At 41.5% G+C, this 42,419-nt stretch carries 33 protein-coding genes and 1 pseudogene; 17 read left to right on the forward strand and 17 right to left on the reverse strand.

The genetic code is table 11. The annotated features are described in order from the left end of the window. A pseudogene (locus tag ACESMA_RS15140) lies at positions 1-648 on the reverse strand (hypothetical protein); the annotation flags it as partial. A gap of 638 nt (positions 649-1,286) precedes the next feature. Between ACESMA_RS15140 and ACESMA_RS15145 the strand changes: the two are divergent. Beyond that, entirely contained in the window at positions 1,287-2,492 is a 1,206-nt protein-coding gene (locus ACESMA_RS15145) for an ATP-binding protein (protein ID WP_372949692.1), read from the forward strand. A 311-nt stretch (positions 2,493-2,803) separates the two neighbouring features. On the opposite strand, the gene ACESMA_RS15150 is transcribed toward ACESMA_RS15145, so the two are convergent. Further along, complete coding sequence (locus ACESMA_RS15150; protein ID WP_372949693.1) at positions 2,804-3,277, reverse strand: DUF4168 domain-containing protein; 474 nt, start codon at positions 3,275-3,277, stop codon at positions 2,804-2,806. Positions 3,278-3,573: 296 nt separating this feature from the next. Here ACESMA_RS15150 and ACESMA_RS15155 point away from each other — a divergent pair, with 296 nt between their 5' ends. From ACESMA_RS15155 to ACESMA_RS15165, 3 genes are all read left to right on the forward strand, one after another. Next, a complete protein-coding gene (locus tag ACESMA_RS15155) occupies positions 3,574-5,961 on the forward strand; it encodes a glycosyl hydrolase family 95 catalytic domain-containing protein (protein WP_372949694.1) in 2,388 nt (795 codons plus the stop codon). Between the two features lie 64 nt (positions 5,962-6,025). Continuing rightward, complete coding sequence (locus tag ACESMA_RS15160) at positions 6,026-6,346, forward strand: hypothetical protein (RefSeq protein ID WP_372949695.1); 321 nt, start codon at positions 6,026-6,028, stop codon at positions 6,344-6,346. A gap of 136 nt (positions 6,347-6,482) precedes the next feature. Then, the gene (locus tag ACESMA_RS15165) at positions 6,483-7,274 is read left to right on the forward strand and encodes a hypothetical protein (protein ID WP_372949696.1); all 792 of its coding nucleotides are present in this window, start codon (positions 6,483-6,485) and stop codon (positions 7,272-7,274) included. On the opposite strand, the gene ACESMA_RS15170 is transcribed toward ACESMA_RS15165, so the two are convergent. Both ACESMA_RS15170 and gldA read right to left on the reverse strand, forming a co-directional pair. Continuing rightward, positions 7,275-8,276 carry a glycosyltransferase family 2 protein gene (locus ACESMA_RS15170; protein WP_372949697.1) on the reverse strand — a complete coding sequence of 334 codons (1,002 nt, stop codon included), beginning with the start codon at positions 8,274-8,276 and terminating at the stop codon, positions 7,275-7,277. After that, the gene (gldA, locus tag ACESMA_RS15175; protein ID WP_372949698.1) at positions 8,269-9,186 is read right to left on the reverse strand and encodes a gliding motility-associated ABC transporter ATP-binding subunit GldA; all 918 of its coding nucleotides are present in this window, start codon (positions 9,184-9,186) and stop codon (positions 8,269-8,271) included. The genes ACESMA_RS15170 and gldA overlap by 8 nt, the downstream gene beginning before the upstream one ends. Before the next feature lie 86 nt (positions 9,187-9,272). Between gldA and ispG the strand changes: the two genes are divergently transcribed. Together ispG and ACESMA_RS15185 are read left to right on the forward strand one after the other, a co-directional pair. Next, positions 9,273-11,129 carry a (E)-4-hydroxy-3-methylbut-2-enyl-diphosphate synthase gene (gene ispG, locus ACESMA_RS15180; RefSeq protein ID WP_372949699.1) on the forward strand — a complete coding sequence of 619 codons (1,857 nt, stop codon included), beginning with the start codon at positions 9,273-9,275 and terminating at the stop codon, positions 11,127-11,129. Positions 11,130-11,140: 11 nt separating this feature from the next. Beyond that, positions 11,141-11,722 carry a flavin reductase family protein gene (locus tag ACESMA_RS15185; RefSeq protein ID WP_372949700.1) on the forward strand — a complete coding sequence of 194 codons (582 nt, stop codon included), beginning with the start codon at positions 11,141-11,143 and terminating at the stop codon, positions 11,720-11,722. A gap of 18 nt (positions 11,723-11,740) precedes the next feature. Here the strand turns inward: ACESMA_RS15185 and ACESMA_RS15190 are convergent, their stop codons facing one another. Continuing rightward, positions 11,741-12,331, reverse strand: a complete 591-nt coding sequence (locus ACESMA_RS15190) for a hypothetical protein (RefSeq protein ID WP_372949701.1) — start codon at positions 12,329-12,331, stop codon at positions 11,741-11,743. 170 nt (positions 12,332-12,501) lie between these two features. Between ACESMA_RS15190 and ACESMA_RS15195 the strand changes: the two genes are divergently transcribed. Both ACESMA_RS15195 and ACESMA_RS15200 read left to right on the forward strand, forming a co-directional pair. Next, positions 12,502-14,589 (forward strand): M3 family metallopeptidase, encoded by a 2,088-nt coding sequence (locus ACESMA_RS15195; RefSeq protein WP_372949702.1) that lies wholly within the window; start codon positions 12,502-12,504, stop codon positions 14,587-14,589. A 276-nt stretch (positions 14,590-14,865) separates the two neighbouring features. Beyond that, positions 14,866-15,432, forward strand: coding sequence for an RNA polymerase sigma-70 factor (locus ACESMA_RS15200; protein WP_372949703.1), 567 nt, complete (start codon positions 14,866-14,868; stop codon positions 15,430-15,432). Positions 15,433-15,514: 82 nt separating this feature from the next. Here the strand turns inward: ACESMA_RS15200 and ACESMA_RS15205 are convergent, their stop codons facing one another. Beyond that, positions 15,515-16,459, reverse strand: a complete 945-nt coding sequence (locus ACESMA_RS15205; RefSeq protein WP_372949704.1) for a type IX secretion system membrane protein PorP/SprF — start codon at positions 16,457-16,459, stop codon at positions 15,515-15,517. Positions 16,460-16,562: 103 nt separating this feature from the next. Further along, positions 16,563-17,561 carry a hypothetical protein gene (locus ACESMA_RS15210; protein ID WP_372949705.1) on the reverse strand — a complete coding sequence of 333 codons (999 nt, stop codon included), beginning with the start codon at positions 17,559-17,561 and terminating at the stop codon, positions 16,563-16,565. A 252-nt stretch (positions 17,562-17,813) separates the two neighbouring features. Between ACESMA_RS15210 and metK the strand changes: the two genes are divergently transcribed. After that, positions 17,814-19,070 (forward strand): methionine adenosyltransferase, encoded by a 1,257-nt coding sequence (metK, locus tag ACESMA_RS15215; RefSeq protein ID WP_372949706.1) that lies wholly within the window; start codon positions 17,814-17,816, stop codon positions 19,068-19,070. A gap of 148 nt (positions 19,071-19,218) precedes the next feature. Beyond that, complete coding sequence (locus ACESMA_RS15220) at positions 19,219-20,316, forward strand: universal stress protein (protein ID WP_372949707.1); 1,098 nt, start codon at positions 19,219-19,221, stop codon at positions 20,314-20,316. An 8-nt stretch (positions 20,317-20,324) separates the two neighbouring features. On the opposite strand, the gene ACESMA_RS15225 is transcribed toward ACESMA_RS15220, so the two are convergent. The 8 genes from ACESMA_RS15225 to ACESMA_RS15260 form a co-directional block, all read right to left on the reverse strand. After that, a complete protein-coding gene (locus ACESMA_RS15225; RefSeq protein WP_372949708.1) occupies positions 20,325-21,197 on the reverse strand; it encodes a rhomboid family intramembrane serine protease in 873 nt (290 codons plus the stop codon). Positions 21,198-21,255: 58 nt separating this feature from the next. Then, complete coding sequence (locus tag ACESMA_RS15230; protein ID WP_372949709.1) at positions 21,256-22,068, reverse strand: rhomboid family intramembrane serine protease; 813 nt, start codon at positions 22,066-22,068, stop codon at positions 21,256-21,258. Positions 22,069-22,220: 152 nt separating this feature from the next. Beyond that, the gene (gene mutL, locus ACESMA_RS15235) at positions 22,221-24,065 is read right to left on the reverse strand and encodes a DNA mismatch repair endonuclease MutL (protein WP_372949710.1); all 1,845 of its coding nucleotides are present in this window, start codon (positions 24,063-24,065) and stop codon (positions 22,221-22,223) included. Next, the gene (locus ACESMA_RS15240; protein WP_372949711.1) at positions 24,065-24,376 is read right to left on the reverse strand and encodes a hypothetical protein; all 312 of its coding nucleotides are present in this window, start codon (positions 24,374-24,376) and stop codon (positions 24,065-24,067) included. Before ACESMA_RS15240 ends, mutL begins: the two co-directional genes overlap by 1 nt. A gap of 174 nt (positions 24,377-24,550) precedes the next feature. Further along, positions 24,551-25,024: a T9SS type A sorting domain-containing protein gene (locus ACESMA_RS15245; protein WP_372949712.1), complete on the reverse strand. Its 474-nt coding sequence runs from the start codon at positions 25,022-25,024 to the stop codon at positions 24,551-24,553. Positions 25,025-25,043: 19 nt separating this feature from the next. After that, a complete protein-coding gene (locus ACESMA_RS15250; protein WP_372949713.1) occupies positions 25,044-26,960 on the reverse strand; it encodes a tail fiber domain-containing protein in 1,917 nt (638 codons plus the stop codon). 301 nt (positions 26,961-27,261) lie between these two features. After that, positions 27,262-28,419 (reverse strand): iron-containing alcohol dehydrogenase, encoded by a 1,158-nt coding sequence (locus tag ACESMA_RS15255; protein ID WP_372949714.1) that lies wholly within the window; start codon positions 28,417-28,419, stop codon positions 27,262-27,264. Continuing rightward, positions 28,410-28,718, reverse strand: a complete 309-nt coding sequence (locus ACESMA_RS15260; RefSeq protein ID WP_372949715.1) for a putative quinol monooxygenase — start codon at positions 28,716-28,718, stop codon at positions 28,410-28,412. Before ACESMA_RS15260 ends, ACESMA_RS15255 begins: the two co-directional genes overlap by 10 nt. 130 nt (positions 28,719-28,848) lie before the next feature. On the opposite strand from ACESMA_RS15260, the gene ACESMA_RS15265 reads away from it, so the two are divergent. The 6 genes from ACESMA_RS15265 (at position 28,849) to ACESMA_RS15290 (ending at position 37,679) form a co-directional block, all read left to right on the forward strand. Further along, on the forward strand, positions 28,849-30,357 hold the full coding sequence (locus ACESMA_RS15265; protein WP_372949716.1) for a tetratricopeptide repeat protein: 1,509 nt from the start codon (positions 28,849-28,851) through the stop codon (positions 30,355-30,357). Between the two features lie 93 nt (positions 30,358-30,450). Next, the gene (locus tag ACESMA_RS15270; RefSeq protein WP_372949717.1) at positions 30,451-30,663 is read left to right on the forward strand and encodes a helix-turn-helix transcriptional regulator; all 213 of its coding nucleotides are present in this window, start codon (positions 30,451-30,453) and stop codon (positions 30,661-30,663) included. Then, a complete protein-coding gene (locus ACESMA_RS15275) occupies positions 30,660-31,925 on the forward strand; it encodes an OmpA family protein (protein WP_372949718.1) in 1,266 nt (421 codons plus the stop codon). The genes ACESMA_RS15270 and ACESMA_RS15275 overlap by 4 nt, the downstream gene beginning before the upstream one ends. 65 nt (positions 31,926-31,990) lie before the next feature. Continuing rightward, a complete protein-coding gene (locus tag ACESMA_RS15280) occupies positions 31,991-35,896 on the forward strand; it encodes a T9SS type A sorting domain-containing protein (protein ID WP_372949719.1) in 3,906 nt (1,301 codons plus the stop codon). A 181-nt stretch (positions 35,897-36,077) separates the two neighbouring features. Further along, on the forward strand, positions 36,078-36,224 hold the full coding sequence (locus tag ACESMA_RS15285) for a hypothetical protein (protein ID WP_372949720.1): 147 nt from the start codon (positions 36,078-36,080) through the stop codon (positions 36,222-36,224). A 132-nt stretch (positions 36,225-36,356) separates the two neighbouring features. After that, the gene (locus ACESMA_RS15290; protein WP_372949721.1) at positions 36,357-37,679 is read left to right on the forward strand and encodes a sugar porter family MFS transporter; all 1,323 of its coding nucleotides are present in this window, start codon (positions 36,357-36,359) and stop codon (positions 37,677-37,679) included. A 9-nt stretch (positions 37,680-37,688) separates the two neighbouring features. Here the strand turns inward: ACESMA_RS15290 and der are convergent, their stop codons facing one another. After that, a complete protein-coding gene (gene der, locus ACESMA_RS15295) occupies positions 37,689-38,996 on the reverse strand; it encodes a ribosome biogenesis GTPase Der (RefSeq protein ID WP_372949722.1) in 1,308 nt (435 codons plus the stop codon). Between the two features lie 9 nt (positions 38,997-39,005). Further along, on the reverse strand, positions 39,006-39,890 hold the full coding sequence (gene era / locus ACESMA_RS15300; protein ID WP_372949723.1) for a GTPase Era: 885 nt from the start codon (positions 39,888-39,890) through the stop codon (positions 39,006-39,008). Between the two features lie 217 nt (positions 39,891-40,107). On the opposite strand from era, the gene ACESMA_RS15305 reads away from it, so the two are divergent. Next, entirely contained in the window at positions 40,108-42,300 is a 2,193-nt protein-coding gene (locus ACESMA_RS15305; RefSeq protein WP_372949724.1) for a KamA family radical SAM protein, read from the forward strand. Positions 42,301-42,419 lie beyond the last annotated feature (119 nt).

The raw sequence follows: 42,419 nt of genomic DNA on the forward strand, positions 1-42,419 counted from the left end.
TGTTTCAGGATTTTCACCAACCTGACAGCTATTTTTGCCTGTTTTTGCAAAGAGGATTTTTTCCTTATCGTTTGCTTTCAGAGTGATTTTCCAGAGTTGTTCCTGCTTTTTAACCGAAGCATATTCCCATAACTGTTCATCTGCGATGGCCTTTTTTTCAAAAAAACTGTATTCCCATTTCCCGGTTTCGGTTGAAAACCAGTTGCCTGAAAGCTCTTCGGGAAGTACCGATGAATAGGGCGGTTTATTGATGACAATATCGTAAATCATCCAGGGTTGTGCCGAAACTTCGCCAAAATCAATTTTCTCCGTTTTAGGGTCAATGGGCGGAAAATAAAGGGTGTACGACAAATCACCTTCGGGCACGGTAATCCAGCCATTCACAGGCTCGGGGGCATCTTTTCGGATTAGAAACAACGAATCCGGCTGGCCAACAACCTGAATATAACTTTTGTTGGCAATTCCAAAAGTTCTGCCCGGCTCCAGGTTAAGTTTGAATGTGAGGGCAGTTTCGGTATCGGTTAACACAATTTTGGTGATAAAAACAGCATCAGTACCAATCCCGAATTCAGGATTTTCAACGATTTTTTGGGCATTCACGGCAATAGCCAAAAACAACAGAAAATAGAGAAACATTAGCTTTTTCATGGTTTTTTGTTTTTTTTAATTTGCTGAAATTAAGGTTTAAAAACGAAATATGAAAGAACCATTTATTAAACGGTGGGGTTGGATTATTAAACGGTAGCTTAGGGAAATATCCAATAATGAATATCCAATTAAAGATCAGCCTTTATTTCTTTTTGTTGAATATTCGATATTGTGTATTGGGTGTTGGAAATTTAAAAGAATATCCAATGTAGAATACTCACTAATCAATATCCAATTAAAGATCGGTATTTAATTCTTTATGTTGAATATTCGAGATTGGGTGTTGGGTGGTGGCTATTTAAAAAGAAAAATATCCAATGTAGAATACTCAATTCTCAATATTCAAATGTAAGATCAGCCTTTATTTCTTTTTGTTGGATATTCGATATTGGGTGTTGGTTATTGGAAATTCAAGAAATATCCAATGTAGAATAACCAATACTCAATATCCAAATGTAAGATCAGCCTTTATTTCTTTATACTGGATATTCGATATTGGTTGTTGGTTATTGGAAATTAAAAAAAATATCCAATGCAGAATACTCAATACTCATCATAAAAATAAAGCATGCATTAGTAATGCATATAAGTTTGCATTAGTAATGCAAAGTATGTACCTTTGAAAAAATAATTTGATTATGCTGCTGGAAAGTCAAATAAAAGAAGTTTTTGAGTATCAAAACAGTTACCTTGAGAAATTACCGGAAGGAACTCCCCGGGAAATTCTTGAAAAAATAGGTTTGAATGAGCCACATGTAACCATCCTGACAGGAATACGGAGAAGCGGAAAAAGCACTGTGTTGCTTCAATTGAAAAACAAATTACAGCTTTATAACTACTTCAGCTTTGAAGATCCCCGGCTCACTGCATTTGAAGTCAATGACTTTTTCAAACTTGAAAAAATATTTGAATCCAGTAACTATACATTCCTTTTCGATGAAATTCAGAATGTTGAAGGCTGGGAAAGATACATACGCGTTTTGCATGATCAGAAAAAGAAAGTGATAATAACCGGTTCAAATGCACGAATTTTAAGTAAAGAATTGGGGACAAGCCTGACCGGAAGACAAATCACGTATGAAATTTTTCCTTTTTCATATTCTGAATTTTTAAAACACCTCAATTTAAGCGCGGGAATTGAAAGCTTCTCAGAATACTTAAATTCAGGAGGGTTCCCGGAATTTTTGAACTCGAACAAAAGGGAAGTGTTGCTAAACCTGTATAATGATTTAATTTATCGCGATATCGTTGTCAGGCACGGTTTAAGAAACCCCAAAGTATTGCAGGAACTGGGAGTTTACCTGGCAAGTAATGTGGGTAAAGAATTTTCATTCAACAAACTGGTGAAAAATTTTGATTTAGGCTCGGTAAACTCACTAAAATCATATATTTCCTATTTTGAAGATGCTTTTTTGTTTTTTACAGTTCCGCGTTTTAGTTTCTCCTTAAAACAGCAGGCTGTTAATCCTAAAAAAGTTTACGCGATTGATACCGGGTTAATTTCAATCTTATCCCTTTCTTTTTCCAAAGATCGTGGCAGATTAATTGAAAACAAAACATTTATCCACCTGAAAAGGCTGGGAAAGGAAATTTTTTATTTCAGAAAAACCGGGGAATGTGATTTTATTGTATCCCAAAACAGAAGGGTTGAAATGATTGCGCAGGTTTGCTATGAACTAAATGCCGACAACTTTTCAAGAGAAATAAATGGTTTGACTGAAGCCATGGATGAATTGAAATTTAAAGAAGGATACATTTTTACATTTAACCAGGAAGACCAAATTCAAAAAGATGGAAAAACAATACATGTTGTTCCGGTTTGGAAGTGGATGTACCAAAAATAACGGAAATGTATTAAATTGAGGATTAGGGAAATATCCAATATAGAATAACCAATTCTCAATTTCCAAATATAAGATCAGCCTGTATTTCTTAATGTTGAATATTCGATATTGTGTATTGGTTATTGGAAATTCAAAAAATATTCAATATAGAAAAACCAATAATCAATATCCAAATGTAAGATCAGCCCTGATTTCTTTATGTTGGATATTCGATATTGGGTGTTGGGTGTTGAATAATCAAAAAAAGGCACACAACCTCTGCATTTCAGCAAAAATTATGTGCCTTGTATTCTATTAATTCAAATAAATCCCTATTCTTCCTGCATATTCTTTTGCAGTTTCTGTTGCAGTTCCGGGTCGTTCCGAACGGCAGTCATAATTTCCTGGTAGCGTTCAACCGTAAGTCCTGATTTTGAAATTTTTTCCATCATTTCCCGCTGGGCGCGGTTTTGGATGTCTTCTATTTCACGGTTGGCCGAAGCAAACTTTTGCAATTCGTCTTCGCTGGCATCCACTTCCTGATTTGGATCCTGCTGAGCGTTCATTATTTCGTTAAACCGCTGAACTTCTATTCCTTCCTCCTCAACAATCTGAACCATTTCGGGCTGAATTTTTTGCTCAATGTTCTGAATTTCAACAAACGCCAGGGCAAACTGCTCTATTTCATCATCAGAAACTTCTGTAGTTTGCTGCTCGGGCATTTGCTGCGGAACCTGCGCAAAAACAACTGACGCACTCATTAAAAGAATAAAAAATAAACCGTACAATTTTTTTGATAAAAGCATAATCATGTAATTTTTATAGTTTAAAATGTCAATAATAAAATGAATAATAGCTACAAAGGAACCGGTGAACACCCGGAAAACCTGAAAAAAAATGCAAAAAAACTTTAAAAATCAAAACCCCAATTTGAATATTTTCCCTTCGATTCATTCTTTAATACAAAAAAAAATCTCTTCTTTTAAAAATTTGAAATGTTCTTTATTACAGGCCACGACTGCAATTCGGAAACATTTTGTTAACTTTGTACATGAAGCAGTTTTTATAGTTTAAAAATTTTAACATTTGATTCCTTTCCGTCATGAAAAAATTACGCCTGATTCTGATTTTATCCCTTACCATTCTTTTCTCCTGCGCCCGTTTTTCAGACACTGAGAAAAAAATTGATCCCTCACTTTCGTTGTGGTACGACAAACCTGCCGCCGAGTGGACCGAAGCACTTCCCCTGGGAAACGGACGGATTGGCGCCATGGTTTACGGCGAACCCCAAAACGAAACCATTCAGTTTAACGAAGAAACGCTGTGGAGCGGTCAGCCACACGATTATGCCAACTCCGGCGCTCATAATTATCTGGAAGAAATTCGCCAACTGCTTTGGGAAGGCAAACAGGACGAGGCGCATGAGTTGGGAAACCAGCAATTTATGTCGCAGCCGTTTGGCCAATTGAGTTATTTGCCATTTGGAAATATAGAGCTGAATTTTCCCGGGCATAAAGAGGTTACCTCGTACAAGCGGCAACTCAATTTGGAAAATGCCGTTTCTTCGGTTTTTTATGAGGTGGACGGGGTGAAGTTCAAACGCGAAGTTTTTGCCTCTGCGCCCGATCAGGCAATCGTTATCCGGCTTGAAGCTTCTGAAAACGGAGCGCTTAATTTTGCTGCCGGTCTGGATTCGCCCCATTCAGATTATGAAGTTTCAGTGGACGGAGACCAAATTATTCTAAAGGGAAAAGCCAACAATTACCACAATGAACTGGGCCGCGACGGAAAACCATACCCCAAAAGCAAACTCACTTTTGAAGCCCGGTTGCGCATTGAACACGAAGGCGGCGGACTGGTTCAGTTTGAAGATTCCATTGCTGTGGTGAATGCACGAAAAGCAACGCTGTTTCTGGTGGCAGCTACCAGCTTTGTGAATTATGCCGACATTAGTGGAAATCCGGAAGAACGCTGCATTGAATCCCTGGCTAACCTGGAAGGGAAACATTACCAAACCCTGAAAGATAAACACATTGAAGATTACCGGAAATTATTTAACCGGGTTTCCCTCAATTTGGGAAACTCGGAAATTTCGGAACGCCCAACCGACCAGCGGCTGACCTCGTTTTATGAAGATGAAGACCCCAGTCTGGTGTCGCTTCTGTTTCAATACGGAAGGTACCTGCTCATTTCCTCATCGAGGCCGGGAACGCAGCCTGCCAACCTTCAGGGAATCTGGAACGACCGGATGGCACCGCCCTGGGACAGCAAATACACCATCAACATCAACACCGAAATGAATTACTGGCCGGCGGAAATGACCAACCTTTCGGAATGTGCCGAACCACTGTTTACGATGGTGGAAGACTTGTCGCAAACCGGGCAAAATGTGGCCAAAGAACACTACAATCTGGAAGGCTGGGTGACCCACCACAACACCGATTTGTGGCGGGGTGCGGCGCCAATCAACCATGCCAACCACGGCATCTGGCCAACCGGCGGAGCCTGGCTGAGCCAGCATTTGTGGTGGCATTACCAGTACTCCGGCGACAAAGGTTTTCTGAAAAATCGTGCATACCCCGCGTTAAAAGAAGCTTCCCGTTTTTTTGCGGATTATCTGGTTCCCTGGCCCGAAAACCCCGAGTGGCTGGTAAGCGGACCAAGCAACAGTCCGGAACTGGGCGGTTTGGTAATGGGCCCCACCATGGACCACCAAATCATTCGCGAATTGTTTGCCAACACTATTGAGGCGGCGGAAATACTTGATGTGGATGAAGATTTTGCTGCCATGCTGAAAAGCAAGCGCGAAAAAATTGCGCCCAACCAAATAGGAAAGTACGGCCAGTTGCAGGAGTGGCTGGAAGATGTGGACGACCCGAACGAAAAACACCGGCACGTTTCGCATTTGTGGGGACTGCATCCCGGAAATGAAATTCATCCCATTACCACGCCCGAACTGGCCGAAGCCTGCAAAGTAACGCTTTCGCACCGTGGCGACGGCGGTACAGGATGGTCGCGGGCCTGGAAAATCAACTTCTGGGCACGGTTGCTTGACGGCGATCATGCATTCCTGTTGTTGAAGAATTTGATGGTACCCTCAAAAAGTGAAGAAACCAACTACGAAGATAAGGGCGGATTGTATTTCAATCTGTTCGACGCTCACCCACCCTTTCAAATCGACGGGAATTTTGGAGCAACCTCGGGCATTGTGGAAATGCTGATGCAATCGCACCTACGCGATGAAAACGGCGATTTTTATCAGGATTTGCTGCCGGCACTTCCTTCCAAACTTCAAACCGGAAAAATTTCGGGAATAAAAGGTCGTGGAGGTTTTGAATTGGATATTACATGGGAAAACGAGAAACTTATTACGGTTAAAGTAAAATCATTATTAGGAAACAAACTCCATATGCGTTATATGGATAAATCCGTTTCCAGCGAAACCATTGCCGGCGAAACCTATTTATTTGGCCCGAAAGATTTTCTTTAAATAGTTGAAGCCGGAACCTGAAATTTTTCTAATTTTATTTCCTTAAACCGGGAACCAAAAGATTATGGGCAATTCTTCATCAAAAAAAGACCAGAAAAAGCTTTTCGATGAGCTGATTGAGGTCAAACTATTGTACAAAACCAAAGAAAAAATCTGGAAGCAAACTGACAAGGAAAATCCGGTATTCAGCAAAATAAAAGAAGAACTTTCAGATTTGAAAATGAGGATAAAAAATATTGAAAAAAGCATTTCAAGCTTCGGCGACAGTTTTTTCGATGTGTATGACAAAGAGTTGGTTAAACCTTTAAGCGAAACAGATATTCTTTCTTTGCGGGATGAAATTAAAGAGGTTCGCGACTCATTGGAAGCAATAGGAAAAACTTAAAAAGCAGGAATTCAAAACAATTTTGGTTCCGTACAAAAAATAAAAAAACGGTTTTCTTATGCCTTTTAATTCAAAAATACGGCTTGCATTTTTACTTTTCAGCAATATCGTTTTTTTTGGTTGCCGAAACGAACCAATGGAAAAACCATTGCCCGGCGCCGAATACCCCACTATTTACCAAAAGGTTCTAAGTCAGCAGGATTGGAATGCAAAAAATACAGCATTTCAGCAAACAAATGTCCACGAAAATCTTTCCCTGAACCAACAGGGTTTTTTGGAAGGACAGTTGTCTTATGAAGCCGATTCGCTGACACTGGAAACGGTAGTTCAGGAAGTGCAGGAACTGATAAGCCGTTATTCAATTTACATGGGAATTCCTGCCGGACAGACGTTTGATCTTGAAAATGAATTAGTGACGCATTCTCCCCTATTGATTCCGGACGGTTCAACATCCATTTCCAATTATTTCAGCATAATAGAAGTGATAAAAGAAACCGATGACTGGGAATATTTTAAAGATGAATTTCGAAATCCACAGATTTACCTGAAACAGAAAACTATAGAGGGGCAACAATTTCTGGGGCCGGATTTAATTTTTGATTTTGACGAAACAAATCGGGTGATTAAAATCTCCGGTAATTGGTTACCTAAAGCATTCAAACCCGAAAATGAAATTTATTCGAAAACCGATGCCACTGCCATAACGTACAGGATTTTGCTGGATGAAACAGGCAAAGATTTTTGGGAAAGAAAACACACCTGGAATTTCAGAAAAGTTTTCATTTTGGCTGCTGACAATGAAGAAAACAGAATTTGCGAATGCTGGCAACTGGTTACAATGATTTCTGATCGTGAACTTTTTTACATCTACATTGATACCCAAACCGGCGAAATTATCAGGCAATACCGCAGATGGGTGATGTTTTAGTCACGCCAGAAGTATAAAATCTTTTCCCTCTGAATATTTCCTTTTCAGAAGATTTTGTCGAATCAACTCCTGTGCACCATATTTCATCACCATGGGAACAATAAACATTTCTCCCGGAGGTGGAATTTTCGAAAAATGCAACGTGGTTTTTTGGGTTGTTTTTCCTTTAATAATATCAATAAAACCCTGAATCTTCAACCCTTCCTTTTCCAGCAATTTTGCCCGCTGCCGGGTTTTTCGGCCGGCGCCCCACACCCATATTTCAGGGTGAAACGGATTGATTTGCTCCGACCATTTTTTAAAATACCGGGCTTTTATTCTGAAAAATGCCTCGGTGGAATACCTTTCATCTGTCCGCGTGAGCCGGGTTGAATAATCGTGCCACTCCAAAAGTGGTTCGGGCAATTTGGCCATTTTCACTCCGGCATCCAGAAAACGCAACTGCATTTCGTAATCTTCGGGAAAATCGCCCTGCCGGCAACCGCCCAACTTTTCAAATAACTCCTGCCTGAACAATATTGTCGGGTTCACCACCGGAATTTCAACAAACCGGTACAATTCAATATCTTCTGTTGTATGAAAGGAATTCACCCATTGGACAAATCTTTTAAAACCGCCTGTTCCGTGGTTGTGCGAAACATATTTTACAAACGATCCAACCAAGCCGGTTTCCGGATTTTCATTTAAAAACCGAACCTGCTTTTCCAACCTTTCGGGAAAAGAAATATCGTCGGCATCCATGCGGGCAATAAAACGGCCACTGGAATTATCAAGCCCGCAATTCATGGCATGGTCCACACCCTGTTTCGGCTCATGTAATAGCCGGATGCGCAAATCTTTTTCGGCAAATGATTGAGCAATTGCAAGGCTGTTATCTCTAGAATTATTATCAATCAGTAAAATTTCAAAGGAAGTAAAAGTCTGGTTCAGCATACTTTCCACAGCAGCCGCCAGGGTATTTTCAGCATTAAAAAAAGGCAAAATAACCGAAACTTCAGGCATCGCTTCCGCGGGTTAACTGGTGAAAAATGTTTTCCAGGTTTTGTTGTTTCAGAGAAAGTGCAAGCAACGTGAGGTTATTTTCCACGGCAAATCTGAATATTTGAGGCCGAATATCTTCGTTTCCGTCTGATTCAATTTCCCAGTTTTCCCCGTCAAACAAAGCACTTTTTACTGTACCAAGCGAAAACAGTTTTTCTTTTTCCACCGGTTTATCGAAGGCGGCAATCACAGTTTGGTTTCGTCGTAATTTCCCGCTTTTAACTTCGGAAATGCTTCCATCAGCCACAATTTTCCCTTTGTTGATAATGACCACCCGGTTACAAACAGCCTCCACTTCCTGCATAATGTGCGACGAAAGAATAACCGTTTTCTCCCGGCTGATGTTCCTAATCAAACTGCGGATATCTTCCAGTTGGTTGGGATCAAGGCCGGTAGTAGGTTCGTCGAGTATTAAAACTTTCGGATCGTGAATAAGTGCCTGGGCGAGCCCCACCCGCTGCCGGTAACCCTTCGAGAGCGCCCCGATTTTTTTGTGCTGCTCGTCGCCCAACCCAATAAGTTCAACCATGCGGGCAACATGCTGCTTTTTGTTTTTTAAATGATAAAATCCAGCGGTAATTTCAAGAAATTCTTTCACATAAAGATCGGTGTAAAGCGGATTATGTTCAGGCAAATACCCAATATTTTTTCGAAAAGAAGTTTTATCTGTCGAAATTCTTTCATCATCCAAAAAAACTTCACCCCCATCAGCCGGTAAATATCCGGTTATAATTTTCATTAAGGTGGACTTGCCGGCGCCGTTTGGACCGAGAAAACCCAATAGTTCGCCATGGCTTACTGAAAAACTGACCTGCTCAAGTGCCTTCTGTTTTCCAAATAACTTTGTTATTTTATTGATTATTAAGTCCATATATTTTTATTAATCAACAAAAATAAAGGAATCTTTTTAAATTAAAACCATTAGCGTAAATTTGCATTTCAGCATAACAGATTATTATGAAAGATCGACATTTTAACTATATCAAAGATATAACCCGGTACGAGAGACAAAAAACCTGGGAGGTAAAAATTGGTGAAGTTGGAGTTGGAGGCAATAATCCGATTCGAATTCAATCGATGACGGATACTCCCACAAAAGAAACTGAACCAACCGTTGAGCAGATAATTGCTTTGACAAAAGCAGGTGCAGACTATGTACGTTGCACGGTAAAAGGCATTTACGATGCCGAAAACCTGAAAAGTATAGTAGATGAATTACGGAAACGCGGATATAACACACCACTTGTGGCAGATATCCATTTTAATCCGCGTTTGGCAGATATTTCTGCCAAGTATTTTGATAAGGTTCGAATCAATCCCGGAAATTTTTATGACAAACGGGCACGATTCGAGGCAAAAATTTATTCTGATGAAGAATATAAGGAAGAGCTGTTGAAAATTGAGGAACAGTTTATTCCGTTTCTGGAAATGTTGAAGGAAACCAATACGGCATTGCGCATTGGCGCCAACCACGGTTCACTTTCCGACAGGGTTATGAGTCGTTTTGGCGATTCGCCTTCAGGAATGGCCGAGTCGGTGCTGGAATTTCTGCGTATTTGTAAAAAAGTGGATTTTAAAAATGTGGTGGTTTCCATCAAATCGAGCAACACCCGCATGATGGTTTATACCGTGCGCCTGCTGAATTACAAAATGCGGCTTGAAGACATGAAATACCCCATTCACCTTGGAGTAACTGAAGCTGGCGAAGGGGAAGACGGACGCATTAAGTCGGCAGTTGGAAATGGCGCTTTGCTTGCCGATGGCATTGGCGACACCATCCGCGTTTCGCTCACCGAAAATCCGGTAAATGAAATACCAGTGGCAAAAAAACTGGTTGAACATTTCAAATCATACCGCGATCACGAACCCATTACTGCCTCCTTGATTGCACAAACGAACCCGTTTGAATACGAAAGGCGTTCCACACGTCCGGTACTAAACATGGGCGGTGAAAACCTTCCGGTAGTTGTGGCTGATTTAGGCGATCGTAGCATGAAAGAAATGCTTCCGGTGCGGGGCAAACTGGTGCCTGATTATTTTCTATCGGGAAATAAAATCACAGACATTAATGGCGAGAGTTATCCAATTATTTCTTTGGAAGAATATCTTTTCGAAAGTACACGTTGGGGAAGGTTGAAATTCATTCGTACCAATAAAATGGAGTTCGACCAGTTTATGGCCAAAAATCCCGAAATTATGATGAAAATGAAACAGACCCGGAAAACGGTACTCATTCTGGAAAGTTTCAACAAAAACCCGATGGCTGAACTGCGGGCCTTTTTCACCACACTTGAATCGCACATCTGGAAGGTTCCGGTTATCATTTACAGAAGATATAACGAAGGTACGCTGGAAGACTTGCAAATAAAAGCTTCGGCAGATTTGGGCGGGTTACTCATCGACGGCTACGGAGACGGTCTGTGTATATCAAACGAAAATGAACGAATTACTTTCACCGAACTGAAAGACCTGAGTTTTGGTATTTTACAGGCCAGCCGCATGAGAATGTCCAAAACCGAATTCATTTCATGCCCCGGTTGCGGAAGAACATTATACAACCTTCAGGAAACAACAAAAAAAATAAAAGAACACTTTAAACACATTGACCATTTGAAAATTGGCATAATGGGATGTGTGGTAAACGGTCCCGGGGAAATGGGCGATGTGGATTACGGATTTGTTGGTGTTAGCCATAATAAAGTTACGCTTTACAAAGGGTTGAAACCGGTAAAAAGGCACATCCCTTTTGAAAATGCAGTAGATGAACTTGAGCAACTGATAAGAGAAAACGGCGACTGGAAAGACCAGGAATAAACTTTAAAAATATGGCTAAAACACACTGGAAACCCGGCACAATGATTTACCCGCTGCCGGCTGTAATGGTGAGTTGCGGGCACACACCTGAAGAATACAACATCATTACCATTGCATGGACAGGCACTATCAACAGCGACCCGCCCATGTGCTCCATTTCGGTACGTCCCGGCAGGCATTCATACGAAATTATTAAACGAACCGGAGAATTTGTAATTAATCTGACTACCGAACAACTGGCCAAAGCCACCGACTGGTGCGGGTGCCGCTCGGGTCGGAAATACAATAAGTGGGAGAAAATGAAACTCACTCCCGGTCCTGCTCAAAAAGTTAAAGCCCCAATTATTGAAGAATCGCCTGTAAATATTGAGTGCGTTGTGAAAAATATTATTGAATTGGGATCTCACCACATGTTTGTTGCCGAAGTGGTTGGTGTTTCGGTTGACGACCAGTTCATGAACGAAAAGGATGCTTTCAGCTTTTCTAAAGCACGACCACTGATTTACAGTCATGGCCATTATTTTGGCCTGGGGAAATTAATTGGCAAATTTGGGTGGTCGGTTCAAAAGAAAAAGAAAAAAAAGCCGGCATAATCAGATAATCTCCCAATTTTAAAAATAGACTCCTTTCCAGCGCTTAAAAACAGATTTATGGATTATCCGGTAATGCCGCTGATAGGTTTCATTGTAAAAATCGCTGTGATGCATAACGTATTCTCCCCGTTCAAACAGCACTTCAATTTCTTTTTTATCTTTTTCGAAATCAGGAATTTGAAGATTCATTTTCTCTAAAACGACCATTGCGGTTTCCCATTCCTTTTTCCAGGTTTCCATATTCGGATTCCGGGCAAGTGGTGCACTTTCCACCATTGCTTCGAGTAAAACTGACCGGGGTAAAGTTCCTTTTTTCACCAATTCCAGATTTATCCGGTAATAGTCATTTTCCGGCCCAATGGCCTGCCATGTTAGTGTGTCGCCAATGGGTTGCTGCAACTCGTAGTTCAGGTAATTCCCTGCCCGGGTGGTATCAGGTATCAGGTGTCCGGGACCAAATGTATCCTGAAAAAAATTCTTGTAAATATCTCTTAATCTGGCTTCAGGATAATATTTTAACTCATTTATTACCGCCTTTTCAATTTTTGAATTTTGTTCCTCATCAGGCATCATAAAAGGAAGAAAAACCACAAACAACAATTGCCACATTTTTACTCGTTTTTTTTGTGTTTATAAAATAAAAAAAGTACCCGTTATTTAAAATGATTGTACTTTTGCACGAATTTAATCAAGAAATTCAATCAAATTGAACCATTTGGGAGAATATTGGTTGAACGTGGACGATCCATAAATTGATTTTTTTATATAAACCGCTAATTATGAACAAATTAAAATTAATAACATTATTTCTTATTATTTCTGTTATGGTAAATGCACAAATAAATCCGCTTTTAGAAGAATTTAAAACCCCCCACGAAACTGCACCTTTCACGGAAATTAAAAACGAACATTTCCTTCCCGCTTTCAAAAAAGCAATTAAAGCAGGCGAAACTGAAGTGAATGCAGTAGCAGAAAATAAAGCTGAACCTACTTTCGAAAACACCATTGAAGCATTGGACAGGGCCGGGAAATTACTTGGCCGGACTGCCGGAATATTTTTCAATCTGGTGAGTGCCGAAACAAGCGACGAGTTGCAGCAAATCGCACAGGAAGTTTCCCCTTTAATCACCAAATTTCAGAATGACATTACTTTAAATCCGGTTTTGTTTGAGCGAATAAAAACGGTTTACAATCAGAAAAATAACCTCAGTCTGAATGCAGAACAACAAACCCTGCTCGAAAATACTTACCTCAATTTTGTGCGCAAGGGAGCAAATTTATCAGATGATGAAAAAGAAAAGTTTCGGAAAATAAGTACCGAATTATCGAAACTTTCACTCAAATTCGGAGAAAATGTGCGGAAAGAAACCAATAATTTCGAAATGCACATTACCGACAAAACCAAACTCTCGGGTTTACCCGAAAGTGCACTGGAAGCAGCAGCATCCAAAGCAAAAAGCAAAAACAAGGAAGGCTGGATTTTTGATATTACCATGCCAAGCTACATGCCTTTTATGCAGTACGCCGATAACCGCGAACTGCGGGAAAAAATGTATCTGGCTTACATGTCAAAGTCGTTTAAAGGAAATGAATTCGATAACCGCGAAAACATTCACAAAATAATCAATCTGAAGCTGGAAATGGCCAATCTGCTCGGCTATAAAAATTATGCCGACTATGCACTGGAACAACGAATGGCCATAAACCAGCAGGGTGTTTATCAATTACTTGAAGACTTGTATTCTGCTTCATATAAAGTAGCCCAAAACGAGAAGGAAGAAATTAAAGCCTATGCTAAAAAGTCTGGTTTTACAGGCGAAATTATGCCCTGGGACTGGACTTATTACAGCGAAAAACTGAAAGAAGAAAAGTTTGATTTGAATGATGAAATGCTAAAACCCTATTTTGAATTAAACAAAGTTGTAGATGGTGTTTTCGGATTGGCTACCGAATTGTTTGGAATCACTTTCAAACCCAATAAAGAAATACCGGTTTATAACAAAGAAGTTGTGCCTTACGAAGTTTACGATGCAGATGGCTCATTCCTGGCAGTACTTTACACCGATTTTCACCCGCGCCCGGGAAAACAGGGCGGTGCCTGGATGAACGATTTTAAAGGCCAATGGAAAGAAAACGAAAAATACTCACGTCCGCACATTACCATTGTAATGAACTTCACCCGACCAACCGAAACCAAACCGGCTCTGCTCACTTTTTCCGAAGTAGAAACCTTTATGCATGAATTTGGTCACGCACTGCACGGTATGCTGGCCAACTCAACTTATTCCAGTTTATCTGGCACCAATGTTTATCGCGACTTTGTGGAGTTGCCCTCGCAGATAATGGAAAACTGGGCCGTTGAAAAAGAATTCCTCGACCGGTTTGCCACTCATTACAAAACCGGTGAACCTATTCCCGCTGAGCTGGTGGAAAAAATCAAAGCATCTCAAAACTACCTGGCCGGTTATCTTTCTATTCGTCAGCTTAGTTTTGGATACCTCGACATGGCCTGGCACACGCTTGAAAAACCGTTTGATGGTGATGTGAAACAGTTTGAAGAAGAGGCCTGGAAGAAAACACAAATTTTTCCGGTTATCGGTGAAGCATGCATGAGTACCCAGTTCAATCACCTTTTTGCAGGGGGTTATGCAGCCGGATACTACAGCTATAAATGGGCAGAAGTGCTCGATGCCGACGCTTTCAGCGTTTTCAAAGAAAAAGGGTTGTTCAATCGGGAAGTTGCTGAGTCATTCCGTAAAAACATTCTGGAAAAAGGTGGTACTGAACACCCCATGGTACTTTACAAACGCTTTCGCGGCCAAGAACCCACAGTGGATGCACTGCTGGAACGAAGCGGGTTACAATAGCAACCTATATTCGAAATTAAAGTATTTTTTGGTAAAATATTCAAAAAACAATTAAACTTCAAATTCCAAAATACAAAATATCCTGAAAAAAGAGAGTTTTTGTAATTTGATAAATTGATAATTGAATGTTATTTGAGTTTTGGGTTTTGTGAATTTACATTTACTGGTTTGTCCATGTTTAGATTTTTAATTTACATCGAGGGTTTAACTCCCAATTGTATTTGCATTTCAACTGCGTTTCATTACATTTGACTTTCATTCAATAACCTGACCTGATTGGAAGAACAGTATCTCATAAAAGGACTGCTAACCCGAAATAAAGTCGTATTCGATTTTATCTTTCACTACTATTATTCGGGATTATGTGCTTATTGTGAGCGAATTACCGGAAACCAGCAAACGGCAGAAGATATTGTTCAGGAATTGTTTGTCACACTTTGGGTAAAATGCAAACAAATTCAAATCAACACATCGCTTAAAAATTATCTGTTCACGGCTGTGAAAAACCGTTCACTCGACTACCTTAAAAGCGAACAGAGAAAATCACAAAAATTAGGGAATCTGGCCGCAGAACAGGAATTCCCGGAAAACCTTTCTTCGTTATGGTTTGCCGAGGCCGAGTTACAGGCTATTGTTGAAAAAAGCCTGAAAAAACTACCTCCCCGTTGCCGTGAAATTTTCGAATTAAGCCGGTTCGAAAGATTAAAAAATCAGGAAATTGCTGAAAAACTTGGCTTGTCCAAACGAACCGTCGAACTTCAGGTTAGCAATGCCCTCAAAAAACTTCGTACCGATTTAAAAAATTATTTGCCTTTATTTTTATTGATGCATTTACTAAAATAAATGCCGCCCAGGTTTTCATTCCTTTTTTCCAAATAAGAAATTTCTGTACAACCAACTGCAAAACAGTGGCAACAGAATTATTTCAAAAATATTTTTCTCTGATATAGCTTCGTCCGAAAAAGTCCATGTCGAAGCCCAGCGTAACTTCGTAAGTTCCGTATTGATAGGGAAATATTTCGTTGTAAGTTAAATCCATGGCAAAACCAATACGCAGGTTGTTATCCATTATCCATTGCGAAATAAAACTGATGGCATTTCCCGACCGGTTCATTACGCCCAGCCACAACTGTTCGCGTAACATAAAATTGATGCCTAAATCGTAATTCAGCGGTAAACCACGGTTATAAGTCAGCATCATGGACGGTTTAATTATCAGATAATTATACTGAATTAGCCGAAAAACATAGCCTGCCATAAGGTAAACCGTTTGAACCTGCGCTTCCACATTAAAATTATTGATGTTGGCTTTGTAGTCGTTTTTTATCATTTTAGGAATGGAAAGCCCGATGTAATAATATTCATCGTAAAGAAATCCTCCTATCCCAAAATTGGGCATAAATTTCAGGTCAACATCTTCGGCAAAAGCCTCATCGTACTGGCCATCCGGATAAAGCTGATACTGCGTAAGCGGATTTTTGTAGTTGATAAAACCGAATTTCAGGCCCAGCCGGAGTCTTGTTTGCGGAGTAATGGCTACTTCATAAGCATAATCACCAAAAATATTCAGCTTGTTTTCCAGACCGTAGCGGTCGTTGGTAACATTCAGGCCCAGGCCTACTTTTTCGTTGTTTGTTGGCGAATGGAAAGAAAAAACCTGTGTAAGTGGAGAACGGTTAATCCCGGCCCACTGTTTCCGCACCAGGGTTGAAAAGCCTATTTTCTCCCACATACCGGCATAAGCCGGATTAATGGGCTGCATATTGAACATATACTGAGTAAGAATAGGTTCTGCCTGCCCGTAACTATTGGCAAAAAACACAGGAACCATCAGGGTTAATATGATAAATCGTCCTATCCAGTTTTTCATGTTTTCCGGAACAAAATTCCAACGGGAAAACTACAAATTTAAAGCGACATAGACAACAGGTGTTTCAAAATATTGAAGTTCAATACCAAACGACAGTATCCTATCAGTTAATTTTTACTTTTGCCAGGTAAATGGAAGTTTTTTCTTCGTGAGAAGAGTAATAACTCACCCACAATATTCCATCATTAAAAACCATTCCGGGATAGCTTGTATCTCCACCTGATGGCAATTCCAATGCTTCAGTAATGGTTCCTTCTTTTGTATCAACCCAACATAACGAAGTGTGTGCCGGATGCCATCCCTCACCGCCGTAAAGCCTCACTGCAGCCAGGAACCTGCCGTCGGGAAGTTGAATCATCTGGGGCCCGCCAATGCGGGTTCCCAAATCTTTCCATTCCCAGCGGGTATAAGGCGGAAGTGAAATTCCCAGCAGCCCGGAATTTTTTTCGCGATCACGCCGTAGCAGACAAAATGCCGTATCTCCGCTGAATACCATGGCTGTTTCATTCGGATAACCGGAAATTCCCAAATCCTCCACAAGGGTTTCAAAATTTTTGCCGTCATTGCTAACGTACAACCGGAGCAATTGTTCTTTACTGCATCCATATCCCATACTGTATGCTTTTCCGTTTTGCCACGTAGTTCTCCATAGCCAGAAGTCAGGATCACCAATAGGGTAACTTTCACTCCATGAATACCCGTCTTCGGAAAACCATACCAGCGACTGGTGGGTATTTTCTGATTTATCGTGCAAAGCCCCGGCTCCCGAGAGCATTAAATGTCCCTCCGGAGTCAGGGTAATTTTTGCATCGCGTAAATCCATGTCCGATGCGGTAACCAGTGCCGCCGATTCCCACTGGTTGCCATCTTTTGAGGTAATTACCCGTAAAGCTCCATCGGGTGAAACATGATCTTCACCTTCCCTGAAAACACAAAACCATTGGTCATTATACCGAATTAAATCGGTAAAAGCGTTGTGGGGAGCTTCGTCCCATATTTTGCGCACTTCTAAAAGTTGGAGTTCAGAAGCGGGCTGGCCGTTAGCTGCGAAAAAGCAGAATAAACCTAAACCAAGTATCCAAAATTTAAAAAGCTGTTTCATTTTCTAACCATAAAAGATTTAAAGTTACCGGAAAGTTAGTAAAAATAAATTCCAAAAACTCTTTTTCTAATATCACAAAGAATATTACCTTTGCACGTGCTACGTGGAAAGATTTGAGATTGATTGCAACCACAGAAAAAAAATGCTAAAGCAATCGTGCTTTTTTTTCAACAATTTCAATCCGATACATCCCGCAGCCAGTAAATTAATGTTGAACATGCTGATTAATTTCGGCTATAATAATTTGGGATTATGAGTTATTTATTTACAAGTGAGTCGGTTTCTGAAGGCCATCCCGACAAGGTTTCCGACCAGATTTCTGATGCATTGCTGGATGAGTTTCTGGCATTTGACAGCGACTCGAAAGTGGCTATTGAAACGCTGGTTACCACAGGTCAGGTTGTGGTTGCCGGCGAGGTTAAATCAAAAACTTATGTTGATATTCAGGAAGTAACCCGCCGCGTGATCAACAAAATTGGTTATACAAAAGGTGCTTACCGTTTTGAAGGTGATTCGTGCGGTGTGTTGGTAGCCATTCATGAACAAAGCCCCGACATCAACCGCGGGGTGGACAAAACCGAAAAAGAAGAACAGGGCGCCGGCGACCAGGGGATGATGTTTGGTTATGCCTGCAAAGACACAGACCATTATATGCCTCTGGCTCTGGAATTATCGCATGAGATTTTGAAAGAACTGGCGGTAATCAGGCGCGAAGGAAAAGTGATGACTTACCTCCGCCCCGATTCCAAATCGCAGGTTACTATTGAATACTCTGACGAAAATCTCCCGGAAAAAGTGCATACCATTGTAGTATCCACGCAACACGATGAGTTTGATGCCGATGAACCCATGCTGGCGAAAATCAGGGAAGATGTAATTAACATTCTTATACCACGCGTTAAAGCAAAACTGCCCGAGCGCGTGCAGCAGCTTTTCAGCGATGACATCATTTATCATGTGAATCCTACCGGAAAATTTGTGATTGGCGGGCCGCATGGAGACACCGGGCTTACCGGACGTAAAATTATTGTAGATACTTACGGTGGAAGAGGCGCCCATGGTGGCGGAGCATTCTCAGGGAAGGATCCTTCAAAGGTGGATCGCTCGGCAGCTTATGCGGCCAGGCACATTGCCAAAAACCTGGTGGCTGCCGGCGTAGCCGACGAAATTCTGGTTCAACTGGCTTATGCCATTGGCGTTGCCCGGCCTGTTGGTGTATTTGTAAACACTTATGGCCGTAAAAATGTAAGCATTACCGACGGTGAAATTGCACAAAAAATTCAGGAGATTTTTGACCTTCGCCCGGCAGCCATTGAAAACCGTTTAAAACTCCGGAATCCTATTTACCTGGAAACCGCTGCTTACGGGCACATGGGCCGTCAGCCCGAAACGGTAGTCAAAAAGTATGAATCGCCTTACGAAAATGCACCCGCCTTTAAAGAGGTGGAGTTATTTACGTGGGAAAAACTCGATTCAGTAGATGATATTAAAAAAGCTTTCGGAATATAATTCCGGGGGAAGTGTAATAATACGCTTTTCAGGGGGTGTTTTAAAATTCGTTTTGATTCACCCCTTTTTTTACCCATTTTTTGTAACCTCTTTATGTCATGTAGCGAATAAGTGTACAGAGACAATGTTCACTTAAAACCTGGAAATCATGGAAGAAAAACTGGTTACAATTGTAGTATTACCTTACTCCAAGGCGCAAATGCTTAAAGTTCGTCTTGAAGAACAGGATATTGAATGCGACCTGGAAGACATCAACCTGATGGAAGATGCTGCAACTTCAGTACAAGTTAAAATCCTTGAAAAAGATATTCGAAAGGCTGTTCCTGTACTGGATGAATTTCTGGGAAAAAAATTCGAAAAAGAGAGAAAAGAAGAAGAGAAAGACGACCATGTTCTGGTGCCGGTTGATTTTTCTCCTGTTACTTTTAAAACCTGCAAAATGGCTTTTAATATTGCCGCCCACCTGCAGGTAAAACTGGTTTTTATGCATTGCTACATTAATCCGGTCGTACATTCGGTTCCTTATGCCGATGTGTATGTTTACGATACCACATTGCTGGAACGGATGGATAATGCCGAAAAGAATGCCAATGAAAATTTCAGAAAATTTATACGGAAACTCTCTTCCGATATTGGCAAAGAGAAATGGAGGAGCGTTAATAGCGAATTTATTATTAAACCGGGATATGCCGACGAAGACATCCTGGCTTATGCACACGAAAACAATTCGCGGCTGATTGTTATGGGCACAGGAGGCGACTCAGGCCTGGTTATGGGAAGTGTAACCGCCGATGTAATTTACAACGCGAAAGTCCCGGTACTTGTTATTCCGGAAGATTCGCCGGAAAAGGAAATCCTCGATCTGCAAAAAGTGGTTTATGCCACCAATTTCGATGAAAAAGACTTTTCGGCCATCGATAAGTTAATAGGGATATTAAAACCTTTCGATGTAAAAGTATTTTGCGTACATGTTGGTAAAGGAGAAAGTTCTGACTGGGATAAAGCACGGCTTGAAGGAATGAAAGATGTTTTGAAAAGCAAATACGAACGAAAGGATTTTGACTGCCGGCTGCTGGTTGGAGAAAATATTCTGGAAACGCTTGATAAATTTATTAAAGAAGAAAACATCGACATTATTTCGCTTACCACCCATAAGCGAAATATGATCGCCCGGTTATTTAATCCAAGCATTGCCCGGAAAATGGTTTTCCACAGCAACACGCCGCTGCTGGTTTTCCATGCTTAGGGAATTGACTATTTACCTTGCTTAAAAAGAATCTCCTTCTCTTTTTTGGTGAGGCTTTCGTAACCCGATTCGGCAATTTTATCGAGAATCCGATTGATTTCTTCCTGTTGAAAGTTTTGTTTGCGGTTGTATTCGTAATCGTCTCGTGGCGGGGCTTGTTGCTTAAAGGTCACTTTCATTTTTTCTTTTGGTTTGAACCATTCACCCATTTTATCGAGAAAAGCCACCAATCCCGAGCCCCAGTCTTTTCCTTTGCGCAATTGTGCAATGTAAAACCACCCCCAGGCAGCACCTCCCAAATGTGCCAGGTTTCCACCCGGATTAGAAGTAGAAATGCCAATAATGGACAACACTACATAAAAGGCTGCAATATATTTCAACGGAAAACGCCCGATAAAAAAGAGGTGTATTTCGCGTTGCGGATCGTAAACGGCAATGGCTACTAGAATGGCAAACACCGATGCCGATGCCCCCAGCAAAATGGCATTAACCGACTGAAAGGCCGGAAAAATATTGAATGCCAAAACGTACAATAACGCACCGGACAATCCGCCCAACAGGTAAACACTCAACAATTTATCTCCTTCAAAATGATACATAAAAAGTTTTCCAAACCAGTACAAACCCAGAATATTAAAAAGCAGATGCAGGAATCCGGCATGAAGGAACATGTAGGATACGGGAGTCCAAAACCTTTGCAAAAGTATTTCGGGATTTGAAGGTACGGAAAGCCATTCTACCAGATAAAAAGGAATTCCGGCCAGGTAAAAAATTACCGCCAGCAGTTTTATCAATAAAAAAACACCCAGATTGATGTAAATCAGTCGGGTTAAAGCAGAACCCTGTTTAAACGTTCGTTTTATGTCGGCCCAAATATCCACCTTTTCAAATTTCAATCTTCAAATCTCAATACTATATACTCAAATCTATTGGTCTGTTTTAATAAAAATGGTTGGTGTTTTTATTCCAGTATTTAATAAGCAAATAACCAAACAACATCCCTCCCAAATGGGCAAAATGCGCCACATTGCTTCCCGGACGGGAGAAGCCCAAATAGAGTTCAATTAAGCCGTAAGCAATAACAAAATATTTAGCTTTGATAGGAATGGGCGGGAAAAGCAGCATTAACTGGGTATTGGGGAAAAGTACACCAAATGCCAGCAACACGCCAAACACAGCTCCCGATGCACCTACCGTGGGAATGTCCATTTTAAGTTGAAGGATGCGTTCCATCAAGCTCAAACCTTCAGAAGCATAAGCCGAATTGGTTGCATCGTCGTACCAGGTATTGATAAAATCGCGCACCTGTACCGAAGCATTGGACAAATGTTTGCTAACAAACTGGTCGAGCAGGTCAGGCGACGGAGTATTACGGAATGCCTCAATGGCATTTTGCATGGAAGAAATTTCGAGGTAATTTACAAACATGTGCAGGGCAACTGCGCCCAGGCCAGTAACAAAATAGTAAATCAGAAACCGTCGCGATCCCCATACATTTTCCAGTACGCGGCCAAACATCCACAGGGCAAACATATTGAAGAACAGGTGCATCATCCCCCCATGCATAAACATGTGTGTAACAATCTGGTGCATCATAAATTTGTCTGAGCCCGGATAGTGCATGCCCAGGTATGCTACCAAATCGATTCCCCTGCTCTGCAGAACCCAGGTGGCCAGCAAAAGCAGCACATTAATTATAATCAGGTTTTTAACAACCGGAGGAATCGCGTTCATTACAGGACGGTAATTCATATTATTCAAGTTGGAAGTTGGAAGCCCGAAGCCGGAAAACTAAAACAGCTTCAAAAAGCCACTAACTTGGTTTTTATTATAAACACTTTTTTGATTTCATAGTTTACAAGAGCCAGACCAAATATTTAAATCGCCAATATAACGACATATTGTCATTTATTAAAAGATTTTTCGATATCCTCCAGCGGAATAATCGTTAAAACCTTTTTTCCCTCTGGCGAATAATTGGGCGTTGCACAGGCAAACAAATTATCTATCAGATGATCAATCTCCTCCTGCTTCAGTTCGGTGCCATAATCAAGCGCCGATGCTTTTGCCAGCGAAATAGCCACCTGCACTTTGGCTTTGGCTTTGGCATTCACCGGCGAATTTTTATACTCCTCTAAAAGCTTTTCAATAATTATTTCTGGTGAAGAAACATCCAAAACTCCCGGTGTTCCGTTAATAATGAATGTATTTTTTCCAAACTCACGAATATCGAAACCCAGCGAAAGTAAATCGTCGAGAATATTTTTAAGTAGTTCGGCATCGCCGGCATCCAACTCCAGGGTTTGCGGAAAAAGCTGCTGTTGGCTTGCCACCGAATCCGACTTCAGCACTTCCATAAACTTTTCGAAAAGAATACGTTCATGCGCCCGTTTCTGGTCAATCACCATCAACCCCGATTTTACCGGCGATAAAATGTATTTCTGTTTTAACTGTAATATTTTTTTCCGGGAAATTCCCTCGGATGATTTTACAGATTCTAAGAAACCCGGTGCCGGAGAAGTTTCGTCTTCTGACCTTAAAATCAACTGGGCGCCCTGGTATAAATCTTCCCAACGGGTTAAATTGCTTTTTTCGGTTTTAGCCGATTTGGGCAGTTTAAACGATGGCGTTTTCTCGGTTTCAAACGGGTTATAATCCCGATTCACTCTAATTTCCGGGTATTGAATTTCGCCGGTTTCTTTGCTCCTGACCGGAATATCAATGTTTCCGCTCTGGTCAAAATCGATGGAAGGCACCACATTGTGTTTCCCCAGCGATTCGCGCACTGCCGCAAAAATGACCTGCCAAATGGCCCGGTCGTCTTCAAATTTAATTTCGGTTTTTGTAGGATGCACGTTGATATCGATGGCAGCCGGGTCTATCTCCAAAAAAAGAAAATAGGACGGGAACGAATCGGCCGGAAGTAATTTTTCGTAAGCCTGCATAACCGCTTTATGAAACCAGGGATGCCGCATGTACCGTTTGTTCACAAAAAAGAATTGCTCGCCCATAGTTTTACGGGCATATTTGGGCTGGCCCACATACCCCGAAATATTCACCAGACTGGTTTCTTCCTCTACCGGCACCAGGCTCTGGTTTATGCTCTTTCCGAAAATATCTGCAATCCGTCGCCGCAAATTGCTTTTTCCCAATTCGTAAAGCGATGAGTTATTATGAAAAAACGAAAATCGAATATCGGGATTTGGGAGCGCCATCCGCTGAATTTCACTGATAATGTGTTTCAGCTCGGTAGTATTTGCCTTCAGAAATTTACGACGGGCAGGCACATTGTAGAACAGGTTTTTCACGGTAATAGTAGTCCCGTTTGAACAGGCCACCGGCTCCTGGGTTTTCACTTCCGAACCGATGATGTGAATCAGTGTGCCCACTTCGTCTTCCATACGTTTGGTGCGCAGTTCAACATCGGCAATGGCAGCAATGGAAGCCAGCGCCTCGCCCCGGAAACCCATGGTGCGGATACAAAACAAATCGTTGGCCGAATTGATTTTCGAAGTAGCATGCCGTTCAAATGCCATTCGGGCATCGGTTGGCGACATGCCGCATCCGTTATCGGTAATTTGAATGAGGGTTTTCCCCGCATCTTTAATATGAATGGTTACTTCATCGGCTCCTGAATCCAGCGCATTCTCTACCAGCTCCTTCACTACAGAGGCTGGCCGCTGAATCACTTCACCGGCAGCAATTTGGTTGGCTACCGAGTCGGGTAATAATTGAATAATATCGCTCACTAAAACGTAAAATCAGAATAAAAAAACAGGTAAAAAATAAGGGTCAGAATGATAATTAAAATGATAAGCCTGGTATTACTTGCTTTACGGGCTTTTTCAGAGGATTTGGCGAAACCTTCCTGTGCCTGCCTGAACTGCCCTTTAATGTTTGGCCGGTAAAGTTTATTTTCCGCCTTTTTTTCGTCCACTATCCCCAATTCCTCTTTTATCCTGCGCTCCCGTTCATCCCGTTCATCCTTGTCGGGATCGTAGAACCGCGGGGTGATACGAAACTTTTTAGCAGGTGGTGTATGAAAAAATCTCCCAATCATATTTGCTTTTAATTTTTACAAAGATAAGGTTTCTTCACAAAAATGCATGAAAATGAAATCGGGAGAAGATTTTTATCATACCCGGCTTACCGGATTTATCTGACCAGATTTATAAATGTATCTGACCAGATTTTTTCTCTTTAAAACAATTTTGAAGGAAAATAATTTAGCGGTCTAATTTTTTATGATTTTAAAAACTTTTACAATTTTATGGTTTTGCGATACTACATTCAGAAAATAAATGCCCGAAACAAAACTCCCCATGTCTATTTCTTCGGTGTTGGTCTGCATTTGTTTCAAAACCGATTTACGACCTGTGATGTCAGAAGTTTCATAAAAAAACGGTTCATTCCCTGTCTGAATGATTTCAATTTTCAGAAAACGCCCGGTTGGATTGGGATACACCTTCACTTCCAGTCCGGGAAATTCCATTTCGCTGACGGCCGTTACCAGAAGATTTGTCTGATGCATGCCCTGTGTAAGTATGTTGCCTGAACCTGCGATGGTTTCAATCACCGGTTCGCCCAGAGTCCAGTCCACCGTGTAACCGGCGGCACTTCCTGAATTTCCGGAACTTGCAACCACCTCCTGTGCATAGGATGTTGCTGCTGCAAAAACCAACGCAAGTAAAACAAAAATTGGCTTCATTTTGATCAGTTTTATGTTTTTATTCTTCATTCTGTGCACTTGCTGAAAATATTCTTTCCAGCCGTTCAATTCGCAAATTCTGCTCCCTGTTTTCAGCTTTCAGCCGGTCGTTTTCGGCTTTCAGTTCTTTAATGGCATTCACCAGTGCAACGTTGATGGCGTGGATATTAAAATCGAGGTAACCGTCTTCGGCTTCCGAAACTGCTTCGGGGAAAATTTTCTGAACGTCCTGGGCCACAAAGCCCACCTGTTCAACATCTGATAATAGTTCCCGTGGATTGCCTTCATTATATACAAAACGAACAGCATTGAGGCCATTGATTTCATCCAGCCCTTTTTCGTAATTGCCCAGAATAGTTTTTAGTCGTAAATCAGAGGAGGTAGCCCAGGCTGTCCCGCCTTCGGTTTTGTAGGCATTTCCAACAACATGTAATTTTTGAGTTGGACTGGTGGTTCCCAGGCCCACAAAAGCATTGGATTGTTTGGCAAAAATAGCGACAGCATAGGCATTGTTATTAATCGTGAGTCCGCCTCCGGCAGCATTATTGAAAATATGCCATTTTTCGGTTGTTCCCTCATAAAGGCGAAATCCGGCATCCTGGCCGGAATTGGATTCGAGGTACATAAAGCTTCCCGGAAATCCGGTTCCCTTCAGGTGTAAACCGGCTGCCGGGCTAATTGTATTAATTCCAATTTTTCCTGTTTCAGAAATGGCTAACCTGTAATATCCGGTACCACCAGCCGTTTGTGATGTTGCAAATAAAATGGACCCTCCTCCTTTGTTGTTTAAAATCATATTTGAACCTGCTGCTCCATAAATTACATCGGTATTACCCTCACCTATAATTCTATATCCATTATCTGGTTTGAATAATTCAGGTTTATATTCAAGATATATGCTTCCGTCATCCAATTTTAAATTTCCATCTGCTATGTGTACTTTGTATTGTGGCATCATTGTTCCAATTCCAATTGCACCTTCTTTAGAAATAAACATTCTCATCGATGCTGATGGTCCGGCTGTTGGGTAAGTATAAAATTTTATGCCGCCACCTATTAGGTTTATAAGTTCAAGATTTTGCTCTTCAGCCCTCATTTCACAACCATAATCCCCCCAATCCATTTTATAACTTCCATCTGTCAACACATTCCCTGATACATGAAGCTTTGCAGATGGTGAATTCGTCCCTATGCCAACCAAACCTGTTGTTCTGAAAATATTACTTCCACTCAAGGTCCACAAATTATCACTGCCTGCCGGTAATGTAACTGAATTCCCTCTGGAAATTGATAATTCACTGCCGGATATCGAAAGTGTTTGATTGTCGGTTAAATCTCCGATGACCTTTAACGGATCTGATGTAGTTCCTTCGCCATTCAGTGTTGCATCGCTAACAACGGTTTGTGTTCCCCAATTGTCGCCGCCACCCGATGACGGAAGTGTGACGATGCCTCCTCCTTTGCTTAGGGAAAGGTTGGTTCCGCTGATGCTTAATGCCTGGATTTCATTGGTCGGATCACCATCAGCTTCTATTTCCACCGTTTTTGCATGAAACGCATACGGAACAGCCATCAGTTGCATGGTTCCCAGGTGGCTGAATGTATTGCCATTGGCCGGGTCGAGTTCCACTTTTAAAAAATGTGACTTGTTTCCCCAGGAAGCCGGGTTAAAATTACCGCTTACTTTGGTTCCAGAGCCAACCACCAGGTTGGCCAGCCCAAAATCGTTGGTTACTATTGACTGAGTCTCCACATAAACCGGCGTTCCGGTAGCGCTGTTTTGCAAAATGCTGAACTTAAATTTTACGGTTTGGCTGGCAATAACTTCTCCTGAGTTGTTACGCACCACGGCCTGGTAACTGAATCCGGCCGGAACCTGTGCCATCAATGCAACGGCAAACAGAGAAAAGAATAAGGTAAAAATTGATTTTTTCATTGGTTTTTATTTTTGATATCAGTATTTATTGGCGCATTACAAAACGAACAAAAATTCAAATTCAGCCAGGTTTCAGTAACCGGCCAAATAATTCATTATACGGCGAAAAAAATGTTTTGTTGAATAATCTCAGGATACCCGCAACATCCATTGCAGTTTTGCGATAAAAAGATGTGGACAGTGGCTGCATCTCATTAATGTTTAATTAATTAATAAGAATCCTTGCTTTTTGAAAGACAAAATTCACAATAAGTTACGGATAATCTTATTATGTTGGAGCGATAGAGTTATTTTTTTAAAATCAGACTGATTTTTCCAGAACTTCCGTCAGTTGTTTATTATTCAGCAGAACCGGATTTCCTTTCATGCTGCTGGCTTTTTTGGCTTTTTCAACCAAATCAGGAAAATCGGAAGAGGAAAGTCCAAAAGCGGAGAGGGATGGAATTCTTAAAGCTTTCACCATTTCCGCGGTCCATTGAATGCCATCTTCAGCTTTTGCATTAAGATTGCCGGTTAAAATTTGAGCTACTTTCCTGTACTTCTCAAGAGTTTGTATTTGCTTCTGCTCTTTCACCTTCCTGATGTTTATTTCCATTACAGCAGGCAGCAATGCAGCACAAACCGCACCGTGCGGAACCGGAAACATTCCACCCATAGGACCTGCAAAACCATGAACAGCACCCAGTTTAACATTGGCCAAAGCTATTCCTCCCAACATGGCCGCAAAAGCCATATCTTCGCGGGCTTTCAGGTCGTCGCCATTTTCATGAGCTTTTTTTAGCGATACTGAAATCCGGCGCATTCCTTCAATGCAAAACATATCGATAAACGGATTGGCCTGATTGGAAACAAAGGTTTCAAGCAGGTGGGTCAATGCATCCATTCCGGTTGTTGCGGTAATTTCAGGCGGCATGGAAAGGGTGAGTTCAGGGTCAATCACTGCCACATCGGGAAACATGAGCGGACTGCGTAAACTCACTTTTACGTTGTGTTCAGTGGAATGGATAACGGCATTTTTGGTGACCTCGGCGCCGGTACCTGCGGTAGTTGGAATTGCAATAAACGGCAAAGGCTTTTCTTCCAGCTTTTTGCCTTTTCCAATTACTTCGAGGTAATTCAATAAATTTCCTTTGTTGGGAACCAGAGCAGCAAAAGCTTTGGCGCTGTCGATAACGCTGCCGCCACCAAATCCCACAACCGCGTCGCAAGCCGTTTCACGAGCCAGCTTTGCCCCTTCGGAAATCATTTCAGTGTCAGGTTCTTTTTCTATTCGAAAATGGATTACGGTGAATCCTTCAGCTTTCAGGTTTTCGGTTAAAAACTTTGCACGTTCAGGGTTTTTCCCGGTAACCAAAAAAATATTCTTGCCCATTTCCTGCAGTAATTGCGGGATTTTGGAAACCGTTCCGTTCCCAAAAATGATTTGAGTTGCTGTTGCAAATTCAAAGTTTATTCCCATCCTTCATCTACCGGAAAAACATTAAAATACTTCACAGAAGTACGCGGCTCGGCCATCATGTGGGCTACTTCGTCGCGCCAGCGCTGGTAATGTTCAGTCTCTTTGTGCCGGGCCGGGTCTTCATAAGTGCGGTAAACCTCAACCAAAACAAACCGAGTGCGATCGTCCTGCTGCTGAATCACATCGAATCGTGTTATTCCGGATTCCAGTAAACTCTGGCGGGCATTTTCAACGGTGGCCTGCTTAAAATCCTCAATATAATCTTTCTCAACATGAACAAAAACGTGTACGATAAACATAGCATTTTATTTTCGTCAAAAATACGAAAATGTGGGTGAAAACCATGACCAATTACAATGGGAAGAAACCTTGACTTTTAAACACAGATTCACTAACTTTGATAAAGCACCAATGTTTAAAAAAACCGAAATGCGAATCAGTTTTTACATCACTTCCTTGCTTTTTATTTCTTTTTTAACAGCCTGGTATGCTGATTTGAACACACAAAACATTAACGATGAACCGGGTAGTCAGGAAAGAAAAGCCGATTCGCTTGCACAAGCTGAAAAACATACCGAGGCAGCCGAATTGTACCGGGTACTGCTAATTTCTGGCAAAATAAAAAATAAGGAGCAAATAAACCGGCTCCGTTACAAAACCGGAAACAGTTTGATGCATGCCGGAAAAGACAAGCAGGCACAGCCCTGGTTCCATAAAGTTTTGGAAAAAAACGCCGCCATGGAATTACACAACGATGCCATGACCGGCTTGGGAAAAACCAATGAATATACCGGAAAATGCGACTCCGCTTTTTACTGGTATCTTCGTGCCTACAAGTTGGTGGAGGAATCGACTGATACCCTCCGGCGGGCCCGGGGCGCACGAAATATGGCGCAATTGCTGAGAGTTCTAAGTCGTTTTGATGAAGCCACGGACTATTGCCAAAAAGCCGTTAAACTTATTCCTGGCATTTCCGATTATAAAACTGAAGCCAATATTTACAATGAAACCGCCTATCTGTTTGAACTTTCGGGTAAATTGGATTCTGCCGCTCACTTCTACCGGCAACTTATTCATATTTCAGCAGAAAACGGGTACAAAAAAGGTGAATCGGCGGGGTACTCCAATCTTGCCTCGGTGCTTGAAAAACAAAAAAGGTACATCGATGCGCTGGAATTAAAACAGCAGGGGCTGGAAATTGACCGGCAGATTGGCGATGTTTACGGCATGATGAATTCTTATCGCGGATTGGCTGAAACCTATACTTTGATGGGAGATACGGAACCAGCAATTTATGCTCTTGACGAGGCTTATGTTTTGTGCGACACCAGCTGGATTTCCGATTTGTCGGGCATTCACCTGAGCTACTACCAACTTTTTAAAAAAACCGGTAAAACTGCAAATGCGCTCAGCCATTACGAAAAATACACCAAACTGTTCAACCGCATTAATGAAACAAAAAGCCGGGAAAAAGTTTTGGAACTTTTAGCGCAGTACGAAACCGAAAAAAAGGAACAACAGATTCTTTTACTCGAGCAGGCTAACCTGCTAAAAGAAAACCAGTTGCGGCTGCAATGGCTGATTATTGGGGCACTGACACTTCTGGGATTATTCATCGTGGGTACAGGCTGGTCGGTCATCCGGCACAAAAACCAGAAATTAAAACTGATGAAAACTGAACTGCAACATTTTCTGCTGCATGAAAAAAAGGTTGGAAATTCAAATCAATCGCATCAGGAGATTTATGCTGACAAATGGGGATTGACTACCCGCGAAAGTGAAATCCTGCACCACCTGGGGCAGGGTTGCTCCAATGCCAAAATTGCGGAAAAACTTTTCATTTCAGAAAACACAGTGAAATTCCACATAAAAAATATTTACATCAAACTGAATGTGAAAAACCGGATGGAGGCCCTGTTAAGGTGCAGCGAAAATTAAACTGCCGGTTATCATAAGCACAAAAACTACCCTTTTGGGTAGTACATTTTGTTGGTTTCTTCCCGAAATTGAATACAGAAATCTGAACAAAAGATGGAAACAAAAAATTTGATTTCGGTGGAGGAAGAGCACATCATTTTACTTTTACAAAAAGGATATTCCAATCAAACCATTTCCAAAGAAACAGGGATTTCGGTGAATACCGTGAAATACCATCTGAAAAAAATATTCAAAAAACTGCATGCCAGAAATCGCATCGAGGCAATCAACAATTTCAATAAAACATTAAAAAACATACCGTTATGAAAAATTTTTGCATTATCATTTTAATGATTTGCGCTTTACTTTTGCCCGGCATTCCAGCAAAATCGCAGGTAAAAGTGGATGTGGAGAAAAAAGTGGAAAAAAAGGTCGATCAAAGGGCCAATAAAAAGACCGACCAGGCCATAGACAAAGGCCTCGACAAACTGGAAGAAGGCATTGGCAGCCTGTTTGGCAAAAAGAATAAAAAGGACAAGAACCAGGCAGAAGAAACTAAGCAGGCACAACCGGTAAATGAAATTCCTGCCAATGCACAGCAACCACAGCAACCAACAGCTGCAGACCCCCAACTGAACTGGGCAAAATACGATTTCGTGCCGGGCGACAAGGTTATTTTTGAAGACAACCTTGAAAACGAGGAAAACGGAGAATTTCCGTCGCGGTGGGATTTGAACAAAGGAAATGTGGAAATTGCCGAATTTGGTGGAGAGAAGGTCATCATGTTTATGGATGGTGCAAGCAGCATTGTCCCGTTTATGAAAGAACCGAGGAAAGACTATTTACCGGATATTTTCACCATTGAGTTTGATGCGTATTACGATGTGGAGCCACATTCAGCCAAATATTTTGTGCATTTATATGATTTGAAAAATCAAAGAGGATCTGCATTAAATAAAATCAGTCTTTTCCCAGGGGGAATTTCCGGCTTGAAAAGTGAAAAAATCATTCCGGGCAAACAACTCTGGTACAACCAGGACAAACCATTCTGGCGCCATATTGCCATTGGGTTTAATGTGCGTGCGCTAAAAGTTTATTACGATGATGAACGCATGTTGAACATTCCCAACCTCGGCTTCAATCCTACCGGTTTAACCATTGAGATTATCAATACGAAACCGGTGAATTTTTACATTAAAAACATCCGCATTGCCGAAGGCGGACAAAAGCTGTACGACAGATTTTTGCAGGATGGAAAAATCATTGCCAATGGCATCCGGTTCGATGTAAACAAAGCCACATTGCGGCCTGAATCCATGGGAGTTATCAACGAAATTGCTGAACTGATGCAGGAAAATCCGGATATTAAATTCAGCGTGGAAGGCCACACCGACAGCGACGGCGACGATGCACTTAACCAAACCCTTTCGGAACAGCGCGCCGCTACCGTGGTTAGCACACTCACGAAAATGGGAATCGACGCAGGCCGCATGACTTCAAAAGGCTGGGGCGAAAGCCAGCCGCTCGATAGCAACAGCACACCCGAAGGGAAAGCCAATAACCGGAGAGTAGAGTTTGTGAAAATTTAAAAAAGAGCCCCTCCCGGCCTCCCCAAGGGGAGGAGTTGAAAAGAATTTATTAAAAATAAGTCAAGATGAAAACACAAAGTATATTATCCGTTTTTATCATTCATCTGATTTTTAGCTTTTACTCTGTTTCGTATGCTCAGGTTTGGAACCGGGAAATTGTTGACAGCACCGGAATAGAAAATGGAATTTACCGAACGCTGGTGATTGACAACTACGATAATCCGCACATTGTATATTTCAACAGTGACTTCTTTGATTTAAAATATGCATACAAAAACGGTAATGTTTGGGATATATCTGTTATAGACAGTATCAGGGTTTCCGGCATTTCGTGTGATATTGCATTTGACTCAAACAACACGCCTCATGTTTGCTTCCAGGATGGATGCAATGATTTGACAGAATGTTTTGGCGCCGGCCTTCAATACATGACAAAAACTAACGGGGAATGGGTGAAGGAAACCGTTTTTGAAAACACCTTGCCCTTTGCTTTTAATTATATGATGTGCAGTATCGAAATTAATTCGCAAAACCAGCCTGTTATTGCCTTTTATGAAAAACTTTCTGATGACAACATAAAGATTGCAACTAAAAGTACATCAGGTTGGAATATTAAGGGATTCCCGGTTGTAAAAGGCGCTCCAATTAACGGAGACAACCTGAATTTTAGACTAAAAAGCAACAACACTCCTGTAATTCAGTATATTGCTTACGACAGCCTGTTTGTTGTTGAGTGTAATTTAACAACAGGAAACTTTCAAAAATATACATATCCTGTCAAGCCCGACATTTTGATGGATCAGACAAATCACAGCAGCTTCGACCTGGACGATGAAGATAATCTGCACATTGTTTTTGAATCATTTAACGAGGGGAATAATTTTAAAACAGGTTTCTATTATTCCTTTTTTAATTGGGATGAATGGGAAAAAGAAGAGCTCTTTTACGTCAAAAACAGGTGGGAGAAATCCTACATTAATATCATCAATTCTAATCCCCGATTGGTAACAATCCGTGAAGATAACCTTATTTACAGCATTAGAAATAACAATCAATGGACAGAACAACTTATTGATACTCTGGTTACAGCTAAGTTATTGTCTTTTGACCATGACATCAATAACTATCCGCACATTGCGGTTTATGGCAGAATACCGGAATTAGCAGAAGAAAAAGAAAATTGCCTTATTTATTACAGGTATTATCCGGGCGCATCCAACATGGAAGTTTCAACCAATTACTATGATTTTCAAGATGTTTGGATTGAAAGTTACAGCGAATACAACATCATTTTAAAAAACAAAGGTGTTGCTCCTTTGGCAATCGACAACATAAAATTTGACCCAACATCAGCTTTTAAAATAACCAATAAAAGCCAGAGATTATTTATCCCGGTTGGTGATTCAGCAAAGATAAGTGTAAGGTTTACTCCACAGGATGAACAAAATTACTCCGACATTTTGCAGTTGATAACAAACGACCCGGCTTTTCCTGTTTTCAATATTCAATTCTCAGGAACGGGGGTTTCCAGCGGAACAAATGCAAGTATTACTGTTCAGATTAACGATATTATTGCAGATTTAAAAAACCTTGCAATAAATAAAGATGAACGACTTCAAGGGGTTGAAGTCAGGCTTTTTCAAAACAATCAACCAATTACAAACACGCTTACCACAGATGCTGACGGTTTGGTTTCATTCAATAATTTAACACCCGGTTTTTATGAACTCAAATTTTCCAAAAAGGTGCCGCACAGCCAAAACGAGCTTCAGTTATCGGTGCAGGAGGAATTTGAAATAGGTCCGGGTAAAAACACACGGCTTTCGCATTTGCCGGACTCGCTGTACAAATATAAATTTCAGCTAATTGAAGAATTAAACCAAATGGAAGCGTCAAACTCCATCTTCACTGGTGAATATTTTACTTACAAGCAGGTTGAAGCGAATGTTGAAACCTTATTAAAAAACTGGGCAACAGATTACGATGCTCAAAAAACAGAAGTATTGGCCCGTTTATTACTGACTGAAATGTTGGTCAAGGATTTATTTGAGCAGGGGATGAATGTTTCTAATGAGATGTTTTATGATTTTGGCGATCTGATTGGGTTCATTTTTTACTCCAACGATTGGTCAATGACCCTGATTGAATTGATTAAGGCCGCAGCAGAATTGATTTCTTCTTTTGCAGAGGGAGGCTCAACGGCTGCCCGGAAAATTCTTATGGAATTACTGGATATCTTAATCAAGGAACTTATCAAACAGGAAATACTTGCATCTGTTACAGAATCAGTAGAACTAATCGGAGCAAAATTGAGTCATCCTGCCGATATTATTTTAATGGATGGGTGGCGTGAATTAAAGAATAATTATTCATCAATGAATTTTCAGTCCTTTAGCTCGGTGGCCTGGGATGAAATAACACTCAAAGTTTTCAAAAAACTTAAAGGACCGTTTATTCAGGAAGTTTATATCAATTTGTTAACAGCCCCGGTAATTACCAAAGCGTTTGATTATTCAGAAACCAACAATTACAGTGGAATCTTTGCAAATGCCTGTATTAATGAAATAGAGTTTGTTGCCGACGAAGAAAATAATGTGGAAAATATTATTGAATGGGCTTCCGGCCTGCGGGAAACGGCTAACCTGTTTATGACAACCGCCAGGATTCTTGAAGTTGTTGCAGCCATTGACCCTACAGGAATTGTAAATAATGTTGCGCAATTTACTTCCTATATTCGGCTTTCGGCTTATGTTGAAGTGATAACTGCTTTGGGATTATCAACTTCACAGTTTTTTATTTTACCAGCAAATATGAATGATGAAGTGGATGATATTTATTTTTCATCGGCAGTAAAAAAAGGAACCATTACAACACAAAACCAGGTATTCAGTAAAAGCAAATATACTTCTGCAACCATCAGCAACATAAAAAAATCGTTGCAGGAAAATGAAACTTCTTTCGACTCCATCCTGTATTTGGTTCAGCAAAATATTGAATCGGGCTCAAACGTGGAAGCAGCCAGCGAGTTACTCAACCTTAATGAGGCTAAAAAAAATTATTCCAATACAATTTCACAAAGCTATGCTCCACTTCGTGCAGTTGCATCAGAAGCGAGCCAAATCATTCCAACATTTGAAGAGCACTACGATTCATTAATATCCTATAAAGCAAAAAATTTGCAGGAATGGTTTAACACTTACCTTCTGGTAACCATTTCTATGCTCGACACTGCAAACCAATTAACAAACACAATTCTTGAACAGATTGACAAAACAAAACAGGTAAACCATCTGCTCACATCGCACATTGAAAATATGCTGGAAGATGTTACTGGGAATATGGAAGTTCCGGGCGTAATAGTGGCCAGCCAAATTAAACAGGATAAATACAGTCTAAAATTGGGAGAGACAGGGACTGTTCGGTTAAAACTGGAGAATGTGGGCGCCAGTGAGGCAAACAACATTCGATTGAAAATGGAGACTAATGATGCCCTGAACTGTATTCAAACAAGTGAATTTTCTGTTGGTACCCTGTCTCCTGGGGAAGAAAGCGAAGAATATATTTTTACATTTAATGTTGCTGAAAATCAACATTCTTTAGGATTTTGGGATGCTTTGATAACCAGCGATGATGCCGCAGCCATGTCCAAATCAGGTACATTTACAATTGAAGATGCAACAACCAGTCTTCAAACTTCGAAACAAAGTAAATATTCCGGTTTATTCTGCTTCCCAAATCCCGTGAACTCCAGCGGAACTATTTTCTACGAACTGAAAGAAGGCGCCGAAATTAAAATTCAACTTTTTGATATTACCGGCCGTGAAGTTAAAACACTTTATTATGGGTATAAAGAAACAGGAAAGTCACATATTTCATTTGATGCAGCCCCAATACCGAATGGAATATACATTGTTAAAATGCATTCCAACAATTCCTTGTCAGGAACTTTAAAAGTAGTTATTCATCATTAACCAAAAATAATTATCATGAAAAAATCAATTACAAACAAATATACTGCAATGCTCTTTACATTACTGTTGGGCTGTTTACAATTTCCTTCCAGTTCTTTCAGGCACAAGACCTGCTGAGTAAGGTTAGAGATAATGATTTAAATGCTAAAAGGAACTAATTGCGGCAAATGATGATGTAAACATGAAGGACGGCATGATGGGATTTCTGGCAGAAAAAGGAACCAATGTCAATGCGATTGCCGAAGAAGGAAAAACTCCACTTTCTACTGCAACAGAAGCCGAGGATGAAGAAATTGTAGAAATATTAAAAAACCACGGAGCAAAATAAAAATCGTTTTACATGGGGCGACGCCTCAATAATGACAGATATAATGGCTTCCACAAAATAAATTTACCACGCCTCAAATTCCACATTTGATAAAATAATTGCACTTTTACTGCAAAACCGAACAAATATCAGATGAACGGCAGAAACTTTTTATACAAAAGCGCAGTGGTGGCCTCTCTGGCGGGCTTCCTTTTTGGATTCGATACCGTGGTGATTTCCGGCGCCGAACAAAAAATTCAAACATTGTGGGAACTGAACAGTTCATTGCACGGACTGGCCATCAGCATGGCGCTGTGGGGCACGGTGCTGGGTGCGTTAACAGGCGGCTGGCCGGCACAGGCTTTTGGTCGAAAAAAAACGCTGCTGTGGATTGGCATATTTTATCTGACTTCGGCCTTTGGTTCTGCTTTGGCGCCCGGAGTTTATTCCTTCATGTTTTTCCGGTTTATCGGCGGTGTGGGTGTGGGTATTTCCACGGTGGCGGCGCCCATGTTTATTTCCGAAATTGCACCGCCGGCCATGCGTGGTCGCTTAACCGGCATGTTCCAGTTCAACATTGTTTTTGGTATTCTGGTGGCTTATCTGTCAAATTCGTTGCTGGGCGGAATAGGCGAAAGCGCCTGGCGCTGGATGCTGGGCGTGGAAGCGGTTCCTGCATTGCTGTTTACCACTTTTTGTTTCGGACTCCCTGAAAGTCCGCGGTGGCTGATTGTGCACAACAAAAACCGGGAGGCCGGGTTAGCCGTTTTGAAAAGGGTAAATCCCGGGTTTTCAAATGAGGAACTGAATTCGCTGGTGAAGGAAATCGAAAATTCCGGAAATCAAAAAAACGAGAATAAAAAGTTCTTCTCCCGAAAATTAATAAAACCGGCTTTCCTGGCTATTTTCATTGCATTTTTCAATCAGCTTTCGGGTATTAACGCCGTGCTCTATTTTGCTCCGCGGATTTTTGAGATGACCGGGCTGGAATCGCAGGCAGCGCTTTTGCAGTCGGTGGGCATCGGTATAACAAATCTGGTTTTCACTTTTGTAGGTTTGTGGCTTATCGACCGGTTGGGCCGCCGGATGCTGCTCTATATTGGCTCCTTTGGGTACATCGCTTCACTGGGACTCACTTCGTGGGCTTTTGCCTCCGGAAATCCGGGCATTGTGCCGGTGTGCATTTTTGCATTTATTGCCGCACATGCTGTTGGCCAGGGAGCTGTAATCTGGGTTTTCACCAGCGAAATTTTTCCCAACCGGCAGCGGGCATTCGGACAGTCACTCGGCAGTTTCACCCACTGGTTTTTTGCCGCAGCGCTCACGCTGGCTTTTCCCCTGATGGCCGAAGCCTGGAAGCCACAATTCATTTTTGGATTATTTTGTGGAATGATGGTGCTACAACTTGTTTGGGTACGGTTTTTTGTACCCGAAACCAAAGGCGCCTCGCTGGAAGAACTGGAAAGGGAATTATAGAAATCAGTTTCACTTCTGTCTGAAATACACCTGAATGGGCACTCCCGTAAAATTGAAATTTTCCCTGATTTTGTTTTCGATGTAACGCCTATATGGTTCCTTAATGTATTGCGGCAAATTGGCAAACAGCGCAAACGCCGGCGTGGGCGAAGGCAATTGGGTAACGTATTTTATTTTGATGAATTTCCCTTTTACCGAAGGTGGTGGGTAGGCTTCCACTGCTTCCAGCAACACTTCATTCAGTTTTGAAGTTTTAATACGGTTTTTCCGGTTTTTAAACACCTGCATGGCAATATCCAGCGCTTTGTAAACCCGCTGTTTGGTAATTGCTGAAATGAATAATATGGGTACATCGGTAAACGGTGCAATCCGCTGTTTGATTTCTTCCTCCACTTTTCGGGTGGAATGACCATCTTTTTCAATTAAATCCCATTTGTTTACTAAAATAACCACACCCTTTTTATTGCGTACAATCAGGTTGAAAATATTCATGTCCTGTGCTTCCAAACCCCGGGTGGCATCAATAAGCAGCAAACACACATCGGAACTTTCGATGGTACGCACCGAGCGCAACACCGAATAAAACTCGATATCGTCGTGCACTTTTCCCTTTTTGCGTAAACCGGCGGTGTCGATAATTATAAAATCGTGTCCGAACTTGTTGTAGCGGGTATGAATGGAATCGCGCGTTGTGCCGGCCACATCGGTAACAATGTAACGTTCTTCGCCCAGCAGGGTGTTTATAAAAGATGACTTGCCAACATTGGGGCGGCCAACTACCGAAAGGTAAGGCAGTTCGTGTTCTTCGTCGTTATCGCCTGTTTCGCCAAAACTTTTTATTACCTGATCGAGCAAATCACCGGTTCCGCTTCCGGTCATGGATGAGATGCAAAAAATTTCGCCAAGTCCGAGGCCGTAAAACTCCTGGGCATCCAATATGCGTTGGTTGTTGTCCACCTTATTTACGGCAACTACAATTTTTTTCCTGCTTTTCCGAAGTATTGCCGCAACGGCGTCGTCGAGGTCTGTAATTCCCAACTCCACATCTACTAAAAATAAAATCACATCGGCTTCGTCGATGGCTAGATGCACCTGTTTGTTGATTTCGGATTCAAACACATCGTCGGAATTCACTACATAACCGCCGGTATCAATTACCGAAAACACTTTCCCGTTCCATTCCGCTTTTCCGTAATTTCGGTCGCGGGTAACGCCCGACACTTCGTCCACAATGGCTTCCCGCGATTCGGTGAGCCGGTTAAACAATGTTGATTTGCCCACGTTGGGACGGCCTACTATGGCTAATATTCTGCTCATTTTTTTCTTTTAATTCCCTTCGTACCCGAAATTTTTCAACTGCTTTTCTTTTTCGCGCCAGTCTTTGGCAACTTTCACGTAAAGCTCCAGAAAAATCTTCCTCCCAAAAAATTCCTCGGCATCCTTGCGGGCTTCGCTTCCCACTTTTTTCAACATTTTACCGGCTTTACCAATAATGATTCCCTTTTGTGTTTCGCGAGCCACATAAATCACAGCTCTTACTTCTATTAAACCACCTTTGGTTTTGAAATCTTCAACTTCAACTTCAACCGAATAGGGCACTTCCTTTTGGTAATTCAGTAATATTTTTTCACGAATGATTTCCTGCATAAAAAACCGCTCGTTGCGATCGGTCAGTGCTTCCTTATCAAAAAACGGAGGTGCTTCAGGCAGAAGTTCCAAAATGCGATCGAAAACCGGTTCGATGTTAAATTTTTCTTTGGCAGAAACAGGATAGATATTGGCGCCGGGGAACACCTCGCTCCAGTAGTCGAACAGCCGGGTTACTGCTTCCTGGTTCGATAAATCGATTTTATTGATGAGTACAATCACCGGCATGTTCGATTTGCGAATACGGTCGATGTAATCGGGATTTTTTCCTGGTTTTTCCACCACATCTGTTACAAACAAAATCACATCGGCATCGAGGAGGGCTGTTTCCACAAAGTTCATCATCTTCTCCTGCAATTTGTACCCCGGCTTCAAAATTCCTGGTGTATCAGAATAAACAATCTGAAAATCTTCGCCGTTTACAATCCCTTTTATGCGGTGACGGGTTGTCTGCATTTTCTCCGTAATAATCGACAACTTTTCGCCCACCAGGGCATTCATTACTGTGGATTTTCCCACGTTGGGATTTCCCAAAATATTTACAAAACCTGCTTTATGCGTCATAATCAATTCAAATCGCTAAAAATCAGCGCAAAGATAATTGATTTGATTTACCCTGACAGATTTTAACTGGCCATTTTACATTAACTGTGTATAATTTCACATACCAAATTGCTGTTAAAAGTTTATAAAAAACCCGCTCTAAACCTGATTATCATTGCCCGTTTCGTCATTTTTCCGTATTTTAAGGGAAAAACTATAGTTATCAAAAATAATTATTATGAAAAATATACGCCTTGACAAAATCGCAATTAACGTTCATGCACGCAGAATTTTGCTGACCATCCTGGAGGAAAATCCGGTTTTGGAGCGGATTCTTCGCAAATCCACTACTGAAACAGAAGCCATGGAAGCCATAAAAGAATGGATTCTGCCCAGGTTGAAAAAAAATCCGGCTGCAGAAGCTTTTTACCTGAAAAAAGAGCACAGCCACGAGTTATTTCAGCAGTTGAACTGGGAAGATTTTGCAGCCATCCGGCTGCTCGATTACATTAAACACGCCGGCGACGCTTATCCAGACCAAAATATTCACGGCGAAATGGCCGTAACCAATCCCATAAAAATGATGTGGCTGGCCACCAACCGGGGAATTGGAGGGGCCAAGCCTGATTTTTTCCTCGACATGCTGCAACTTTTCAGGCAACTGAACGGAAAATTAAAACCGGAAATTCCATCGAGGGAACTGATTGAAGAATGGATGGACCGCTACCCTGCAGGGATTGATCCCAAAATTGCCGAATTGCGCGCAGAAAACCGCGACCGAATTATCCGGATTTTAATTGAAAAAATTGACACCGGTGAAATAAAAAGCAACCGGTTTTCTTTTAAAGAAGATATGACGCAGGACGAAAAAGTGCAAAAAATGAACGAATGGTGGCAAGAAAGCCTTTTTCACCTGAATTTTGCGGTGCGTTCGCCCGAAATGCTTAATGAGTTGCTGGATTACTCGCTCGACCCCGATACCATGGACATTTTATATGATGCCGAAGAAAAAGGCATCCCGTTTTTTGTGAATCCATACTATTTGTCGTTGCTGAATGTGCAAACACCCGGTTTTGCGGTGGGCGGCGATTTGGCCATTCGCTGTTACATTGTTTACAGCAAGCAGTTGGTTGAAGAATTTGGCGAAATTCAGGCCTGGGAAAAAGAAGACAAGGTTCAACCAGGAAAACCAAATGCTGCCGGATGGATACTACCCTCGCACAACATCCACCGCCGTTACCCCGAGGTTGCCATTTTCATTCCCGACACGGTTGGCCGTGCTTGTGGTGGACTGTGTGCCAGTTGCCAGCGTATGTACGACTTCCAGAGCGGACGGTATAATTTCAACCTTCAGAAGCTGAAACCAGAAGAATCGTGGAACGAGCGGCTGCCCAAGTTGTTAACTTATTTCAAAAACGATGCGCAATTGCGTGATATTTTGCTTACAGGAGGCGATGCACTCATGAGTTCAGACAAAAGCCTGAAAAACATTCTGGATGAAATTTACAAAATGGCCCTTCAAAAAAGGGAAGAAAACAAAAAAAGACCTCAGCACGAAAAATATGCCGAAATAGTAAGAATCCGCATTGGTACACGTCTGCCAGCCTATTTGCCCATGCGAATAACCCAGGAACTTGCAGATATTTTGGCTGAATTTAAAGAAAACGCTTCAAAAATAGGGGTAAGCCAATTTGTGATTCAAACCCACTTTGAATCGCCCATGGAAATCACGCCCGAAACACAAAATGCCGTTCAATTATTACTAAATGCGGGTTGGTCAGTGGTTAACCAGCTTGTATTTACTGCACCTGCCTCACGTCGCGGCCACACGGCAAAACTGCGCAAAATATTAAACGACATTGGAATTCTCACCTACTACACGTTCACCGTAAAAGGGTTCAGGGAAAACAGCTCCAACTTTACGCCCAATGCCCGTGCAGTGCAGGAAGAACTGGAAGAAAAATACCTGGGGCGATTGCCTGAGGAAGAAATGGGCGAAGTGCAGAAGCTGATGCTTGATGCAGAGCACATTGTTGACCGTGTGGAAGCAATTCGTAAAAAGAACGATTTGCCGTTTCTGGCTACCGACCGTAACATCCTCAACCTGCCAGGAGTTGGGAAAAGCCTTACTTTCAGAACAATAGGAATAACACGCTACGGAAGGAGAATATTAGAATTTGACCACGACCGTACAAGAAACCATAGTCCGATTATTGACCAAATGGGAAAAGTGATTGTAATTGAATCGAAATCAATAACCGAATATCTGCGGCAACTGGAAGATATGGGCGAAAACCGCGATGAATACGAAGGTGTTTTCGGCTACTCGTTGGGTGAAACCGAACCACGCATGCCCATGTACGAATACCCGGAATATGATTTTGATGTGACGGAAGAGATGACGCATTTGGAACTGGGAGTGGAAGCGTGAGGATACAAAGGTTTTATTTGTTTTTTTGGGTGCAGTTCTCATATTACGCAGTTAATTTTGTATAATACCTTTCAGAAAATTCATTCCAAAATCCTTTCCACCTGTTGGATTTTACGACT

This window comes from Mariniphaga sp., from assembly GCF_041687215.1.
GTDB lineage: Bacteria > Bacteroidota > Bacteroidia > Bacteroidales > Prolixibacteraceae > Mariniphaga.

Excerpts from the sequence above, each read along its gene's own strand:
- ACESMA_RS15145 (WP_372949692.1), top strand. The coding sequence starts at position 1,287 with ATGCTGCTGGAAAGTCAAATAAAAGAAGTTTTTGAGTATCAAAACAGT.
- ACESMA_RS15150 (WP_372949693.1), bottom strand. The coding sequence starts at position 3,277 with ATGCTTTTATCAAAAAAATTGTACGGTTTATTTTTTATTCTTTTAATG.
- ACESMA_RS15155 (WP_372949694.1), top strand. The coding sequence starts at position 3,574 with ATGAAAAAATTACGCCTGATTCTGATTTTATCCCTTACCATTCTTTTC.
- ACESMA_RS15160 (WP_372949695.1), top strand. The coding sequence starts at position 6,026 with ATGGGCAATTCTTCATCAAAAAAAGACCAGAAAAAGCTTTTCGATGAG.
- ACESMA_RS15165 (WP_372949696.1), top strand. The coding sequence starts at position 6,483 with ATGGAAAAACCATTGCCCGGCGCCGAATACCCCACTATTTACCAAAAG.
- ACESMA_RS15170 (WP_372949697.1), bottom strand. The coding sequence starts at position 8,276 with ATGCCTGAAGTTTCGGTTATTTTGCCTTTTTTTAATGCTGAAAATACC.
- gldA (WP_372949698.1), bottom strand. The coding sequence starts at position 9,186 with ATGGACTTAATAATCAATAAAATAACAAAGTTATTTGGAAAACAGAAG.
- ispG (WP_372949699.1), top strand. The coding sequence starts at position 9,273 with ATGAAAGATCGACATTTTAACTATATCAAAGATATAACCCGGTACGAG.
- ACESMA_RS15185 (WP_372949700.1), top strand. The coding sequence starts at position 11,141 with ATGGCTAAAACACACTGGAAACCCGGCACAATGATTTACCCGCTGCCG.
- ACESMA_RS15190 (WP_372949701.1), bottom strand. The coding sequence starts at position 12,331 with ATGTGGCAATTGTTGTTTGTGGTTTTTCTTCCTTTTATGATGCCTGAT.
- ACESMA_RS15195 (WP_372949702.1), top strand. The coding sequence starts at position 12,502 with ATGAACAAATTAAAATTAATAACATTATTTCTTATTATTTCTGTTATG.
- ACESMA_RS15205 (WP_372949704.1), bottom strand. The coding sequence starts at position 16,459 with ATGAAAAACTGGATAGGACGATTTATCATATTAACCCTGATGGTTCCT.
- ACESMA_RS15210 (WP_372949705.1), bottom strand. The coding sequence starts at position 17,561 with ATGAAACAGCTTTTTAAATTTTGGATACTTGGTTTAGGTTTATTCTGC.
- metK (WP_372949706.1), top strand. The coding sequence starts at position 17,814 with ATGAGTTATTTATTTACAAGTGAGTCGGTTTCTGAAGGCCATCCCGAC.
- ACESMA_RS15220 (WP_372949707.1), top strand. The coding sequence starts at position 19,219 with ATGGAAGAAAAACTGGTTACAATTGTAGTATTACCTTACTCCAAGGCG.
- ACESMA_RS15230 (WP_372949709.1), bottom strand. The coding sequence starts at position 22,068 with ATGAATTACCGTCCTGTAATGAACGCGATTCCTCCGGTTGTTAAAAAC.
- ACESMA_RS15240 (WP_372949711.1), bottom strand. The coding sequence starts at position 24,376 with ATGATTGGGAGATTTTTTCATACACCACCTGCTAAAAAGTTTCGTATC.
- ACESMA_RS15245 (WP_372949712.1), bottom strand. The coding sequence starts at position 25,024 with ATGAAGCCAATTTTTGTTTTACTTGCGTTGGTTTTTGCAGCAGCAACA.
- ACESMA_RS15250 (WP_372949713.1), bottom strand. The coding sequence starts at position 26,960 with ATGAAAAAATCAATTTTTACCTTATTCTTTTCTCTGTTTGCCGTTGCA.
- ACESMA_RS15255 (WP_372949714.1), bottom strand. The coding sequence starts at position 28,419 with ATGGGAATAAACTTTGAATTTGCAACAGCAACTCAAATCATTTTTGGG.
- ACESMA_RS15260 (WP_372949715.1), bottom strand. The coding sequence starts at position 28,718 with ATGTTTATCGTACACGTTTTTGTTCATGTTGAGAAAGATTATATTGAG.
- ACESMA_RS15265 (WP_372949716.1), top strand. The coding sequence starts at position 28,849 with ATGCGAATCAGTTTTTACATCACTTCCTTGCTTTTTATTTCTTTTTTA.
- ACESMA_RS15270 (WP_372949717.1), top strand. The coding sequence starts at position 30,451 with ATGGAAACAAAAAATTTGATTTCGGTGGAGGAAGAGCACATCATTTTA.
- ACESMA_RS15275 (WP_372949718.1), top strand. The coding sequence starts at position 30,660 with ATGAAAAATTTTTGCATTATCATTTTAATGATTTGCGCTTTACTTTTG.
- ACESMA_RS15280 (WP_372949719.1), top strand. The coding sequence starts at position 31,991 with ATGAAAACACAAAGTATATTATCCGTTTTTATCATTCATCTGATTTTT.
- ACESMA_RS15285 (WP_372949720.1), top strand. The coding sequence starts at position 36,078 with ATGAAGGACGGCATGATGGGATTTCTGGCAGAAAAAGGAACCAATGTC.
- ACESMA_RS15290 (WP_372949721.1), top strand. The coding sequence starts at position 36,357 with ATGAACGGCAGAAACTTTTTATACAAAAGCGCAGTGGTGGCCTCTCTG.
- der (WP_372949722.1), bottom strand. The coding sequence starts at position 38,996 with ATGAGCAGAATATTAGCCATAGTAGGCCGTCCCAACGTGGGCAAATCA.
- era (WP_372949723.1), bottom strand. The coding sequence starts at position 39,890 with ATGACGCATAAAGCAGGTTTTGTAAATATTTTGGGAAATCCCAACGTG.
- ACESMA_RS15305 (WP_372949724.1), top strand. The coding sequence starts at position 40,108 with ATGAAAAATATACGCCTTGACAAAATCGCAATTAACGTTCATGCACGC.